Source organism: Pseudoalteromonas sp. SR45-4, assembly GCF_014163535.1.
Lineage (GTDB): Bacteria > Pseudomonadota > Gammaproteobacteria > Enterobacterales > Alteromonadaceae > Pseudoalteromonas > Pseudoalteromonas nigrifaciens.
On the sequence record NZ_JACJDO010000028.1, the window covers coordinates 1 to 53,902 of the forward strand.

At 40.4% G+C, this 53,902-nt stretch carries 52 protein-coding genes; 29 read left to right on the forward strand and 23 right to left on the reverse strand.

Annotated elements, in window-relative coordinates; genetic code table 11:
- Positions 1 to 368 precede the first annotated feature (368 nt).
- A complete protein-coding gene (locus H5058_RS12190; protein ID WP_182678432.1) occupies positions 369 to 908 on the forward strand; it encodes a gamma carbonic anhydrase family protein in 540 nt (179 codons plus the stop codon).
- Positions 909 to 912: 4 nt separating this feature from the next.
- On the opposite strand, the gene H5058_RS12195 is transcribed toward H5058_RS12190, so the two are convergent.
- Together H5058_RS12195 and aroE are read right to left on the reverse strand one after the other, a co-directional pair.
- On the reverse strand, positions 913 to 1,167 hold the full coding sequence (locus H5058_RS12195) for a DUF1488 domain-containing protein (RefSeq protein WP_011326764.1): 255 nt from the start codon (positions 1,165 to 1,167) through the stop codon (positions 913 to 915).
- On the reverse strand, positions 1,164 to 1,988 hold the full coding sequence (gene aroE, locus H5058_RS12200) for a shikimate dehydrogenase (RefSeq protein ID WP_011326763.1): 825 nt from the start codon (positions 1,986 to 1,988) through the stop codon (positions 1,164 to 1,166). Before aroE ends, H5058_RS12195 begins: the two co-directional genes overlap by 4 nt.
- Positions 1,989 to 2,042: 54 nt before the next feature.
- Here aroE and H5058_RS12205 point away from each other — a divergent pair, with 54 nt between their 5' ends.
- The gene (locus tag H5058_RS12205; protein WP_182678434.1) at positions 2,043 to 2,480 is read left to right on the forward strand and encodes a group II truncated hemoglobin; all 438 of its coding nucleotides are present in this window, start codon (positions 2,043 to 2,045) and stop codon (positions 2,478 to 2,480) included.
- 61 nt (positions 2,481 to 2,541) lie between these two features.
- Here the strand turns inward: H5058_RS12205 and hemF are convergent, their stop codons facing one another.
- The 6 genes from hemF to H5058_RS12235 form a co-directional block, all read right to left on the reverse strand.
- Complete coding sequence (gene hemF, locus H5058_RS12210) at positions 2,542 to 3,492, reverse strand: oxygen-dependent coproporphyrinogen oxidase (protein ID WP_179807574.1); 951 nt, start codon at positions 3,490 to 3,492, stop codon at positions 2,542 to 2,544.
- A gap of 1 nt (position 3,493) precedes the next feature.
- The gene (locus H5058_RS12215; protein WP_179807559.1) at positions 3,494 to 4,057 is read right to left on the reverse strand and encodes an L-threonylcarbamoyladenylate synthase; all 564 of its coding nucleotides are present in this window, start codon (positions 4,055 to 4,057) and stop codon (positions 3,494 to 3,496) included.
- Positions 4,058 to 4,081: 24 nt separating this feature from the next.
- Positions 4,082 to 4,657 (reverse strand): type I DNA topoisomerase, encoded by a 576-nt coding sequence (locus tag H5058_RS12220; RefSeq protein ID WP_179807560.1) that lies wholly within the window; start codon positions 4,655 to 4,657, stop codon positions 4,082 to 4,084.
- A 248-nt stretch (positions 4,658 to 4,905) separates the two neighbouring features.
- On the reverse strand, positions 4,906 to 5,379 hold the full coding sequence (locus H5058_RS12225; RefSeq protein WP_182678436.1) for a DUF494 family protein: 474 nt from the start codon (positions 5,377 to 5,379) through the stop codon (positions 4,906 to 4,908).
- Positions 5,380 to 5,664: 285 nt separating this feature from the next.
- The gene (gene dprA / locus H5058_RS12230; RefSeq protein ID WP_089367527.1) at positions 5,665 to 6,753 is read right to left on the reverse strand and encodes a DNA-processing protein DprA; all 1,089 of its coding nucleotides are present in this window, start codon (positions 6,751 to 6,753) and stop codon (positions 5,665 to 5,667) included.
- 28 nt (positions 6,754 to 6,781) lie between these two features.
- Positions 6,782 to 7,903: a LysM peptidoglycan-binding domain-containing protein gene (locus H5058_RS12235; RefSeq protein WP_182678438.1), complete on the reverse strand. Its 1,122-nt coding sequence runs from the start codon at positions 7,901 to 7,903 to the stop codon at positions 6,782 to 6,784.
- A 118-nt stretch (positions 7,904 to 8,021) separates the two neighbouring features.
- On the opposite strand from H5058_RS12235, the gene def reads away from it, so the two are divergent.
- From def to trkA, 4 genes are all read left to right on the forward strand, one after another.
- Positions 8,022 to 8,525: a peptide deformylase gene (gene def, locus H5058_RS12240; RefSeq protein WP_011326755.1), complete on the forward strand. Its 504-nt coding sequence runs from the start codon at positions 8,022 to 8,024 to the stop codon at positions 8,523 to 8,525.
- 24 nt (positions 8,526 to 8,549) lie between these two features.
- Positions 8,550 to 9,515 carry a methionyl-tRNA formyltransferase gene (gene fmt / locus H5058_RS12245; protein ID WP_182678440.1) on the forward strand — a complete coding sequence of 322 codons (966 nt, stop codon included), beginning with the start codon at positions 8,550 to 8,552 and terminating at the stop codon, positions 9,513 to 9,515.
- A complete protein-coding gene (gene rsmB, locus H5058_RS12250) occupies positions 9,508 to 10,803 on the forward strand; it encodes a 16S rRNA (cytosine(967)-C(5))-methyltransferase RsmB (protein WP_011326753.1) in 1,296 nt (431 codons plus the stop codon). The genes fmt and rsmB overlap by 8 nt, the downstream gene beginning before the upstream one ends.
- 87 nt (positions 10,804 to 10,890) lie before the next feature.
- Complete coding sequence (gene trkA / locus H5058_RS12255) at positions 10,891 to 12,267, forward strand: Trk system potassium transporter TrkA (protein ID WP_011326752.1); 1,377 nt, start codon at positions 10,891 to 10,893, stop codon at positions 12,265 to 12,267.
- Between the two features lie 75 nt (positions 12,268 to 12,342).
- On the opposite strand, the gene H5058_RS12260 is transcribed toward trkA, so the two are convergent.
- From H5058_RS12260 to H5058_RS12295, 8 genes are all read right to left on the reverse strand, one after another.
- The gene (locus H5058_RS12260; protein ID WP_182678441.1) at positions 12,343 to 12,558 is read right to left on the reverse strand and encodes an EF-hand domain-containing protein; all 216 of its coding nucleotides are present in this window, start codon (positions 12,556 to 12,558) and stop codon (positions 12,343 to 12,345) included.
- 68 nt (positions 12,559 to 12,626) lie between these two features.
- Complete coding sequence (locus H5058_RS12265) at positions 12,627 to 12,839, reverse strand: calmodulin (RefSeq protein ID WP_011326750.1); 213 nt, start codon at positions 12,837 to 12,839, stop codon at positions 12,627 to 12,629.
- 149 nt (positions 12,840 to 12,988) lie between these two features.
- Positions 12,989 to 13,201: an EF-hand domain-containing protein gene (locus H5058_RS12270; RefSeq protein ID WP_182678443.1), complete on the reverse strand. Its 213-nt coding sequence runs from the start codon at positions 13,199 to 13,201 to the stop codon at positions 12,989 to 12,991.
- A gap of 468 nt (positions 13,202 to 13,669) precedes the next feature.
- Complete coding sequence (locus H5058_RS12275; RefSeq protein ID WP_089367525.1) at positions 13,670 to 14,341, reverse strand: flagellar brake protein; 672 nt, start codon at positions 14,339 to 14,341, stop codon at positions 13,670 to 13,672.
- Positions 14,342 to 14,380: 39 nt separating this feature from the next.
- The gene (locus H5058_RS12280; RefSeq protein WP_011326747.1) at positions 14,381 to 15,832 is read right to left on the reverse strand and encodes a TrkH family potassium uptake protein; all 1,452 of its coding nucleotides are present in this window, start codon (positions 15,830 to 15,832) and stop codon (positions 14,381 to 14,383) included.
- A gap of 49 nt (positions 15,833 to 15,881) precedes the next feature.
- The gene (locus H5058_RS12285) at positions 15,882 to 16,496 is read right to left on the reverse strand and encodes a YigZ family protein (RefSeq protein ID WP_041454304.1); all 615 of its coding nucleotides are present in this window, start codon (positions 16,494 to 16,496) and stop codon (positions 15,882 to 15,884) included.
- Positions 16,497 to 16,574: 78 nt separating this feature from the next.
- A complete protein-coding gene (gene pepQ / locus H5058_RS12290; RefSeq protein ID WP_011326745.1) occupies positions 16,575 to 17,897 on the reverse strand; it encodes a Xaa-Pro dipeptidase in 1,323 nt (440 codons plus the stop codon).
- A 118-nt stretch (positions 17,898 to 18,015) separates the two neighbouring features.
- Positions 18,016 to 19,902, reverse strand: a complete 1,887-nt coding sequence (locus H5058_RS12295; protein ID WP_182678445.1) for a transglycosylase SLT domain-containing protein — start codon at positions 19,900 to 19,902, stop codon at positions 18,016 to 18,018.
- A 192-nt stretch (positions 19,903 to 20,094) separates the two neighbouring features.
- Between H5058_RS12295 and fadB the strand changes: the two genes are divergently transcribed.
- From fadB to tusA, 3 genes are all read left to right on the forward strand, one after another.
- Positions 20,095 to 22,254 carry a fatty acid oxidation complex subunit alpha FadB gene (fadB, locus tag H5058_RS12300; RefSeq protein WP_011326743.1) on the forward strand — a complete coding sequence of 720 codons (2,160 nt, stop codon included), beginning with the start codon at positions 20,095 to 20,097 and terminating at the stop codon, positions 22,252 to 22,254.
- A gap of 4 nt (positions 22,255 to 22,258) precedes the next feature.
- A complete protein-coding gene (fadA, locus tag H5058_RS12305) occupies positions 22,259 to 23,428 on the forward strand; it encodes an acetyl-CoA C-acyltransferase FadA (protein WP_011326742.1) in 1,170 nt (389 codons plus the stop codon).
- A gap of 309 nt (positions 23,429 to 23,737) precedes the next feature.
- The gene (gene tusA, locus H5058_RS12310; RefSeq protein WP_086996459.1) at positions 23,738 to 23,977 is read left to right on the forward strand and encodes a sulfurtransferase TusA; all 240 of its coding nucleotides are present in this window, start codon (positions 23,738 to 23,740) and stop codon (positions 23,975 to 23,977) included.
- A 47-nt stretch (positions 23,978 to 24,024) separates the two neighbouring features.
- Here tusA and H5058_RS12315 read toward each other — a convergent pair whose 3' ends face one another.
- From H5058_RS12315 to dnaA, 7 genes are all read right to left on the reverse strand, one after another.
- Positions 24,025 to 24,477: a hypothetical protein gene (locus H5058_RS12315; RefSeq protein ID WP_011326739.1), complete on the reverse strand. Its 453-nt coding sequence runs from the start codon at positions 24,475 to 24,477 to the stop codon at positions 24,025 to 24,027.
- A gap of 95 nt (positions 24,478 to 24,572) precedes the next feature.
- Positions 24,573 to 26,642, reverse strand: coding sequence for a glycine--tRNA ligase subunit beta (glyS, locus tag H5058_RS12320; protein ID WP_182678447.1), 2,070 nt, complete (start codon positions 26,640 to 26,642; stop codon positions 24,573 to 24,575).
- Positions 26,643 to 26,644: 2 nt separating this feature from the next.
- Entirely contained in the window at positions 26,645 to 27,547 is a 903-nt protein-coding gene (glyQ, locus tag H5058_RS12325) for a glycine--tRNA ligase subunit alpha (protein ID WP_011326737.1), read from the reverse strand.
- Positions 27,548 to 27,687: 140 nt separating this feature from the next.
- The gene (gene gyrB, locus H5058_RS12330; protein ID WP_011326736.1) at positions 27,688 to 30,114 is read right to left on the reverse strand and encodes a DNA topoisomerase (ATP-hydrolyzing) subunit B; all 2,427 of its coding nucleotides are present in this window, start codon (positions 30,112 to 30,114) and stop codon (positions 27,688 to 27,690) included.
- Between the two features lie 12 nt (positions 30,115 to 30,126).
- Positions 30,127 to 31,221 (reverse strand): DNA replication/repair protein RecF, encoded by a 1,095-nt coding sequence (recF, locus tag H5058_RS12335; RefSeq protein ID WP_182678449.1) that lies wholly within the window; start codon positions 31,219 to 31,221, stop codon positions 30,127 to 30,129.
- 15 nt (positions 31,222 to 31,236) lie between these two features.
- Positions 31,237 to 32,340, reverse strand: coding sequence for a DNA polymerase III subunit beta (dnaN, locus tag H5058_RS12340; protein WP_011326734.1), 1,104 nt, complete (start codon positions 32,338 to 32,340; stop codon positions 31,237 to 31,239).
- A 13-nt stretch (positions 32,341 to 32,353) separates the two neighbouring features.
- Entirely contained in the window at positions 32,354 to 33,736 is a 1,383-nt protein-coding gene (gene dnaA / locus H5058_RS12345) for a chromosomal replication initiator protein DnaA (protein ID WP_041454303.1), read from the reverse strand.
- A gap of 517 nt (positions 33,737 to 34,253) precedes the next feature.
- Here dnaA and rpmH point away from each other — a divergent pair.
- From rpmH to glmU, 20 genes are all read left to right on the forward strand, one after another.
- Positions 34,254 to 34,388 (forward strand): 50S ribosomal protein L34, encoded by a 135-nt coding sequence (gene rpmH / locus H5058_RS12350; protein WP_004335215.1) that lies wholly within the window; start codon positions 34,254 to 34,256, stop codon positions 34,386 to 34,388.
- A 7-nt stretch (positions 34,389 to 34,395) separates the two neighbouring features.
- Positions 34,396 to 34,818 (forward strand): ribonuclease P protein component, encoded by a 423-nt coding sequence (gene rnpA, locus H5058_RS12355; RefSeq protein ID WP_011329643.1) that lies wholly within the window; start codon positions 34,396 to 34,398, stop codon positions 34,816 to 34,818.
- Between the two features lie 128 nt (positions 34,819 to 34,946).
- Complete coding sequence (yidD, locus tag H5058_RS12360; protein WP_011329641.1) at positions 34,947 to 35,222, forward strand: membrane protein insertion efficiency factor YidD; 276 nt, start codon at positions 34,947 to 34,949, stop codon at positions 35,220 to 35,222.
- Between the two features lie 8 nt (positions 35,223 to 35,230).
- Positions 35,231 to 36,865 (forward strand): membrane protein insertase YidC, encoded by a 1,635-nt coding sequence (yidC, locus tag H5058_RS12365; RefSeq protein ID WP_011329640.1) that lies wholly within the window; start codon positions 35,231 to 35,233, stop codon positions 36,863 to 36,865.
- Positions 36,866 to 37,000: 135 nt separating this feature from the next.
- Positions 37,001 to 38,365: a tRNA uridine-5-carboxymethylaminomethyl(34) synthesis GTPase MnmE gene (mnmE, locus tag H5058_RS12370; protein WP_086996465.1), complete on the forward strand. Its 1,365-nt coding sequence runs from the start codon at positions 37,001 to 37,003 to the stop codon at positions 38,363 to 38,365.
- A 1,034-nt stretch (positions 38,366 to 39,399) separates the two neighbouring features.
- Complete coding sequence (gene mioC / locus H5058_RS12375) at positions 39,400 to 39,849, forward strand: FMN-binding protein MioC (RefSeq protein WP_089368916.1); 450 nt, start codon at positions 39,400 to 39,402, stop codon at positions 39,847 to 39,849.
- A gap of 426 nt (positions 39,850 to 40,275) precedes the next feature.
- The gene (gene mnmG / locus H5058_RS12380; protein WP_011329637.1) at positions 40,276 to 42,165 is read left to right on the forward strand and encodes a tRNA uridine-5-carboxymethylaminomethyl(34) synthesis enzyme MnmG; all 1,890 of its coding nucleotides are present in this window, start codon (positions 40,276 to 40,278) and stop codon (positions 42,163 to 42,165) included.
- Between the two features lie 15 nt (positions 42,166 to 42,180).
- Complete coding sequence (rsmG, locus tag H5058_RS12385) at positions 42,181 to 42,801, forward strand: 16S rRNA (guanine(527)-N(7))-methyltransferase RsmG (RefSeq protein ID WP_011329636.1); 621 nt, start codon at positions 42,181 to 42,183, stop codon at positions 42,799 to 42,801.
- A 14-nt stretch (positions 42,802 to 42,815) separates the two neighbouring features.
- Complete coding sequence (locus H5058_RS12390; RefSeq protein ID WP_011329635.1) at positions 42,816 to 43,601, forward strand: ParA family protein; 786 nt, start codon at positions 42,816 to 42,818, stop codon at positions 43,599 to 43,601.
- Positions 43,602 to 43,621: 20 nt separating this feature from the next.
- Positions 43,622 to 44,548 carry a ParB/RepB/Spo0J family partition protein gene (locus H5058_RS12395; RefSeq protein WP_182678451.1) on the forward strand — a complete coding sequence of 309 codons (927 nt, stop codon included), beginning with the start codon at positions 43,622 to 43,624 and terminating at the stop codon, positions 44,546 to 44,548.
- Between the two features lie 142 nt (positions 44,549 to 44,690).
- Complete coding sequence (locus tag H5058_RS12400; protein WP_011329633.1) at positions 44,691 to 45,071, forward strand: ATP synthase subunit I; 381 nt, start codon at positions 44,691 to 44,693, stop codon at positions 45,069 to 45,071.
- Positions 45,072 to 45,085: 14 nt separating this feature from the next.
- On the forward strand, positions 45,086 to 45,943 hold the full coding sequence (gene atpB / locus H5058_RS12405; protein ID WP_011329632.1) for a F0F1 ATP synthase subunit A: 858 nt from the start codon (positions 45,086 to 45,088) through the stop codon (positions 45,941 to 45,943).
- 59 nt (positions 45,944 to 46,002) lie between these two features.
- On the forward strand, positions 46,003 to 46,236 hold the full coding sequence (gene atpE / locus H5058_RS12410) for a F0F1 ATP synthase subunit C (RefSeq protein WP_011329631.1): 234 nt from the start codon (positions 46,003 to 46,005) through the stop codon (positions 46,234 to 46,236).
- Positions 46,237 to 46,277: 41 nt separating this feature from the next.
- Positions 46,278 to 46,748 (forward strand): F0F1 ATP synthase subunit B, encoded by a 471-nt coding sequence (atpF, locus tag H5058_RS12415; RefSeq protein WP_011329630.1) that lies wholly within the window; start codon positions 46,278 to 46,280, stop codon positions 46,746 to 46,748.
- 16 nt (positions 46,749 to 46,764) lie between these two features.
- Entirely contained in the window at positions 46,765 to 47,298 is a 534-nt protein-coding gene (atpH, locus tag H5058_RS12420; RefSeq protein WP_011329629.1) for a F0F1 ATP synthase subunit delta, read from the forward strand.
- A gap of 14 nt (positions 47,299 to 47,312) precedes the next feature.
- Positions 47,313 to 48,854 carry a F0F1 ATP synthase subunit alpha gene (gene atpA, locus H5058_RS12425; RefSeq protein ID WP_011329628.1) on the forward strand — a complete coding sequence of 514 codons (1,542 nt, stop codon included), beginning with the start codon at positions 47,313 to 47,315 and terminating at the stop codon, positions 48,852 to 48,854.
- Between the two features lie 60 nt (positions 48,855 to 48,914).
- Positions 48,915 to 49,775 (forward strand): F0F1 ATP synthase subunit gamma, encoded by an 861-nt coding sequence (gene atpG, locus H5058_RS12430; RefSeq protein WP_182678453.1) that lies wholly within the window; start codon positions 48,915 to 48,917, stop codon positions 49,773 to 49,775.
- Positions 49,776 to 49,808: 33 nt separating this feature from the next.
- A complete protein-coding gene (atpD, locus tag H5058_RS12435) occupies positions 49,809 to 51,194 on the forward strand; it encodes a F0F1 ATP synthase subunit beta (protein WP_011329626.1) in 1,386 nt (461 codons plus the stop codon).
- Between the two features lie 14 nt (positions 51,195 to 51,208).
- Entirely contained in the window at positions 51,209 to 51,631 is a 423-nt protein-coding gene (locus H5058_RS12440; RefSeq protein ID WP_011329625.1) for a F0F1 ATP synthase subunit epsilon, read from the forward strand.
- 297 nt (positions 51,632 to 51,928) lie between these two features.
- A complete protein-coding gene (glmU, locus tag H5058_RS12445) occupies positions 51,929 to 53,287 on the forward strand; it encodes a bifunctional UDP-N-acetylglucosamine diphosphorylase/glucosamine-1-phosphate N-acetyltransferase GlmU (RefSeq protein ID WP_182678455.1) in 1,359 nt (452 codons plus the stop codon).
- Positions 53,288 to 53,902: the final 615 nt, after the last annotated feature.

A 53,902-nucleotide genomic window follows, 5' to 3' on the forward strand; every position in this document is an offset into this window, starting at 1 on the left:
GAACGTTTTGAGTCGCTTTAGCGTCTCAAGGGATGCGTATAATACACCCTTTATTTTTCGAGTCAATACTTTGTTTTAAACTTTCTTTTTGGAAAATTTAAAACCGAAGTTTTATTTAACTCTCTGAGTAGTTCGCGTCTCGCTAGGCGTTGACGTTTCCCGTCTCAGTGGGGTCGCATTATAGGGAGATCCGAAAACAGATCAAGCATTTTTTACTGAAAAACTAAAAAAAAACGACGTTCGCTCAGTAACTGAGCTAAAGCGCCTAAAACTGCTAGTTTTATAAACAATTACTGCTTTTGTGGCACTTAAATAAGCTCTGCTGTTACACTCATAATTTAATATAACTGTTAGTTAAAGGTGCAGATATGACAATCCGTTCTTATAAAGGTGTTACCCCTTCATTTAATGCGTCTGTTTATATAGATGAATCATCGGTATTGGTTGGCGATATTACTTTGGGTGATGATAGCAGCGTATGGCCGTTAGTTGCTGCCCGTGGTGATGTAAACTATATACGCATTGGTGAGCGTACTAATATACAAGATGGTAGCGTGCTGCATTTATCGCGAGCAACCAAAAGTAACCCCGAAGGTTATCCGCTTATAATTGGTGATGATGTAACGGTTGGGCACAAAGTTATGTTACATGGTTGTCAGTTAGGTAATTGTATATTGGTGGGAATGGGCGCAATTATTATGGACAATGCCATTGTTGAAGATAATGTGATTATTGGCGGGGGTTCATTGGTGCCACCAAATAAGCGTTTGGAGTCTGGTTACTTATATGTAGGCAGTCCAGTTAAGCAAGCTCGAGCGCTTACCGAGCAAGAGCTTACATTTTTAAAAGTATCTGCGGATAACTATGTACTGCTTAAAAATGAGTACTTAAGTGACGACGTTATATAAGCACTTAGCTAATTAAGCTGACTTCTATTTGGCCTGCCGAGTTGTAACTTTCATCTTCGATAAGTTGCTCGGCGCGCTCTTCGTAATCAAAACGATTTTTTTCAAAATAACTTGTTGCATGACTTTCATCGGTCAAACCTAAACTACTTACCGCAATAACACATTCCACCAGCATGCCATTTACTTGTGCAAAAAAGACTAATTGGTGCGCTGGCTCTCTAAATTCTAACCTATCTATAAATTGTATTGCTTGGTTCATGTAAGTGCTCCCTGTTTTAGTGCATTAACGACAGGTAGTATTGCAGGCATTTTATTACGCCATACATAATATGCCTGGGCAGCCTGACCAACTAGCATGCCGCTGCCATCCAACAATTTAGTCTTACTATTATACTGCGCTACCCAATTCATAAAAATGGTATTTTGCAGTGAATAAAACATGTCATACGCTACTTCACAGTTAGTAATATGTTTTTGATCAAGTGCTGGAAGCTCGTCATTCATACTGCTAGAGGTAGAGTTTATGATAAGCGCATAATCGTTTTCTGGTAGATTGTTAAAACCATAACCCGATACATTCCCATGTTGAGCAAACAACTTTGCTAAATTTTGTGCTTTTTCGGCGGTACGATTAACAATAACAACTTCCTGTGGCTGATGATCCAGCAAGGGTAAAACAACCCCCCTTGCAGCCCCGCCTGCGCCTATTATTAAAATACGTTTACCGGTAATACTGACATTATTAGCCAGCAGATCGCTTACAAAGCCGATGCCGTCGGTGTTATCGCCTAGTAACGTGCCGTCTGCTTGCTTTTTTAAGGTATTTACTGCACCGACAATTTTAGCTAATGGTGTGAGCTCATCTGCCATTGCAAAAGCCTGCTCTTTAAAGGGCATAGTTACATTAGCTCCCTTACCGCCTTGAGCAAAAAAATTCGATACTGTTTTTTCAAAGTTATCGATAGGTGCTAAGATTGCGCGATAGTCGATTTGCTCACCTAAAGAGATAGCAAATTGTTTATGTATCGCGGGGGATTTTGAATGTTTTATTGGATTTCCAAAAACCGCATATTTGTCCATTTTAAAGCAACCTCTTTGCAGTAGTAATACTGCCTATTAACGATGATAAATAATATGATTAAACGACTTTTTTCAAAATCTAAGCCCGCCACAATAGAGCAAACACCCACACCTGAAAAAACACCTTATGAAATACTAGGTGGAGAACCAGGCGCACTTGCTATTGCAAATAGATTCTACGATATTATGGCTACAGATGAATACGCTAAACCATTATATGATATGCATCCTCTGCCATTAGATAGAATTCGCCAAGTGTTTTTTGAATTTTTATCTGGCTGGTTAGGCGGCCCAGACCTATTTGTAGCAAAACATGGCCATCCTATGCTGCGTAAACGCCATATGCCTTTTACCATTGATCAAGACTTGCGCGACCAATGGATGTACTGCATGAATAAAACATTAGACCTTGAAGTAGATAATCCATTACTACGAGAAGGCCTTAAGCAATCGTTTGGACAGCTAGCGAGCCATATGATTAACCAGCATTAACGCATAACGCTAAATACAAAAAAGGCGCTATGTAGCGCCTTTTATATTTACACGAGAAGCCTTAAAGCTGGCACTCTCTAGCAATTAAATCATTTGGTTGTGTACTCAACCATTGCTGAGGGCGTAAGTAATACTGGTATAACTTAGCCTCAGCACTCTCTGCGTCTGGAGTGTAGTTATACTCCCAACGCGCTAACGGTGGCATAGACATTAATATAGATTCGGTGCGACCACCCGTTTGCAAACCAAACAGAGTGCCTCTATCCCAGACTAAATTAAACTCTACGTAGCGGCCACGACGATAAAGCTGGAAGTCGCGTTGCTGCGCTGTGTATTCATCTTTTTTACGACGCTCTATAATAGGTAAGTAAGCCTCTAAAAAGCCATTACCTACTGCTTGCGTAAAGGCAAAGCTTTGCTCAAAACCCAGTTCATTTAGGTCGTCAAAAAATAACCCACCTACACCGCGTGTTTCATCGCGATGCTTTAAATAAAAATATTCATCGCACCAGGTTTTGTACTTTGGATACAACTCATCGCCAAATGGTGCACATAAGTCATGTGCTACTTGATGCCAATGTACTACATCATCAAGTACAGGATAAAAAGGGGTTAAGTCAAAGCCACCACCAAACCACCATATTGGTTGTTCGCCCTCTTTTTCGGCAATAAAAAAACGCACATTGGCATGACTGGTTGGTATATGTGGATTTTTTGGATGAATAACCAATGACACACCGCAAGCATGAAAGCTTCGCCCTGCAAGTTCGGGTCTGTGTGCGGTTGCAGATGCGGGCATAGAGGCACCAAATACATGCGAGTAGTTAACACCGCCTTGCTCAATAATATTACCATTAGTGATAACGCGTGTACGTCCGCCGCCGCCTTCGCTACGCTGCCAGTTATCTTCTATAAACTTAGCTTTACCATCGGCTGCTTCAAGGCCTTGGCTAATAGTGTCTTGCAAAGCCATAAAGTAGGCTTTTACTTGCTCTAATAATTTACTTTGCATATTAACCTCTAAATACTTTGCCATTCATGGCATCTTTAATTGTACTTGGTTGCGTATTACCACCGAGTGGCTCATCAACATAATAACCTACCTGCTCAGTAAACTGGCTTTTAGCCTCGGCAATGCTTAATACTGTATTTTGACCGCTTAAATTAGCGCTAGTTGATACCAGTGGCTTACCAAACTCTTGGCATAAGCGCTTTACGGTTGGATGGTTAGTCACCCTAACTGCAATAGTGTCATACTGCCCAGTTAACCACTTTGGGGTGTTTTTAGCTGCGGGCATAACCCAAGTAATCGCATTTGGCCAACTTGAAAAAATGTCGGCACGTTTATCCATTGGGATTTTGGCATCATCTACATATTTTAATAACTGCCCGTAGTTATCGGCAATTAAAATAAGGCCTTTTTCGACCGGGCGCTGTTTAATAGCCAGTAGTCGCTCAACTGCTTGTTGATTATCTGGATCGCAACCTAAGCCATATACAGCTTCTGTAGGGTATAAAATCACTTCGCCTTGCGCTAAACATGTTATAGCAGCAGCTATAGTAGATTGATCTGACAAAATCGTCTCCAGGAGTTTTAAACGTTATTCAGTGGCTGCAATTTTATGCATACAACTTTTTTGCGGGCATTGTAACACAGTGCTATTAGCCATTTTTCTCTCAATCAGCAGTGGCCAGTTACATTCTGGGCACGATTGCTCAACCGGTTTATTATTCAGCGTATATTTACAGCTTGGGTAGCAATCGCATGAATAAAATATTTTACCAAATTTATTACTACGTGAAACTAAACGGCCTTTTTTACATTTAGGGCAACTAGGTAATGGCTCTTCATTTTGCTTTGCCTCGTTTTCATTGGCAATGTAATGACACTCTGGATACCCTGTACAACCAATAAACATACCGTAGCGGCCATTTTTTACCACCAGCTGCTTACTACATTGTGGACATGCGGAATCTTCTAGCACTTTTATTTCACTGCTATCGTGATGCGCCAACGGGCGAATAAAATCGCACTTGGGGTAGCTGGCACAACCTAAAAATGGGCCTGATTTACTATTGCGGATCACTAACTCTGAACCACATTGTGGGCATATCTCATATTCTTTTTCTAGGGCGTGCTTATTCGCCGAGAAAAGCGAATGGTCGATTTTACTCATGGTGATCCTAAAGGTTGGTGAATTTTCGCCTAATATACCCAAAACACTTAAAGATACAATAGCTATACCCATTACATTAAATTAGCGGCCAATTATAGCGTAAAAAGTACGGTGCAATAATAAGGCAAAGATTATGGCATATACTTGCTATATAAATTACTTTTTCGAAAGTACTTAAGCAATTTAATTTACTCGTATGCTCATGTTTTGTATTAAATAGGTATTAATATGTATCTTGAATTTAGGTATTAGTGAAGTAAGTCCCCGGGCTGGTCAAATATAAGATCCTCCATTTGCTCACAAGCCACTTCTGCTCCGGGTATATTAAATAGCACCATTAACACCACCCACTTTAAATCGTCTAACCCTATAAAAGATTTATCTAGCGCTGCTAAGCGGTCCATTACCATTTCACGGGTAATACCATTAGTAACGCCAATGCGTTTAACAAACATTAAAAAATTACGGCACTGCACATCCAGCATTTTGCATTCGTGGTCGGTAAATATTCTCATTGTTTGTGGCGAGTCAGTGATTAAATATGGTGATGTGTCACTATGCTGTAATTCGGCTAGCTGCTCTAGCCAATCTAGTGCTTTAAATATTTCGGCTTGATTAAAACCAGCTCGTAATAATTCATCGGTCAATTCGTTAGGTTCAATGAAGAGCCCAGCGTCGTTGTGAATATAGTTTTCAAAAAGATACATAAGCACTTCAAACATATCACCACCTCGCATTTAGCTTAAGTACTTAGTTTAGGGTCTGTTAATCTTTCAAGGTTAAATTTGCAGCAGCCTGTTTGGTATTTAGGCAAGGCAGAGCCTATGTGGTGTATTCCCCATAAATTGGCGATAACGCAGCATTAATGCCACACAGGCGCTACCCGAAGGGTTCTGCCTAGGGGCAATTAACTCTTTGTTGCTCGGTTTTTACTTAGCCCACTAGGTTACAAACCTCGCGCCGCGATTAAATTGCCTCTAGTTTGAACAAATATTAACCCGCAAAGGTCAACAGACCCTGATGTAACCATCTAAAACTCGCTCTATTTGATCATCTAGCTCCAAGTCCAGCAATCTGGCTTGCACTTTATCAATTGGCCACTGAGCACGGCGAACAATGTCATCAACACTGGTTACCTCAAAGCCAATACTATTTAACACCTCACACTGGGAGTCTTTATTGGTTTGGGTTGACTGCTCTGGAGTTAAAAAACCACTTTGATAAGCAAAGCTCACCTCATCAAGAATATCACTTACATTCTCCACGAGCTTAGCACCTTGCTTAATTAAAAAATGACTCGCTTGGGCAAGTGGGTTTTTAATCGATCCGGGAACAGCAAATACTTCTTTATTTTGCTCCAGCGCATAGCGTACAGTAATAAGCGAACCGCTTTTAATTTCAGCTTCAACAATAAGTACCCCCAGCGACAACCCCGATATAATACGATTACGACGCGGAAAATTATGTGCATTCGCGGCAGTACCAGGTAAAAACTCACTTACAAGCAAGCCCTGCTCTAATACTTGATTTGTAAGTAGCTTATGCTGCTTAGGGTAGTAAATATCAACACCGGTACCCAGCACGGCAATGGTTTTTCCGCTGCCAGCTAAGGCCCCTTTATGCGCAGCTCCGTCTATACCGCGGGCCATGCCTGAAGTAATAGTGATTCCAGCTAAGGTAAGTTGATATGCAAACTCAGCAGCTATTTCCAGCCCGGTGGGAGTGGCGTTACGGCTCCCAACTATGGCTATTTGTGGGCTAGTTAATAACGACACATCGCCTTTGCAAAAAAGCAATAAAGGCGCACTGGCTATTTGTTTTAAATCTTCGGGGTAAGCGGCATCAAAAATACTAATAACCGTTATATTATTGTGTAGGATTAACTGTTCATAATGCGTAATTTGCTGCCAATTAGTGTGCAACAAATTAGTAGCTTGATTAGCACTTAGTCCTAATTGCAGTAATTGCTGATGAGATAAGCCAAACAATGACTCAAGGGAATGGTTTTTAGATAGTGCTAAAAGGGTTTTAATACCCAACCCTTTACACATATAAAAGGCAAGCCAGTGGGCTAGCTTGCCAGATGACTGATCCATGCTCTCTCCTAGAGCACCGACTCGCTACTTAATGAATAACTGCAATATCTCCAACGCGAATTGGGTGCTGATTTTTAGTTATTAGCGCATAACTTACGTTGTCATACACCTTAAATACAATTAACTCACCTACTTTTTCTTTCGGCATTTTCCAAACCGTACTTCCATCATCGGGTTCAGCACCAAAAAACTCGTTAGCATTTGAAATTAACTTTTCAAAGCGACTTGAGTCCTCGGTGTAGCGAGGACCACGAGGACCATCTATAACGCTTGGTGATTGGCGTTCAATATCAAGTACATGACCCACTTCTACTTGCTGCTCTGATCCTAAGTTTAGCACCACTACATCCATAGTGCTAAATTCTCTAGAATCGCTTGGCGAAGCAATAACATAACCCAATACAGCCTGGGTAGGACGATGCATATTAAAATACGCTGGTAGCATTTGCCCTTCCATTGCTGGAAGTAAAAAGTCGCCTTGTTTTATTTCGCGCTTCACCGACTCAACTCTGACCGATGCAGGCTCGCCATTAGCGGCATCACCTTTTCTAAAGGCGCGAGCCATACCAACATAAGCAGCACGATTAGCAAGTACCCTTCCAGTTTCTGGGTCTAAATATGGCTTACCTTTATGATAAATTGCATAAGCTTGGTGTAACTTTAAATCGCCTTTAACGTATAAAATATGCCCTAATGTTTGTGTTTTCGTGTTCTCGTTTGCCCCTAAAATATAAGGTTTAGCTTTTATATCGTCGCTATTTATAGCTTGCTCATAAGTTATATAAGGTCTGATCATTTCTAGTGGCAAGGTGGTAATTGCATTTTTGCCTTTAGGGGTAATTCGCCCCTGAGGAGACAGCTTTCGGTACGCTTTATTTATCACTAAACGTGGATTTCCCTGCGCATCGTAGATTAATGCTAAGGCATCGCCGGGATAAATAAGGTGAGGGTTATTAATTTGCGGGTTCAATTGCCACAACTCAGGCCATAGCCAAGGTTCGTTTAAATAAACTCCAGAAATATCCCAAAGTGTATCGCCTTTTTTCACAACATACTGTTTAGGTGCATCTTTTTTTATTTTTAGCACATCAGCATAAGTATAGAATGCAGCACCTAATGCAACGATAATTGCAATTAATGGAGATTTCATTGGGCTTCCTTGTATTGTTTTTTCATTATTATTGACCAAAACCTGTTAAAGGGGAACGCGAATGGCTAAAATAAGAGCATACAATACCCTAAATTAAGCATAAGTGTAAAAGGTAACTATGGCTACGTTAGAAGTTTTAAGATTCCCAGATGAACGTTTACGTACAATAGCACAAGAAGTTGCACATGTTGACGACCAAGTCCGTGTGATTATAAAAGACATGCTAGAAACTATGTATGATGAAAATGGCATTGGTCTTGCTGCCACACAAGTTAATATTCATCAACGCATTGTAGTGATTGACGTATCAGAAGAGCGCAACGAACCACTGGTATTAATTAATCCACAAATCATTAAAAAAGACGGTACAACCGTAAGCGAAGAAGGCTGCCTTTCTGTGCCTAACTCTTACGCAAAAGTTGATCGCGCAGAAACGGTTACTGTTGCCGCGCTTAACGAGCAAGGCGAAGAATTTGTACTAGATGCAGATGAACTACTAGCTATTTGTATTCAACACGAACTAGATCACCTTCAAGGTAAGCTTTTCATTGATTACTTATCGCCATTAAAGCGCCAACGTATTCGTAAAAAGCTTGAAAAAGAAGCCAAATTTGCAGAATAGTAATAAGCACCTTAGGAAAACTCAGTGACTCAACCATTACGCATTACATTTGCCGGTACGCCGGACTTTGCCGCACGTCATTTACAAGCGCTGATACAAAGCGAACACCAAATAGTGGGTGTGTATAGCCAGCCAGACCGCCCGGCAGGTCGTGGTAAAAAATTAAAAGCCAGTGAAGTCAAAGAGCTCGCACTTGAGCACAACTTACCGGTTTTTCAGCCACAATCACTAAAAACAGAAGACGCCTTAAATGAGCTTACTAGCCTTAATGCCGACATCATGATTGTAGTGGCTTATGGCTTAATTTTACCTAAAGCCATTTTAGATGCGCCGCGATTAGGCTGTTTAAATGTGCATGGTTCTATTTTACCACGCTGGCGTGGTGCTGCCCCGATTCAACGTGCTATTTGGGCAGGTGATGAACAAACCGGCGTCACCATAATGCAAATGGATGAAGGGCTAGATACTGGCGACATGTTACATATAAGCCGCTGCCCTATTAGTGCCACCGAAACCAGTGCCAGTTTATATACTAAATTAGCTGATCTTGCCCCTGGTGCACTTATTGACACTATTAACAACTTAGCGAATGGTAAAATAACCCCTGAGCCACAAAATGATGCCGCGGCTAATTACGCTAAAAAGCTCTCAAAAGACGAAGCCAATATTGACTGGTCTATGAGCGCGGCGCAAATTGAGCGTAACATTCGCGCGTTTAATCCGTGGCCGGTATGCTTCACCCAAATGGGAAGGCAGCCAGTAAAAATTTATCAAGCACATGTTGTAGAGCAATCAAGCAACCAGCCTGATAATAACGGGCGCGTTCTGTCGAGCGACAAAAATGGCGTTATTGTAGGTTGTGGCGAACATGCTTTATGTATTACGCAATTACAACCGCAAGGTAAAAAACCAATGGCAATTAACGACTTTTTAAATGGTCGTAGTGACTGGGTTACTCCTGGCACAATATTAGGCGAAAATAATGAGTAATGTTCCAAACGTACGAGCGCTTGCCGCTGAAACTTTATATAACGTAGTTGATAAAGGCGCTTCGCTTAATCAAGAACTACCATTTGCCAGCCAAGGCTTGCCACCTAAAGATAAAGCCCTGCTACAGCAAATTTGCTATGGCGTTTTACGCTATTTACCAAGCCTTGAAAACTACTGCCAACATTTAGTTGAGGAGCCGTTAAAAGGTAAGCGTAGAATATTTCAGTTTTTATTGTATGTGGGCATTTACCAACTACAACACATGCGTGTTCCGCCACATGCGGCAATTTCAGAAACTGTAAATGCACTACAACAATTGCGTGCTTTGGGTTTAAAAGGACTTATTAACGCTATTCTACGTAGTTTTCAGCGCCAACAACTTGAGCTTGAAGAAAAAGCCAAACTTATTCCGGTGTGTTTATACAATCATCCAAACTGGTTTATCAAACAAGTTAAAGAAGCTTATCCTGATAGTTGGGAAGATCTGCTTGCAGAAAACCAACAGCAAGCGCCTATGTGGCTGCGTGTAAATCAAGCGCAATACAGCACGCAAGAATACAGCGATATGCTAACAGCTAACGATATTGAGCATACACTTAACCCTGATTTTATAGATGGGATAAAGTTAGCTAAACCACGAGATGTATTTTCATTACCCGAGTTTGATACCGGTGCTTGTTCTGTACAAGATGCTGCTGCACAGTTAGCTGCGCGCTTTTTAGAGCCTAAAGATGACGACACTATTTTAGATGCCTGCGCCGCGCCGGGTGGCAAAACCTGTCATATTTTAGAATTGGCCGATGCTGAGGTACTTGCCCTTGATAGCGATGCAACTCGCCTAGAGCGTGTTAAGCAAAACTTAACTCGTATAGGCTTAGGTGCCGACCTACAATGTGGTGATGCATCACAACCACACACTTGGTGGGATGAAAAACAGTTTGATCGTATTTTACTCGACGTACCTTGCTCGGCTACCGGTGTTATTCGCCGCCACCCCGATATAAAGTGGTTGCGTCGTGCATCAGACATTGCCGATTTAGCAGCATTACAAGGCGATATACTCGATAGTATTTGGCCGCTTCTAAAGCCAGGTGGCACCTTGGTATACGCTACTTGTTCAGTACTCCCTCAAGAAAACCAACAACAAGTTGCTAAGTTTTTAGCTAATAACAATGATGTTGAGCATATTCCTCTACATGATAAAGACACGCCCACCACACCTGGTTTACAGTTACTTCCTGGTGAAAGCGATGGCTTTTATTACGCTAAACTAGTTAAAAAAATATAACCTATACAGCACACAACAATTAGCTATCTATCTTATTTTAGATAGCTAATACTTCATAGCAATAGGTACTTATAACACTGGTAAATAATGAAAATAATCATACTCGGAGCTGGCCAAGTAGGCGGCACACTAGCTGAAAATTTAGTTGGTGAACAAAACGAAATAACGGTCGTTGATATTGACGGCAACCGCTTACGCGAGCTTCAAGATAAGTATGACCTACAAGGCGTTGCTGGTCACGGCGCTCACCCAGATGTACTTCGCAGAGCCGGTGCGGAAGACGCCGATATGATTATCGCGGTAACCAGTTCAGATGAAGTAAACATGGTTGCCTGCCAAGTTGCGTATAGTATTTTTAATACCCCGACTAAAATAGCCCGAATTCGTTCTGAGCAATATTTAAAGTATCGTGAAAAGCTGTTTCATAACGATGACTTGCCGGTCGATCACTATATTGCTCCTGAGGCATTAGTAACTAAGTACATTCGCCGCTTAATAGACTACCCAGGCGCATTGCAAGTGCTGCAGTTTGCCGATGGCATGCTCTCTTTGGTTGCTGTAAAAGCTTACTATGGCGGTTTATTAGTAGGTTATGCGCTATCTACGCTTAAACAGCATATTCCCAATGTGGAAACTCGTGTAGCCGCTATTTATCGCCAAGGAAAAGCGATAAAACCTCTAGGCACAACAATTATTGAAGCCGATGATGAAGTGTTTTTTATAGCAGCCACTAAACACATCCGCGCCGTTATGAACGAACTCCAAAGGTTAGAGCGTTCATATAAAAACATTATGATTGCTGGTGGCGGTAATATAGGCGCAGGCCTAGCGCGCTCACTGGAAAAAAATCACAGTGTAAAATTAATTGAGCGCAGCAAAGAGCGCGCCGAGCAACTCTCTGAAATGCTCGACAACACGATTGTTTTTTGCGGAGATGCGTCAGACCAAGAGCTATTGTCAGAAGAGCATATAGATCAGGTTGATGTGTTTATTGCGGTAACCAACGATGATGAAGTAAATATAATGTCGGCCATGCTAGCAAAACGTATGGGCGCACAAAAAACCATGGTACTTATTCAACGCAGTGCATACGTTGACTTAGTACAAGGCGGCGATATTGATATTGCAATTTCACCACAAGAAGCCACTATTTCGGCATTACTTACTCATGTTCGCCGCGGCGATATTGTTAACGTATATTCACTACGCAAAGGTGCAGCTGAAGCTATTGAAGCTGTTGCCCATGGTGATGAAAATACATCTAAAGTAGTTGGCCGAACTGTAAGGGATATAAAACTCCCAGCAGGTACTACTATTGGTGCTGTAGTACGTAACGACGACGTGCTTATTGCCCACGACGATACCATTATTATGTCGGGCGACCATGTCATCATGTTCTTAATTGATAAAAAGCACATTAATATTGTAGAAAAACTATTTCAGGTGAGCGCTATATTTTTATAGCAGTACATTGTTGGTACTTTAAACACAAAAAAGCAGCTTAGTTAAGCTGCTTTTTTAATATAGGGTACTAAAGCTTTATTGTACTTTGGAAAACTCTTCTTTAGAAAGCTCGCCATTACCGTCAGTATCTAGCTGATCAAATATTTTTACTAACTGTGTATTTGCCGCAGCTTCTTGCTGAGAAATAACACCATCGCCGTTGGTATCAAAAGAGGCAAAATCCACTGCTGCATAGGCTGCTGCTGAAGACGCTAAAACTAAAATCGCAAGTGATGTATTTAATACTTTCATAATAATCTCCTAAAAATGAGAGGTCCTTCTCAGAAATCCCTGGCTGTGAAAAATAACCGAAAAAGTAATTAGTAGTTAGCAAACTCTGCTTTAGAAAGCTCACCGTTACCATCTGTATCTAACTCTGCAAATTGTGCGATTAAATCGGAATCTACCGACGCTTCACTTTGGCTAATTGCGCCATTACCATCTACATCAAGGGTATCAAAATCACTTGCTGCAAAAGCGGCTGATGACGATGCTAGAGCGATAAGTGCGAGTGCTTTATTTAACTGTTTCATAATTTAATCCTTTACTATGTTATTCAATGCTTTATCAAAAAATTAGATATACTAAGGTTTATACTTTCCTTGTTATTCTTTTTCATAAGCTCCCTTGCTTACTTAGGTTGTCTTTGGCAACACAGAATTTTATCAACCTTGCATTTTGCTTATGCTTTAGAAAATTCTTCTTTTGATAACTCACCGTTTTGGTCAGTATCAAGCTCTGAGAAAATACTCATTAACTCTGCATCAACAGCAGCTTCGCTTTGACTAATTGCGCCATTACCATCTACATCAAGGGTATCAAAATCACTTGCTGCAAAAGCGGCTGATGACGATGCTAGAGCGGTAAGTGCTAACGTTTTATTTAATGTTTTCATAATCAATCTTCCTTCAAAGTTTATGTTAACTGCGATTAAGTGCTTCACTTTAAATCACGTTTAATGCAATACAGCTTAACTATTACAACTTCGATGCCAACATTTAAAACATCAATAACTTCAATTAGTTAAAGGTAACATGCACTTAAAGGTGATAATTAACTGTCTATTTTTGTTGCCTTTTTGCAACACACTTTAAGCCCAAACAATAAGTTCGAACAAATTCAATGCCTTACAAAAAGCAAAAAACGCCACAGATTATAAATACACACTGTAAGGAGACTGTTTAGCTGGGGTATTCAACTCGGTTACAGCTGAATAATTTTTGAAATGAAAATAACCAATAGCTTTTATTTTTATAAATAATTGTTTTTTATCGATTATTTTATTTTTATCAATGCAGGTATGCGTTATTTAAAATTAAATTTAATAAATCGCTATTTTGTTGCAAAATAGCGAAATGTACAGTTACTCGGTTTCTGATTGGAGTATTGAAGGGTCAATAAAGTGATCCCCCATAAAGCTTTTCATTTCTTCTTCGCTGGCTAATAGCTTTATTCCACAGTAAGCACCTTGAACGTGTTCTTTCACGCTACAAATTTCTCCCTGAAAGTCTTTAACTTGCTTATTACTGCTATCGAGGATGATTGAGCATTGCATCCCTTTAATGTTTTCGGCCTGGGCTTTGTCTTTAAGATCAAACTTTACGCCCGTTAGCGAAATATCTTTAATTACCCCGTCGAGTATCCTGTCATCACTAAGTTTTAGCTTGGCCGATAATAAGGTAGGTATACGAGTTTGCGAGCGTAAATCGAATAACTGCACTTGCTTTGGGTAATTAATAAAAAGTAAGCGTGCGGGATGAGATGCAACTGACATTATTTGCTGACGAAAAGCGATAACCTGCCCACCACTTCCCTCTATTAGTGCTCTTACTACCACCATTACCCCATCGTGCAGGTAGTCGCTTGCTGTAGGCAGGCGCTTTGAGCTCGGATAGTTTAAAATAATAAATCGATTTTCGAGCAAACCTATAAACTCTGTTTTTACACGCTTGCTGGCTGTTGGTGTTAAAATTTCAAGATCAACCATGGCACCAGACATTATTTGGTGTAACTTTTCTAGGTTAGTTGTTGGCATATCCTTTTCCCTAATACTCTTTATAAACTAACAATTAAATTATCCGCGCCAAAATGTAGGCGTAAACAGCACTAATAAAGTAAATATTTCTAAACGGCCAAATACCATAGCAATAGTAAGCAACCATTTAGCACCATCACTAATAGACCCATAGTGCGATGCAACATCTCCTAAGCCCGGGCCAAGGTTATTTAAACACGCTGCAGTAGCAGAAAATGCTGTAATGTTATCCATACCGGTTCCCATCAGCGCTAGCATAATAATTATAAACACCAATGCGTACGCTGAGAAAAACCCCCATACAGCTTCTACTACTTTGTCTGGCAACGCTTTGCTGCCTAACTTGATAGAATATATAGCCCGAGGATGCACTAGCCTATTAAGCTCTCGCACGCCTTGTAAGTATAGTAAGAATACGCGCACCACTTTCATACCGCCACCGGTAGAGCCCGCACAGCCACCTATAAAGCTCGAAAATATAAGCAGTATTGGTAAAAATAATGGCCAAGCCGAAAAGTTATCGGTGGCAAATCCTGCCGTACTGCTAATTGAAACAGCATGAAATAGCGCTTGGTCGAGTGTTTCATCGCCATTGGCATACACTTCATGAGACGAAAGCACGGTAAAGCAAATCACCACCAGCGCTAACTGAATACATAAAAACACTTTAAACTCAGGGTCGCGAATATAAACACTGATATTTCTACTTGCTACCGCAGCGTAATGCAGTGAAAAGTTAATGGCTGCAATAATTAAAAAGAACACACAAATAAAGTTAATTACTGGGCTATCAAAATGCCCCATAGAGGCATCATAAGTAGAAAACCCACCAATGGCGACCGTTGAGAACGCATGGCTTATTGCGTCAAACCAATCCATGCCTGCAATCCAATATGCCAAGGTACACGCAAGCGTAATTGACACATATATATACCAAAGGTGCTTTGCGGTGTCGGCAATTCGCGGGGTCATTTTAGAGTCTTTTACTGGCCCTGGTATTTCGGCGCGATATAGCTGCATACCACCAACCCCTAGCATAGGTAAAATAGCAACCGCCAATACAATGATCCCCATACCGCCAAACCACTGTAGTTGTTGGCGATAAAATAATACCGATTTAGGCAAGTACTCTATACCGGTTAGTACCGTTGCTCCGGTGGTGGTTAACCCCGAAAACGCTTCAAATACCGCATCAGCCAGTGATAGGTTTGGCTCTTGTAAAAATATCAGCGGTAAGGATGCAAACGCGCCAAGTACCAACCAAAACAACACAACAATTAAAAACCCTTCCCGCGCTTTTAAATCGCCATCTTCGTGGCGGTTAGGGTAATAAGCCATTAAGCCAATAGTGACACTAAAAATAAAAGCCAAAACAAAAGGAACACCACCACCGTCTTTATAAATTAAAGACACGATTGCCGGAGGCACCATGGTAATACTAAACAGTGCAACAAGTTGCCCAAGGATTTTTATAATGGTACGAAATTGCATTTAGCGTATCGCTTTTATTATTAGTAAGTTTAACGAGTAAGATATTGTCTTACTCTTTAATGGTTAACTCAACCGCGCCGTGGCTTAAATCAAAAATATCTTTAATTGCTTGCGTCGCTTGGCGGCTATCAATAGTAATAACCCATTCAATATTAGCAGTAAATTGCTTATCGATGTTAAGCACTTGATACTTCGTTTTTAATAGTTGCTCAATAACGCCTTGCATACTGTATTCACTACTACCAATTAGCTCAATACTTGGCACTTTATTTATCGTTGATAAGTTAGCTAATGCATTATTTAATGTGCCTCCATAAGCACGTACTAAACCGCCTGTACCTAGCTTTATACCACCAAAATAACGCGTAACCACAGCGGTAACTTCACCAAGCCCTGAGCCCATAAGCACATTTAACATGGGTTTACCGGCGGTGCCATTTGGCTCACCATCATCCGAAAACCCATACACATGGCTTCCTCCTGGTTTACCCGCTACGTGAGCCCAGCAATTATGCCGTGCATCGGCATACTTAGTTTCAATACTTTTTATAAACGCTTTAGCTGAACTTAAATCTGGGGTATGTGCAATATGCACAATAAAGGTGCTTTTTTTAATCTCTTCTTGATGAAAAACATCTGCTGCTGGGTATTTATATTCTGACATTCGTTGATGAACCAAGTTATAAACCAAAAAATGGGGCCAACAGGCCCCTCTTTATAATACAGCTAGTCTAACGCGTGATTAATCTAGCGCTAAATTTCGTGTCATATTCTCAAGGCTATCTTCGTGTACTATGATGTTATCTTCAATACGAATACCACCATAAGGCTTAAACGACTCTACCTTTTGCCAATTAATAAACTGTTTATTATCGGTTTGTGCTAAATCGCCTAGCAAAGAGTCGATAAAGTATAGCCCAGGCTCAATAGTAAACACTTGGTTTTTTTCAATTATGCGAGTACAACGCAAAAATGGATGTCCCTCTGGAGCTGCTTGTTGTGCGCCCATTTCATCAGCCATAAAACCACCCATGTCGTGCACTTGTAAACCTAGGTGATGCCCTAAACCATGTGGGAAGAAGGTAGAGGTAATTTTACGTTCAACTATTTCCTCAGCCGGTAGCTTAACAATATCAAAGTCGCTAAGTATTTGTGCAACTCTATTGTGACACTCAACATGTAAATCACCATAAAGCATGCCGGGTTTTAACCCCGTACCTAACTCTATTTGCGCTGCAGTCATTGCTTGCACTAGCTCTGCAAATTCGCCTTGTTTTTTAAAGTCATACGTACGGGTAATATCTGCCGCATAGCCATTAAAATTAGCCCCTGCATCTATTAAAAATGAGTTGTGTTGCTGCGGTGCTTTTGCCTCAAAGTGCGTGTAGTGCAAAATGGCGCAGTTTTCATTTAGCGCCACAATGTTGCCATAAGGCATTTCGTTTTCACTTTGGCGAGTTGCCATTAAGTAAGCTTGCTGAATATCAAACTCACTGCCACCATTAAAAAAGGTATCGCGGGCAGCTTTGTGGCCATCTACTGCAATACGGTTGGCGTTACGTAAACATTCAAGCTCATATTGGGTTTTATAAGCGCGGTGGTAATGAAAGTAATTTAGTACCGGCTCAGGATTCATAACACTAAAGCCTAGTGCTTGTGCTACTTCTAAGTATTCGCCCACATAAGCGTAGTTAGCTTTGTCGTAGGGCAATAGCTTTTCAACCTGATCGGGCTGTAATAACAATTCAATGTCAAAATACTCAGCCCAAAAATCGCGCGGCTCATCTGGCACTTTATGCCAAAAATCAACCGGACGATAAAAAATAAGTTTAGGCTTGTCGCTACCATTTACCACAATCCAGCAATGTGGATTGTCTAGTACTGGTAACCAAGCTTTAAAGTGTGGATTAACTTTAAATGGATAATACATATCATCTAAAAACTGACGCTTAGCTTGGCCCGAGTGAATAACTAATCCCTCTAACCCTTCACGTTCACAAATTGTACGAGTACGTTGTTGCAGTGTTGCAATATGTTCGGCGTATAAAACGGCTAATTTATCCATAATAAACCCATCTGTTGTATTTAACTTGCTTTGAGTCTACCACACACATAATCCATACCCAAAGCGCTCAAAATAAGGGCAGCATCTAACCTTATTAGCATCCCCTTACCTTTATTAATTATCCGCCCATTTTCATTTCGAGTAGCGGCGCCAGTATATTTCCCTCGCGGTGTAAACGCGTATGATAAACCTGCCTGTAGGCAAATACGTTTTTAACATAATCGCGAGTTTCTCTATACGGGATCAATTCAATCCATAGCTCTGCTGGAATAGCTTCATCTGGTAACCAGCGTTTAATACGATGATACCCTGCGTTATATGAAGCCGTTGCCAATATTTCATTGCCGTGGTTTTTCTTTTTTAAATACTGCAAATAGCGCGTACCTAATCTTATATTTGTTTGTGGTTGATATAAGCGGCGGCTCGACACACTGCCTTTATTTACGTAATCGGCAGTACTGGGCAATAACTGCATTAACCCTCGCGCATTTGCTGATGAACGTGCATCGGGGGCAAATGAGCTTTCACGGCGCGCAATGGCAATACTCCACGCCACGTCTATTTTACTGCGCTTACTGTAGCGCTCAAATACATCTTGAAACGCAAACGGAAAACGCTGCTCTACGTTATCCCACGCTTTTATTTTTGCCAGTGTAAAAATAGTGCTGTCATGCCAACCCAGCTCTGTGGAGAGTATTGAAGCAGCTAACTTTTCTTCGTCACTCGAAGTGTTTGTTAGGTAATTCCATTCGCGACGTGCCGAGGTAAAGCGCTTAAGCTCATAAAAAGCTTTCGCACGCTTGTAGCCCGGGGCATTTTTTACTTTATTAACAAGCGCCTGATCAACAACTAAAGGTTGGTTATTTAAATCAACCGGTAACCCTAATCGTGCCGCGGCTAAAAAACCATAATAATCGCGATTAGCTGCTACTGTTTTCCAAATAGCGTCTGCTTTTTGTTGCTCACCACGTTTTGCGTAGCTGTACGCTAACCAGTATTGCTGGCCAAGACTTAAGTTATCTTTACCAGTAAAAAAGGCTGCAATACCCTCCCAGTCTTGGGTTTTAAGCATATTACCGAGTTGCCACTGAATTAGTTTGCTGTCTTGGCGATCTTTTGGCACTTTGTTTAGCCAAAAGCTTGCTTGTTTATGTCCGCTGGAAGCAAGCGACAGTGCAAAGGTATAATACACATCTGCTTTAGCTGCATCGCTGTAAGTAAATATTTGCTCTAGCTTTTCCCATGCTTTTAAAGCAAGCTCTTTATCGCGCCAAATTAAACGCTTTACACCATAAAGAGCAATTTGCCCTTCTTTAACCGACTTATTTTTGTATCTGTATAATCCGGCTGCAGCACTTGGATCGCGGCGTACTTTTAAGTATAAATCAGCTAAGTAACCTTCATTACTGGGTAGTAATGTTTTTAAATAAGGTAATAGGCTTTGAGTACCGCCTTCTGCCGCCATAGTCACCCGCTGCCAAACAGCCTCTTTACTCATATAGCCTTTTTTACGCCATAACGAAAAAAGCCCATCGCACGCTTTAGGTTGCGACTTGCCTACCGTCCATAAATCAGTTACTTGGTTAAATATCGCTTTTTCTGGCGCACCTAAATCAAGTTGATAATCTAAATATGTACAAGTCAGTTCAGTATCAGAAGTTTTACGGTAATTGCGAATATACGCTGCTTTTTTATTATGCTTTTCTAAATAGCTTAACCATGCTTTACGCACTGGCCACTCTAGCGGCGTATGCTGATAAATAGTGAGGTAATCCTCTATTTCTGCTTGGTGTTTTATATCGGGATGTCGTTGCCAATATACTTTTTCAACATAAGGCTTTAATGGATGATCAAGATTACTTATAGCCATTTTAAAGTCTTGGTAATCACCATAGCGAACTTTTTTTTCAGCGTCTAAAAATGCATCGTTATCGATGTTTGCCTCAACGCAGTGAAGAGGGAAAATAAAAACCGCTGCCATAGCATTTAATAAATATTTTTTCATAATGCCTTCATAATAAAATTAAAATAATAAGCAAAAACTTTTGTTCCACCATAGCACCAAACAAGCTATATTTTAACCAACTGTTTTGTAACCAAGTTAAATTTTTCGTTGCATTTTTAATTCAAAGCAAGCACACTGATTAAATCGCAACTCATCGTACCAGTCTTAGTTCGTCAACTAGGGAGAATAATAATGTTATATAAAAGCGATTCCTTTGAAGTTAGCTTCATAAAGGAAAACATCGCCGAGTTTAAGTTTTGTGCTACAGCTTCTGTAAACACACTATCTCAGCAAACCCTTTCAGATTGCGCAACAGCATTAAAACAATTAGCTGCAAATACTGATATAAAAGGCATGATTTTTACCAGTGATAAAGAACACTTTATTATTGGTGCCGACGTATTCGAATTTTTACCTATATTTACTAGATCTGAAGCAGAACTAGTAACTTGGATAAAAGAAGCCACTGACGTTTTTGACGCTATCGAAGACTTACCATTCCCAACTCTAAGCGCTGTAAATGGCTTAGCACTTGGCGGTGGCTGTGAGTGGGTACTTGCTACCGATTATCGTGTAGCAAGCGAAACTGCACAAATGGGTCTTCCAGAAGTAACCCTTGGCATAATGCCTGGTTTTGGTGGCACAGTACGCTTACCGCGCATTATTGGTGCCGATAACGCCATGATGTGGATTACCTCAGGTTCTACTAACCGCGCAGCAGATGCCCTTAAAGTAGGTGCTTTTGACGCAGTAGTTAGTGCTGACAAACTTATAGAGTCAAGTGTATCAACACTTGAATTAGCAATTGCTGGCAAGCTCGATTGGCAAGCAAAACGCAATGTAAAGCTACAACCACTTAAATTAAACCGTGTTGAGCAAGGCATGAGCTTTGCAATGGCTGAAGGCATGGTAATGGCTAAAACTAAAGGCCACTATCCTGCACCTGTAATGGCTGTAAAAACCATTAAAGCAGCTGCTAACTGTACTCGTGATGAAGCAATGGCAATCGAAAATGCTAACTTTGCTAAATTAGCAGGCACGCCAGAAGTTGCCGCGCAAATTGGTATATTTCTAGCCGACCAGTACATTAAAGGTAAATCACGTAAACTTGCTAAACAAAGCGATGTAGAAATTAAACAAGCTGCAGTATTAGGTGCTGGCATTATGGGCGGCGGTATTGCATACCAGTCTGCTTATAAAGGTACACCTATTATAATGAAAGACATCCAACAGGATGCACTTGACTTAGGTATGGGCGAAGCCTCTAAGTTACTTGGCCAAAAAGTTAAACGTGGCCATATGTCGATGGAAAAAATGCTTGGTACGCTAAGCAAAATTAAACCGACCCTTAATGATTCTGATCTACAAAGTGCCGATATTATTGTTGAAGCCGTAGTAGAGAACCCTAAAGTTAAGCAAGCAGTACTTGCAGAGCTTGAGAAAACCATGCCAGAGGGCACGGTACTTACCTCAAACACTTCAACTATTTGTATTGATTTACTTGCAGAAGCGTTAGATAAACCAGAAAACTTCTGTGGTATGCACTTTTTTAACCCAGTACCGAAAATGCCGTTAGTAGAAATTATCCGTGGTGCAAAAACCTCTGATAAAACCATTAACGCCGTAGTTGATTACGCGCTTAAATTAGGCAAGTCTCCTATTGTTGTTAACGATTGCCCTGGCTTTTTTGTAAACCGTGTTTTATTCCCTTACTTTGCAGGTTTTAGCAAATTAGTAGTTGAAGGTGCTAACTTTGCAAAAGTAGATAAAGTAATGGAAAACGTATTTGGCTGGCCTATGGGTCCGGCTTACTTACTTGATGTTGTAGGTATTGATACCGCTTTTCATTGTACTGGCGTAATGGCCGATGGTTTCCCTGAGCGCATGGCGCGTGCAGATAAAGACCCAGTGACTATTTTTGCTAACGAAAAGCGTTTTGGCCAAAAGAACAAAGCTGGTTTTTATAAGTACGAAACAGATCGTCGCGGTCGTCTTAAAAAATCGCATGACGAAACTGCAATTGAGCTGCTTAAGCCAATTACTGAAGCAGAAAAAGCATTCGATAAACAAGAAATCATTGACCGTTGTATGATCCCAATGCTTAACGAAGTACTACTTTGTTTACAAGAAGGCATTGTTGCATCACCACAAGAAGCTGATATGGCACTTGTTTACGGTGTTGGTTTCCCTCCATTTAGAGGCGGCGCGTTCCGTTACTTAGATCAAACCGGTTTAGCTAACTTTGTGGCAACTGCCGACAAATATGCTCACTTAGGTGCGATTTATCAAGTATCAGAGCAAACTCGTCAATGGGCCGAAGAAGGTCGTGTTTTCTATAAGGTGGAAGGTTAATATCATGAATAATCCAGTAATTGTAGATTGTATCCGCACACCTATGGGTCGTTCTAAAGGTGGCGTATTCAAAAATAAACGTGCCGAAGACTTAAGCGCACATTTAATGAAAGGCTTACTCGATCGCAACCCAGCAGTTGATCCAGCATCAATTGACGATATTTATTGGGGTTGTGTACAGCAAACATTGGAGCAAGGCTTTAACGTTGCTCGTAACGCTGCATTACTTGCCGGTATTCCACATAGCGTACCAGCAGTAACAGTTAACCGTTTATGTGGCTCGTCAATGCAAGCATTGCATGACGCAGCACGCGCAATAATGACTGGCGCTGGCGACACTTACCTAATTGGTGGTGTTGAGCACATGGGCCACGTACCTATGACTCACGGTAACGACTTTCACCCAGGTTTAGCAACAAGCATTGCGCAAGCTGCTGGCTCTATGGGCTTAACAGCTGAATACCTAGCAACACTGCATGGCATTAGCCGTGAGCAGCAAGATGAATTTGCGTACCGCTCACATCAACGTGCTCAAGCTGCAACTGTTGAGGGACGTTTTCGCCGCGAAATTTTAGCAATGGAAGGTCACGCAGCAGATGGTTCTCTTATCTTAGTTGAAGACGACGAAGTAATTCGTCCAGAAACAACGGTAGAAGGCCTATCAAAGCTGCGCCCAGTGTTTAATCCTGCATCGGGTACGGTAACAGCCGGAACTTCTTCTGCACTTTCTGACGGCGCATCTGCAATGTTAGTAATGAGCGAAGCAAAAGCAAAAGAACTTGGCTTACCAATTCGCGCACGCATTAAAGCAATGGCAGTAGCGGGTTGCGATCCATCAATCATGGGTTACGGCCCAGTACCAGCAAGCAAAAAAGCACTTGCACAAGCAGGTATTACAATTGATGACTTAGGCGTAGTTGAGCTTAACGAAGCCTTTGCAGCACAATCATTACCTGTAATGAAAGATTTAGGGTTAATGGATGTAGTTGACGAAAAAGTGAATTTAAACGGCGGCGCAATCGCACTTGGTCACCCTCTGGGTTGTTCGGGTTCGCGTATTAGCACCTCGCTTATTCACTTAATGGAAGATAAAAATGTACGATACGGTTTAGCAACTATGTGTATTGGTTTAGGCCAAGGCATTGCAACTGTATTTGAACGTGTTCAAGACTAATTAGTTTAAACATGTAAAACCATCTTGGTGATTAAAAAGGCGAACTGATTTTATGCAGTTCGCCTTTTTTTATTGGTTTATTTTTAGTTGTTTTATATGGTTAGATTAAAAAATCTGGAATACTGTGATCGGGTGTATTATTTGTTATTGCCACGCTCTATTGATTAAGTCCTTTAATTAAATAAGATGTGTAACTTAGATATGAGTAAAATAGTTAAATAACGCTTTAAATTGCGCTAAACTCTACAACTTATAAAATGTAAAACCCTAATGTGCAGCAATCGCTTTAACTAAACAGGCAAATTTATTATGAGCTTTAATAACCCCGATCACCAATTAGATGCCATAGGCCTTCGCTGCCCAGAGCCAGTGATGATGGTACGCGCTGCTATTCGTAAAATGAATGATGGTGAAACGTTATTAATAACCGCTGATGACCCATCAACAACTCGCGACATTCCGAGCTTTTGTACGTTTATGGATCACACGCTGGTGGCTAAAGATGCAGAAGCAGCACCGTATAGATATGTGGTGAAGAAAGGGCTTTGAACTGGCGTAGGTTGGGTTTCGTTTCACTCACCCAACCTACAGAAAATCTACTTCTTCGTTATCGTCACTTGTGGCTTGTCGTAATTACTGTAATCAATACTTACTATGTAGGTGCCTTTTATTGCGGGCGTATAGCTAAAGTAATTATAAATAGTATTACAGTCGGCAACTGCAGGTTGGCCTAGTGTTAGTTTTTGCCCTGCTGGCTGAGTATCACTGTAGCCACAGTTGTAACCTTCACTAAAGTCGGCATCGGCAATTTTAAATTCGTATACTTTACCAGGCGTTGAAAATTTAACTTCTGCTTGATACAGCGATCGCGCTACTTGGGTAAATTGGTACTGTGGCTCTGCATCCCATAAGGTAAAGTCGCCCCTTAAATACACGGTACGATCTAATTTTTGTTGTGGCAATACATCATCAAGCGTTATTTGCGTAGAACAAGCAGTTAAAAAACTAACAAGTGCTAAGGTTAAAATACGTTTTATTGGGCTTTTCATTCGAGATCCTTACTTTATATATGCAGGTTAATAATACACCAAAATTAAAACTAAAAAGCCAGCAAAACGCTGGCTTTTTACATTATCGAATAATGTTATTTTTGTAGTACAGAAATGTCTGCAATACCTAAAAACAATCCGCTTAACTGACTTAAAAGCGCCAGACGATTTTGCTTAACTGCTTCGTCGTCGGCCATAACCATCACGTTATCAAAAAAGCTATCAACACTTTGACGAATACCAGCCAATTGGCTTAATGCTTCTTGGTAATTACCACTGGCGTAAAGTGGTGCAAGTTCAGTAGCAAATTTTGCTACTTGTGCCGCAAGTACTTTTTCAGCGTCGTCGGTTAGTAAACTTTCATCTACATTACCTTCGCTGGTAATGTCATTTTTAGCAAGTATATTACTTACGCGCTTATTAGCGGCTGCAAGCGCTTCTGCTGCGTCTAATGTGCGAAAATGGCTTACGGCTTTAACACGGCGATCAAAATCAACAGGTTTAGTCGGACGACGTGCAAGCACAGCTTGAATCACATCTACTTCTATTCCTTCGTCTTGATACCAAGCACGGAAACGCGCTAGCATAAACTCAAACACATCGGTTGATACATTAAGATTAGTTAGCTTATCGCCAAACAAGGTTTGCGATTTAGCAACTAGGTCTAAAATATCAAGCGGTAGCTCTTTTTCTACCATGATGCGCAATGCGCCAATAGCAGCACGGCGTAAAGCAAATGGGTCTTTGTCGCCTTTTGGCGCTTGGCCTATGCCAAAGATACCCACTAAGGTATCAAACTTATCGGCAATCGCTACTGCGCAACTAATTAAGTTGGTAGGTAAGCTGTCGCCTGCAAAGCGTGGCATATATTGCTCATTCTGCGCTAGTGCTACATCTTCAGCTTCGCCGTCAAAACGTGCGTAATGCATTCCCATAACACCTTGGATGTCGGTAAATTCCATCACCATTTCGGTCATTAAGTCAGTTTTACTCAATAAACCAGCACGTTGTGCTAGCTCTTTATCTGCACCAAGTTGCTGGGCAATATAACCGGCAAGCTCGCTAATACGCGCAGACTTGTCTTTAAGTGTACCTAACTGTTTTTGGAACAATACGCTATCGAGAGATTCTAAACGGCTTTCTAGTGTTTTCTTTTTATCGCTTTCAAAAAAGAATTGCGCATCGGCTAATCGAGGACGCACTACTTTTTCGTTACCCGAAATCACTACGCTAGGATCTTTACTTTCTATGTTAGACACAAACAAAAACTTATTTAAAAGTTTGCCGTTTTGATCTAAAAGCGGAAAGTATTTTTGATCGTCTTTCATCGTGTAAATAAGCGCTTCGGCCGGTACTGCCAAAAACTCTTCTTCAAATGTAGCCGTTAATGTTACTGGCCATTCTACCAGTGATGTTACTTCTTCAAGTAAATCTTCATCCATGGCTACAACCGCATTTATTGCTTTTGCTGCAGCTTCTATTTGCGCTCGAATTTGCGCTTTACGCTGCTCGTAATCGGCAATAACGTAGGCTGATTTTAAAACATCAAAAATATCATCAGCATGGTTAATGGTAATTTTTTCAGGATGATGAAAGCGATGTCCTTGAAGCTGGTTACTTACCTGCTTACCCAGCACTTCACCTGTTACTAACTCATCACCCAATAAAATAGTTACCGTATGCACTGGACGAATAAATTGTGTTTTATTCGCGCCCCAACGCATTGGCTTAGGAATAGGTAATTTAGCCAGCGCTTTATTAATAACGTCAACCATCAGCGTTTTAGTTTCTTGCCCTGCTACTTTAGCAAGGTGCAGCAACCACGCGCCTTTGTCGGTTTCAAGTGTTTGCGCATCTTTTACTTCAATACCACAACCACGTGCCCAACCCATTGCAGCTTTAGTAGGATTGCCATCTGCATCAAACGCTGCCTTAATTGCTGGGCCGCGTTTTTCTACTTCTTTATCTTGTTGTTTTGCATCAAGCGCTATTACGCGAAGGCCTAAACGACGTGGTGATGCATACCAGCTTACGCCTTGATGCGCTAATTCTAATGTCTCTAGTTCTGCAGTTAAGTTTGCAGCAAATGCTTCTGCTAATTTACGCAGCGCTTTTGGTGGCAACTCTTCGGTGCCAATTTCTACTAATAAGTTTTGTGCTGACATGCCTACTTATCCTTACACAGCGGGAAACCAAGCGCTTCACGTTTATCATAATAACTTTGTGCACACGCTTTTGATAAAGCACGAACGCGTAGTATGTAACGTTGGCGTTCGGTTACCGAAATTGCGTGGCGCGCGTCTAATAAGTTAAATGCATGCGATGCCTTCATTACTTGCTCATAAGCCGGTAACGGTAAGTTTGCTTCAATTAACTTTTGGCTCTCTGCTTCACATTTATCAAACTGAGCAAATAGATCTTCTACGTTGGCGTGCTCAAAGTTATAAGTAGATTGTTCTACTTCATTTTGATGAAACACATCGCCGTAAGTTACTCGCCCAAGCGGGCCATCAGCCCAAACTAGGTCGTAAATACTGTCTACGCCCTGAATATACATGGCTAAACGCTCTAGGCCGTAAGTGATTTCGCCAGTTACCGGTGAGCACTCAATGCCGCCCACTTGTTGAAAGTAGGTAAACTGGGTTACTTCCATGCCGTTTAACCAAATTTCCCAACCTAGGCCCCACGCACCTAAGGTAGGTGATTCCCAATTGTCTTCAACAAAGCGCACTTCGTCTGTTAAGGTATCTATGCCTACGGCCGCTAAAGAGCCTAAATAAAGCTCTTGAATATTATCTGGCGAAGGCTTTAGCACAACCTGAAACTGGTAATAATGCTGTAAGCGGTTTGGGTTTTCGCCGTAACGGCCATCGGTAGGTCGTCGACACGGTTGTACGTATGCACTCGACATTGGCTCTGGGCCAATCGATTTTAAAAATGTTTGCGGGTGGAATGTCCCAGCGCCCACTTCCATATCAAGTGGTTGAATAATAACGCAGCCTTGCTGCGCCCAATAATCCTGTAAAGCCAGGATCAAACCTTGAAAGGTTTTAACGTCATATTTTTGCATATTTGGCTTTTTACTATCTGAGAAGTAGCGTGAAAATTACCCTCAGTATACCTTGTGCACACGCAGGTTTTAAGCAGTTTGTGCAATTGAAAAAATAAAAAAGGAGCCATTGGCTCCTTTTTTGTGAGTAGTATTACTAATTATACGTCTAGGTTAACTACGCGTAGCGCGTTCTGTTCTATAAACTCGCGACGAGGTTCTACTTGGTCACCCATTAGCGTTGCAAATAACTGATCGGCAGCTACTGCATCTTCAACGGTTACTTGTAGCATACGACGTGCATCGGGATCCATTGTAGTTTCCCACAGCTGACTTGGGTTCATTTCGCCCAACCCTTTATAGCGCTGTATATAGAGGCCACGCTTAGATTCAGCAATTAGCCATTCTAAAGCATCCACAAAGTTATCAACAGGTTGTGTTTTCTCACCGCGTTGAATATAAGCGCCTTCAGTAATGATATTTGCAATGTTTACACCAGTAACAGCAATGCGCTGATAATCGCGTGAAGCTATAAAATCATAATGAAGTACGTGCGCTTTATCTACACCGTGCTGACGAATTTTCACTACTGGGTAGTATAAATTGCGCTCAGTATCGTGCTCTGTTGCAGCTTGGAAAATAGTAGCATCTTCATCACGATCAATTAAGTCATCAACTAATTCTTTAGTCCATGCTATTACTTTAGCTTCATCTGAAAGATCTTCTTTTTTCAGTTCACTTTGGTAAATAAGACGGTTCATTACAGTATTAGGAAACTTACGTTTTAGACGCTCAATTACCTTAACGGTATTTTGATAATCGTGAACAATTTTTTCTAGTGCTTCGCCTTCAATACCGCTTGCATCTGTACTGGTGTACAAAGTTGCATTATTTAAAGCAAGTGTTGTTAGGTATTCAACTAGTGCTGGATCATCTTTAATATAACGCTCTTGCTTACCTTTTTTCACTTTATAAAGTGGTGGTTGTGCAATATAAATATATCCGCGCTCAACAATTTCAGGCATTTGGCGATAAAAGAACGTAAGTAATAAGGTACGAATGTGCGAACCATCCACGTCAGCATCCGTCATGATAATGATACGGTGATAGCGCAGTTTTTCAGGATTATATTCATCACGACCAATACCACAACCTAATGCCGTAATGAGTGTTGCTACTTCTTGTGATGAAAGCATTTTATCAAAACGTGCTTTTTCAACGTTTAATATTTTACCTTTAAGCGGAAGAATAGCTTGGTTTTTACGGTTACGTCCCTGCTTGGCTGATCCGCCAGCAGAGTCTCCTTCCACTATGTATAGTTCTGATTGTGCTGGATCTTTTTCTTGGCAATCGGCTAACTTACCAGGTAAACCGGCTAAGTCCATTGCACCTTTACGACGTGTCATTTCACGTGCTTTACGTGCAGCTTCACGCGCACGTGACGCATCTATTATCTTACCTACAACAATTTTCGCATCTGTTGGGTGTTCTAATAAAAATTCAGTGAATTTTTCAGCCATAGCTTGTTCAACCGCAGACTTAACTTCGCTCGAAACTAGCTTGTCTTTAGTTTGTGATGAAAACTTAGGATCTGGTACTTTAACACTTACAACAGCAGTTAAGCCTTCACGAGCGTCATCACCCGTTGCATTACTGGTTGTTTTAGCTTTTTTGTTAAAGCCTTCTTTTTCCATATAGTTGTTAAGTGTACGTGTTAGCGCAGATCTAAAACCGGCTAAGTGAGTACCACCATCGCGTTGTGGGATGTTATTTGTAAAACAGTATATGTTTTCTTGATAAGCATCATTCCACTGCATTGACACTTCAACAACAATACCATCTTCTTCACGCGTATGTGTAAAGTGAAATACACCTTTATGTATAGGTGTTTTATTACGATTTAAATACTCTACAAACGCTCTGATACCGCCTTCGTATTTAAAGTGATCACTTTTATTCTCTTCACGCTCATCATTTAAAATAATGCTTACGCCAGAGTTTAAAAATGAAAGCTCGCGTAAGCGCTTAGCTAAAATGTCGTAATGAAAATCTAAGTTAGTAAATGTTTGATCACTTGGCCAAAAACGTAACTCTGTACCAGTTGTGTCTGCGTCGCCAATTACGGCTAATGGCGCATCTGGTACACCATGAGAGTATGTTTGCTCATGAAGTTTACCTTCACGGCGAATTGTTAATTTAAGCTTTTCTGATAATGCGTTAACAACCGATACACCAACACCGTGTAAGCCACCTGAAACTTTATAAGAGTTATCATCAAACTTACCACCGGCATGCAGTACCGTCATGATTACTTCGGCTGCAGATACACCTTCTTCTTCATGAATTGAAGTTGGGATACCACGGCCGTTATCTCGTACAGATACCGAACCATCTAAGTGAATCGTTACAAAAATATCATCACAATGACCTGCTAAGGCTTCATCTATAGAGTTATCGACGACCTCAAACACCATATGGTGTAAGCCCGTGCCATCATCGGTGTCCCCTATATACATTCCAGGACGCTTTCTTACTGCGTCTAATCCTTTAAGTACTTTTATACTCGACGAGTCATAATTCTCAGACATGGTTAATCCCACTTATCTTGTTATTAGGTTGCCATGTTTCACGTGGAACATTTGCAGTTCTCGTTGCATGGGTTCCACCACAGCAGAAATACTTTCAGACAAAATTGAAGATATAAAAATTTGAGAACTGCAGTGAGCTAATAGTTGCCCCACTTTCTCTTTTGTATCTTCGCTTAACTCTGAAGGTAAATCATCTATTAGCAATATAGATTGCTTATCTGTCTCTGACTCAATTAAACTATTTTGCGTTACTTTTAACGCATAAAGTAATAGCTTTAATTGTCCACGAGAGAAAATATTCTCAACGCTGCTGCCAGCGACACTAAAACTAAAATCAGCCTTATGAGGCCCTTTACTAGTAAAACCTTGGCGAGCATCTCGCTCAAAGTTTAACTCTAATGCATCGCTAAGAGATTCGCTCTCTTTCCAGCCGGCATTAAAGCTTATTTCTAAATCGCGTATTAGCGTTAATTCTGCACACATTTTATCAAAAAACTGCTGCTTAAACCTACTTATATACGCCATTCTTAATTTATTTATTTGCTCAGCCAGTCTAACAAATTCTTTGTCCCAAAACTTAATTTGGTCAAAATAATTCTTTGGCTTACTTTTTAGTAGCGCATTTCGTTGTTTTAACACTTTATTGAACGATTGCCATAAAAAGAAAAACTCATGTTCCACGTGGAACAAACCTAAATCTAAAAACTTTCTGCGCTCTTTAGGCCCACCAAAAAATAACGAGTAACTCTCTGGAGTAATTATTTGTACCGGCATAAGCTGTGCAAGTTCTGATATTTTTCGGCTCGCCTTACCTTGAATTTTTAAATTCGTTTCGCCCGCTTGGTTTTTACTAATACCAATAGGAATAGATAAGTCGTGTATAGCTTTGCGGCCATGGATTACAAACTGCTCTTGCTGATGCGCAATAATACTTTTATGCTTTGATGTTCTAAAAGATTTGCCGTGTGAAAGGTAATAAATAGCTTCTAAAAGGCTGGTTTTTCCGCTGCCGTTTTCACCATAAATTATATTAACGCCGTTAACTGGTTCTAGCGTCAGCGCCTCAATATTACGAAAATATTTGAGGCTCAAATGACTTAAGCTCATTGGGTACTTATAGTCTTATAAACGCATAGGCATAACTACGTACATTGCTTCTTCATCGCCTGCACCTTCAATTAGTGCGCTGCTGTTTGAATCGGCCAATGTAAACAGTACATCTTCTGTTTTTAATGTGTTTAATACATCAAGTACATAAGAAACGTTAAAGCCTATTTCTAGGTCGGCGCCTTCGTAACCAACCTCTACTACTTCCTCAGCTTGTTCTTGCTCAGGGTTATTAGCAGTGATTTTTAACAAACCATTGGATAAGTTTAAACGCACACCTCTAAACTTTTCGTTAGATAAAATAGAGACTCGCTGAAACGCACTACGTAACCATTCGCGATTAGCAGTAATGACTTTATCGCCACCACGAGGTAACACACGACGGTAATCAGGAAAGCGTCCATCAACTAACTTACTAGTAAAGGTAAACTCTATATCGATAATACGAATATGATTAGCACCAAACTGAATAGTGACTAGTTCTTCGTCGGCTACCATAAGGCGCATAATTTCTTGCACCCCTTTACGAGGTATAATTAGCTGACGCTGCGTATTAAGCGATTGCTTTAATTGCTTTTGTGCAATAGCTAAGCGATGTCCATCAGTGGCCACTGTTTTAATGTCAGTATTGTCTACTTCAAACGACATACCATTTAAATAGTAACGTACGTCTTGATTCGCCATCGAAAAATGCGTGCTTTCTAGTAATTTTCGCAGCTCTAAACGCGTTAGTTGAAACTCAACTTCGCCATCCCACTGTTCTAAATTAGGAAAGTCTTCGGCGGCTAAGGTCGTTAACGAAAAACGACTTTTACCGCTGGTTAGTAATAACTGATGCTCTTGTAAGCTTAACGTTAGGTCTGAACCATCTGGTAGGCTTTTACAAATATCGAGTAATTTTTTAGCCGGTAATGTTAACTTAGTATCGGCAATATCATCACCTACAAACACGCTTGCAACGAGTTCAATTTCAAGGTCGGTACCTGTCATTGAAAGTTGCCCGTTTTCTACTGCTAACAATACGTTAGATAAAATTGGCAATGTATGCTTACGCTCAATAGCGCCCGATACTTGCACTAATGGCTTTAAAAACTGTTGTCTTGATATTGTTATTTGCATAATAAAGTCAGCCTTAAGATGACAATGTTCTTATTAAATTTTGGTAATCTTCTTTAATTTCGTGGCTTTCATCACGTAGTGATTTAACCTTACGACACGCATGCAATACAGTTGTATGATCGCGGCCACCAAAGGCGTCTCCAATCTCAGGTAAACTGTGATTGGTTAACTCTTTAGATAATGCCATAGCAACTTGTCGAGGCCTTGCTATAGAGCGACTACGGCGTTTAGACAGCAGATCAGAAATACGAATTCTGTAATACTCTGCCACAGTGCGCTGTATGTTATCTATGGTAACTAGCTTATCTTGTAAGGCAAGTAAATCGCGTAGCGCTTCTTTTACAAAGTCGATAGATATAGGACGACCGGTAAAGTTAGCATTGGCAATAACACGATTAAGCGCACCTTCTAGTTCGCGTACATTAGATCGTAATTTTTTAGCAATAAAAAAGGCGACTTCGTGCGGTAAATTAATTTTACTCTGCTGCGCTTTTTTCATCAATATAGCAACGCGTGTTTCAAGCTCAGGAGGCTCAATTGCAATAGTTAAACCCCAACCAAAACGCGATTTAAGTCTGTCTTCAACGCCTTCTATCTCTTTTGGATAACGGTCAGAGGTTAAAATTATTTGCTGATTGCCTTCTAATAACGCATTAAAGGTATGAAAAAACTCTTCTTGTGAGCGCTCTTTGTTAGCAAAAAATTGAATGTCATCAATCATTAGCGCATCAACACTACGATAGTAACGCTTAAATTCTTCAATCGCGTTATTTTGCAGTGCTTTTACCATATCTTGTACAAAGCGCTCTGAATGCATATAAACTATTTTTGCATCTGGCTTATTAGCCAAAATACCATTACCTACAGCATGCAATAAATGCGTTTTACCTAAACCTGTACCACCGTATATAAATACAGGGTTAAAAGCGGCACCTGGATTATCTGCAACTTGTGTTGCTGCTGCTTTTGCTAACTGGTTTGATTTACCTTCAACAAAACTGTCAAAGGTATAATTTTCTTTTATATTCGATTTATATTCAGATTTTGGCGCTGGCTCTACAACAGGTTTTGGTTGTCGTGATTGTTGTTTGGCTTGTGTAGTTGGCGCCGATTGCGTTCCAGCAACAGATACAGGCTGTGCATTTAATAAAGGCTTACTGCCTACATCAAAACGTAGCTCTGGAGCTTCAACACCACAAATCTCTACTAATAATTCATTAATTCTATTTAGGTATTTTTCTCTTACCCAATCTAGTACAAAGCGATTAGGTGCATAAATCGTCAAGGTATCTTCGGTACTTTCTGCTTGTAGTGGTCGCACCCACATACTGAACTGCTGCGAAGGCAATTCATCTTGCAATACATATAAACAACTTTGCCAAACCGACAGATACACAGTCAAACTCCCAGAGATATAATTTTTATTCCCGCACATCATTAATGATTAAAAATCACCTCTGTAATGCGTTTAAATGGCCCAATAAGCGACCCAAGACCGGCTATTATGAAGACACTTTATCCACAAGTAAAAGACTGATTTTTATAAAATTGTTGATATCACGGTATAAAACACTTAACACAATGATTTAATACAAGTTTAATTTTAAAGCCTGAGCATAGATCATAACAAAATTAGCTCTGGATCGCGAAACAAATCTGCGATCTAATTTAGTTTTCCCCTGCTTTTATTCACTTTTTATACAGGGGCTGTGGAAAACTTCTTATTAATGATGATCCTAATAGATCACTCTTTATGATCTACATTAAATAGCTGGTATACTCTAAGGGTAGTGCGTAATTATGATTGACTTTAATACACTTCATCTATAATATCTCGCGCTCGCAATGGCACCTGTGCCAGGATCGCGACCTGCATAGGATGTTTTAACTTTAACCGATCGGAAGAGATTGTTATGAAAAGAACTTTTCAACCAAGCGTTTTAAAACGCAAACGTGCTCACGGTTTCCGTGCTCGCATGGCAACTGTAAATGGCCGTAAAGTATTAGCTCGTCGCCGCGCTAAAGGCCGTAAAGTTCTTTCTGCTTAATTTATAAGTGGAAGACTTTAACTTTGGCAGGGAGTTACGTCTGTTAACTCCCTCGCATTACTCTCGCATATTTAATGAACCCGCCCGGGCTGCAACTCCTTTCTTTACTCTTTTAGCTAAACCTAATGACCAAGATCAACCTCGGTTAGGACTTACTGTTGCTAAAAAACGAGTTAAAAAGGCATGTCAACGTAACCGTATTAAACGTTTAGCTCGCGAATGCTTTCGTTTAAATAAACACAACATCGACAATATAGATATTGTGCTTATGGTTAAAAGTGGTATTGATGAGCAGTCTAATGAAGAATTAACCAAACAACTGACCAAGTTGTGGCGTAAAATTAATGAGCGCTGCAAACCGGGTGCGCCCAAACCACCACCTTTTAAAAAGCGCCCTAATAAATCAGTTAAATCAAATAAACAGACCTAATAGCAATAGAATTACAGGGTTAATTAAGGTATCTTTAGCTCACCTTTTAATCATGCATTTGAAATCTCATATTGAGTCTTTAAATACATGGTATCTATTTACTAAACTTACGTAGGAGCATATATATCATGAGGTTACTTAAACCACTTGTTGCTTTGCCAACGTATTGTTTAGTTTTATTTATCCGCGGTTATCAAAAGTGGATTAGCCCGCTATTAGGTCCGCATTGTCGTTTTAATCCAACGTGCTCTAGTTACGCTATTCAAGCAATTAATTTGCATGGATCAGTAAAAGGCAGTTGGTTAGCAGTTAAACGCATATTAAAATGCCATCCTTTACATTCAGGTGGGAACGACCCCGTTCCTGAAAAATTAACCCATATTAACCACCAACACGAGAAATAAGAGCTGTTATGGAATCGCAACGCACGTTTTTATTCATTGGCCTGATGCTGGTGTCGTTTTTATTATTTCAAGAATGGAATACTGATTACAACACGCCAAAAGCCGATCCGAGTGCCACCACACAAACATTAAACCCAACATCATCAGAATCAGAAGATTATGTACCAACTTCATCTGACTCTGCGTTACCTGCCTCAGCAACTTTAGCAAAACGCTCTGTAATTGAAATTACAACAGATGTTTTCAAAGTTAAAATTGATACCCGAGGCGGTGATATTGTTGAAACTTACTTACTTCAATATGAAGAAACTAAAGGCAGTGAAACACCTTATATGCTGCTTGGTGAGTTTGATGGTAAACAATACTTTTCACAAAGTGGTTTAATTGGCTTAAATGGTCCTGATGCTTCTGCACAAGGTCGCCCAACTTACCACGTAGAGCAAAAGTCATACACTTTAACGGGTGATGAGCTTAGAGTGCCGCTACAGTTTACTGATAGTAATGGTGTTAACTTTACAAAAACCTATGTATTCAAAAAAGGTCAATATGATGTTGCTTTAGAATACACAATTAACAACACCACTAGCACGCCACTTCAAGTACAGCTTTACACACAAGTTAAGCGCACTGTACAAGACAAAGGCAGCATGGTTGATCAAAACTATTTAGGTGCAGCATACGGTACTGATGATGACCCGTACGAAAAGTACAGTTTTTCAGATATGGCTGACAAAAACCTAAATAAAATTACACTTGGTGGCTATGTTGCGTTTATTCAACATTACTTTGTAAGTGCTTGGGTTCCAATGCAGGATCAGTCAAATACACTTTATAGTTTAATTACTAAGAGTAATGCTGCCATCATTGGTGTTAAAGACGAAGCGGTTAATATTCAAGCTGGTAGTGAGCAAACACTTACTGCGACTTATTATATGGGCCCTAAAGAGTCTGATGTACTTGAAGCTATTCACCCAGATTTAGATTTAACCGTAGATTACGGTTGGTTATGGTTTATCTCACAACCTTTATTTGTATTGTTAAAGTGGTTACACAGTATTTTAGGTAACTGGGGTGTGGCTATTATTGCCATTACTATTATCGTTAAGTCGTTAATGTACCCACTGACTAAAGCGCAATATACTTCAATGGCTAAAATGCGTGCCCTTCAGCCTAAAATGGCAGCGCTTAAAGAAAAATTTGGTGACGACCGTCAAAAATTCGGCCAAGCCACAATGGAAATGTACAAAAAAGAAAAAGTGAACCCTATGGGTGGCTGTTTCCCTATTTTGCTACAAATGCCTATTTTCTTAGCCTTGTTCTACGTGTTCTTAGAATCAACAGAACTTCGCCACGCTGAATTTATTTTTTGGCTAACTGACCTTTCTGCGAAAGACCCATACTACGTGTTACCAATCTTATTTGGCGCCAGTATGTTTATTACGCAAAAATTACAGCCTATGACGGTTACCGATCCAATGCAGCAAAAAATGATGACCTTTATGCCGGTTATCTTCTCTGTGTTCTTCTTATGGTTCCCATCTGGTTTAGTTCTTTACTGGTTAGTGTCTAACCTTATTTCTATTGTCCAGATGCTCATCATCTACCGCGGCATGGAAAAGAAAGGTATTAAAGTAAGAGGCTAATTAAGCTCCTACTTATATAAAGGCGACTTCGGTCGCCTTTTTTATTACCTGTTTTTCACCACAGCTATTCGCTACAAATAAATCCATAGGTTACAATACCGCCATAAAGTTACTCATTGTTGGCAAATTAATAGCATGATCAATCAAGACACAATTGCAGCACAAGCAACAGCCCCCGGACGTGGTGGTGTTGGTATTATTCGCGTTTCAGGCAGCCTTGCTAAAAGTGTTGCCGAAAAAGTAGTAGGTAAAATACCTAAAGTTCGCTACGCCGATTATGTGCCATTTAAAAGCCTTGCTGGCGAGCAACTTGATCAAGGTATTGCCATTTACTTTGCCGGCCCTAACTCATTCACTGGTGAAGATGTACTTGAACTACAAGGCCACGGCGGTCCTGTAGTACTGGATATGTTACTTAAAGAAATTAGTAAAATAGAGGGCGTTCGTTTAGCAAAGCCTGGGGAGTTTTCTGAACGTGCATTTATGAATGACAAGCTTGATTTAACACAAGCAGAAGCCATCGCCGATTTAATTAATGCAACCTCAGAGCAAGCCGCTAAAAGTGCCCTACAGTCTCTCCAAGGTGAATTTTCTAAGCACATAGAAACACTTGTAGAAAAAGTAATTCACTTGCGTATGTACGTAGAAGCCGCAATTGATTTTCCCGATGAAGAAATCGATTTTTTATCTGACGGTAAAGTTTCTGGCGATTTAGATGCCATTATTGCCCAGCTCAATACGGTAACCGATCAAGCTAAGCAAGGCAGCATAATGCGCGAAGGTATGCGGGTTGTTATTGCCGGTCGCCCTAATGCGGGTAAATCAAGCTTATTAAATGCCCTTGCTGGGCGCGAAGCCGCTATTGTAACCGAAATTGCCGGCACTACACGTGACGTACTACGTGAACATATACATATAGATGGCATGCCACTGCATATTATAGACACAGCAGGTCTGCGTGAAAGCCCTGATTTAGTAGAACAAATAGGTATTGAGCGCGCATGGGATGAAATAAACCAAGCCGACCGAGTGCTGTTTATGCTTGATGGAACCGACACTATTGATACTGATCCCCATAAAATTTGGCCAGAATTTATGGCTAAATTACCCGTTGGATTAGGGGTTACAGTGATTAGAAATAAAGCCGATTTATCGGGCGATGTTGTTGGTATGGAGCAAAATCAGCAATACCCGGTCATCAGTTTAAGTGCTAAAAATGCCGATGGTATTGAGCTGGTTCGCGAGCATTTAAAAGCCTGTATTGGTTTTGATGGTGCAACAGAAGGCGGCTTTATGGCACGTCGTCGCCACCTTGATGCGCTTGAGCATGCAGCGTACCACTTAGATACAGGTAAAGCTCAGTTAGAAATGCATATAGCGGGCGAAATACTCGCCGAAGAATTGCGTTTAACCCAGCAATATCTAAACGAAATTACCGGTGAATTCACCTCAGATGACCTACTTGGAAAAATATTTAGCTCGTTTTGTATTGGTAAATAAGTTGCCAAATATATTTTAAAGAGCCCTAGAGGCTCTTTTTTATTGTCAAAATCCCCTGCTTTCACTACCTATTTCCTCCCTAAAAACAGCTTTATTGCGCTAATATTAATGCCTGATAAGAGCTGGCCAGTCTTTATTTGTTAGAGTAATGTCGTTTTAACTAAAAATAATGCCACTTTAATAGCTATAAAATGGCTAATTTATAGCATTAATGCAGTCTGTTTTTTACAAAACAGACTGCTATTTTAACTGCAGTGGATCAATTTTACGGTGGCTATTATGGTAATACTTCCTATTAAAATAGCCTTAATTAAGCTTAAGAACTGCAATATATGTTTATAATTCATTCAATATAGGAGCCTACTTTAGGCTTTTATTGACTCTAAATTACGCATATTTATAAAATTGAGTAGAGCAACACAACACCAAGTAAGCGTGAATTATATTTTTGGTCGGCCAAGTTAGCTAAAATTAATGATGATCTGCGCTGAAAAAATAAATAATCTCAGATCAGTTATCCACAATTAGCCTTTATTACCTTTTATAGAGACTTAAATTTCCGTATTTAACTAAGTAAATATCCTAGATCCGCCATTAAAACTAACTATTTACTGTTAATTGACTCATTTAATAAAAAGATCAGCTTTATTTGATCTCATTTAAATTTATTTTATGATCTAAATAGCACTTATCAACAGGCATTCTATCCACATTATGATCAGGGTATATATTATTGCTTAATAAGCTCTATTTAAGCATTTTCATATTCTTTAAATCAATAACTTAGCGATCAATCATAAATAAAAAAGTGGCTTTAAACAGAGCTTTCCCCACTGTTATCAACAACTTGATCAGAAGATTACATTTAAAGATTATTTGTTAAACCCTATTTAATCAACAACTTGAGTCGTTATAAATAACCAAGGCTAAAATTACAGCTAAAATAGTTATACAAAAAAGCACTCTTAACTTTACTGTTATACAAACTCAGTTATTATGAGCGGCAATTAAAAGCTATGTGATCACAAAAATTAATGAGTGCAGTAAATATTATTATTGGCAGCCAAATGGGATCCGCTGAATATGTTGCAGAACAATTAGCTGATCAACTTAATGCTCAAAGTATTAGTACGCAACTACATGAACAGCCTGTATTTAACGATATAGATCAGCAAAATACTATTTGGTTAATATGTACATCCACTTATGGTGCAGGGGATTACCCTGAAAATCTGATTAGCTTTATTGACGATTTAACACAAGCTGATGATTTATCTAATATAAAATACTCAGTCATTGGTTTAGGCGATACCAGTTACGATACTTATAACCTTGCTGGGCGCAATATAGATGAGTTATTAGCACAAAAAGGTGCACTTAGAGTAGCCGAACGCTTAGAGCTTAATATTCTTGATGAAGCGCTACCAGAGGATACTGCACTGGCCTGGCTTGACTCTTGGCTAGCTAAAACAGGCTTAAATTAATAGATCAAGCTAAAAAACCAAATTAAAGTTACCCACAATTTACTAATAATTTAATAGTTTTTGTGGATAAACACTGATTAAACTGCGTTTATAGCTATGCTTATCCATTGGATAAGATCCGGTTGATATTGCCCTGTGCATAAAGTGCCTTTTTGATCAGAGCTTATTCGCTGGATGATCCGATCATGTTCACAACTTTAGATCAGATCTAATCGCATGTTTTAAATAAAGATCTAAACCTTATCAACAGAAAAGTGCTTCAGTAGTAGTAATAGTAATAAAAGATCTCTTTAAAAGATCCTTTATATTATTAGAGATCACACACTTAGATCTTGACCGCTGTTAATCATTTATCTTCTGCTAAATTCTAGGTAGAATACGCTCCCTTTTGAAGTTTACTGGTTTGATTTAAGTAGGATCCCATTAATGATTTTTCACGAAAATTTTGACGTTATCGTAGTAGGTGGTGGACATGCTGGCACTGAAGCCGCATTGGCAGCCGCACGTATGGGGATGAATACCCTGCTGCTAACTCACAATATGGATACCCTTGGTCAAATGTCATGTAACCCAGCAATTGGTGGCATTGGCAAAGGTCACTTAGTTAAAGAAATTGACGCTCTAGGTGGTGCAATGGCACAGGCCATTGACAAAGGCGGGATCCAATTTCGCACACTTAATTCTTCAAAAGGCCCAGCCGTTCGTGCAACCCGAGCACAGGCTGATCGTGCTTTGTACAAAGCGGCAATTCAAACAACATTGCAAAACCAAGATAACTTAAAGATTTTTCAACAATCGTGTGATGATCTTATTGTTGAAAACGATCGTGTTACTGGTGTGGTTACCCAAATGGGTTTACGTTTTAGTGCTCCAAGTGTTGTGCTAACCGTAGGTACTTTTTTAGGTGGCCAAATACATATAGGTTTAGAAAACTTTAAAGGTGGTCGTGCAGGCGATCCTCCTTCAATTGCATTGGCTGATCGTTTACGTGAATTACCTTTTAGAGTGGATCGTTTAAAAACCGGTACTCCACCACGTATTGATGCCCGTACTGTTGATTTTAGTAAAATGCAAGAACAAGCAGGTGATACACCTATACCGGTATTTTCATTTATGGGTAAACCAAGTGATCACCCACAACAAATACCGTGTTACATCACCTTTACTAATGAAAAGACCCATGATGTTATTCGTAAAAACTTACATCGCTCGCCAATGTATGGTGGTGTTATTGAAGGCATAGGCCCGCGCTACTGCCCTTCTATTGAAGATAAAATTGTTCGTTTTGCTGATAAAGACAAACATCAAATTTTTGTTGAGCCAGAAGGTTTAACATCATATGAGTTATACCCTAATGGTATTTCGACCAGTTTACCGTTTGATGTGCAAATTGAAATTGTGCAATCTATTACTGGCTTTGAAAACGCTCATATTTGTCGTCCTGGTTATGCTATTGAATATGACTTTTTTGATCCGCGCGATTTAAAACGTTCATTAGAAACTAAATTTATTGATGGCTTATTTTTTGCGGGCCAAATAAATGGTACTACCGGTTATGAAGAAGCGGGTGCTCAAGGTTTAATTGCAGGTATGAATGCTGCTTTAAAAGTTCAGGGTAAAGAGTCTTGGACTCCACGTCGTGACGAAGCTTATGTGGGTGTACTTATTGACGACTTAACTACTTTGGGAACGAAAGAACCTTATCGTATGTTTACTAGCCGTGCTGAATACCGTTTATTATTACGTGAAGATAATGCCGATATTCGTTTAACTGAAAAAGGCCGCGAATTAGGCTTAGTGAATGACGAACGTTGGCAGGCATATAACGAAAAAATGGAAGTGATCGCTAAAGAGAAACAGCGTATTAAAGATACCTGGATCCACAAAGATCATACTATGATAGATCAAGTTAATGCATTGCTAAAAACGCCATTAACGCGTGAAGCTAGTTTAGAGGAATTATTACGTCGTCCTGAAATTCGTTATAACGATCTAATGGCAATTGACGGCTTAGGATCTGAATTTACTAATCAAGCCGCGCTTGAACAAGTTGAGATCCATACAAAGTACGCAGGTTATATTGTGCGCCAGCAAGATGAGATCAATAAACAGTTACGCCATGAGCAAACAATTTTACCAAAAGAGTTTGATTATAAAACCGTATCGGGTTTATCAAATGAGGTTGTTGCTAAGCTGATTGATGCTCGTCCAGACACTATTGGTCAAGCTTCGCGTATTTCTGGTATCACCCCAGCGGCGATTTCGTTATTATTGGTGTATCTGAAGAAGCAAGGCTTGTTACGCAAATCTGCATAACGGCGAGGGTACCTAGTGTTACAGCAACAATTAACTACATTGTTAGCGCAAACTAATATTGCGCTAACCGAAAAACAACAGCAACAGCTGGTTCGTTACGTTGAGTTATTAACTAAGTGGAACAAAGCTTATAATTTAACCTCAGTACGCTTACCTGAAGAAATGATGGTTAAGCACATAATGGACAGCTTAGTTGTTGCACCTCATTTACCCGGTCATCATTATATTGATGTAGGAACTGGCCCTGGCTTACCTGGTATTGTATTAGCAATTGCATTACCTAACACTCATTTTGTGTTACTTGATAGTTTAGGTAAACGTGTGCGTTTTTTAATGCATGTTAAACATGAGCTAGGACTTGATAACGTCACTCCGGTGCAGTCAAGAGTTGAAGAATATCAGCCAAGTGTTAAATTAGATGGTGTACTCAGTCGCGCATTTGCTTCATTGCAAGATATGGTTGACTGGTGTGGACACTTAATTGATCATTCAGGAAAATTTATTGCCCTTAAAGGTGTGTTCCCTAGCGAAGAGCTAGAGTCATTACCGACTGGCGTTAAGTTTGAGCAAAAAATTGCATTAGAAGTACCTAATTTAGATGCACAACGACATTTAATTATTCTTTCTAAAGACTAGGGATCAGAGACACTGTGGCAAAAGTCATCGCATTAGCAAATCAAAAAGGTGGTGTAGGTAAAACTACAACCGCTGTTAACCTCGCTGCATCTATGGCTGCAACAAAACGAAAAGTGTTGTTAATTGATCTCGATCCGCAAGGTAATGCCACTATGGGTAGTGGCGTAGATAAGTATGGCGACGTGCCAACTATTTACGATTTGCTGATAGAAAACAAGCCAATTGAAGAGGTTATAATTAAAGAAACCTCTGGTGAATATCATATGATTGCTGCAAATGGTGATGTAACCGCTGCAGAAGTAAAATTAATGGAATTATTTGCCCGCGAAGTACGTTTGCGTAATGCGCTGGAAAAAATTCAAGACCAATATGAATTCATTTTTATCGACTGCCCTCCTTCTTTAAATATGTTAACAGTAAATGCCATGGCTGCAGCCGACTCTATTTTAGTCCCTATGCAATGTGAATATTATGCGTTAGAAGGTTTAACCGCATTAATGGACACCATTACGCAACTTGCCAAGTTAGTTAATCCTAAGCTACAAATTGAAGGCATACTTCGTACTATGTACGATCCGCGTAATCGATTAGCTAATGATGTATCAGAACAATTAAAACAACATTTTGGCGATAAAGTTTACCGCACAGTGATCCCGCGTAATGTTCGCTTAGCCGAGGCACCAAGTTTTGGTGCACCAGCGATGTATTATGACCGGGCATCAAGTGGTGCTAAAGCATATTTAGCACTGGCTGGTGAAATGTTACGCAGAAAAGAAAAAACAACGCCAGTTGTCGCCTAACTTTGAGGTAAAAAAATAATATGTCTGCTAAAAAAAGAGGTTTAGGCCGAGGACTCGATGCTCTGTTAAGTTCATCAAAACCTGCACCAACAAGTAGCAATGAGCAAAATTCGTCAAATACAACTGACATTATGCACAATGTAACGCAATCTCAACAAAGCGAATTACAAAAATTACCGATCGAATTTTTACACTCGGGTAAATATCAACCGCGTAAAGATATGTCGGAAGAAGCATTAGAAGAGTTAGCTAGTTCAATTCGTGCGCAAGGCATTATTCAGCCAATTGTAGTGCGCCCTATTGCTCAAAATAGCTATGAAATTATTGCCGGTGAACGTCGTTGGCGTGCAGCGCAAATTGCTAAGCTTGATACTGTACCTTGTATTATTAAAGATGTACCCGATGAAGCTGCGGTTGCTATTGCTTTAATAGAAAATATTCAGCGTGAAGATTTAAATGCCATGGAAGAAGCGGTTGCTTTAAACCGTTTACTAAATGAGTTTGAATTAACGCATCAACAAGTAGCCGATGCCGTTGGTAAATCTCGTACTACAGTGACTAATTTATTGCGTTTAAATAATTTAAATAATGACGTAAAAACATTGTTAGAACACGGCGATATTGAAATGGGCCACGCTCGTTGTTTATTAGCGCTTGAGGGAGATACGCAATCTGATGCGGCGCGTTTAGCTGTGGCTAAAGCACTTACAGTGCGAGAAACCGAAAAGCTTGTACGTTCAATTTTAGAGCCTGTAGCCGCTAAAGAAGCAACAGAAAAAGATCCAGATGTTAAACACTTAGAGCAACAACTCGCTGAAAACATAGGTGCCAAAGTAGAAATAAACTATAACAAAAAAGGCAAAGGTAAGTTGGTTATTTCTTACACAAACCTTGATGAATTAGATGGCATTTTAAACCGTATCAACCAAGACTATTCCCAGCATTAATAAATAACATGTCTAAAATGAGACAATTGTCGTTATTTTACACCACAATACAGCTACTCAAGTTGCAAAACTGGCAGGATTAAGTATAATTTCGCCAGTTTTCATACCCTGACAATTAGAACGCCATTAAGGTTAACTAAACGTGACGAATAAGTTAGCAAGACCGTATAGGCTTGCCGCATTGAAATTAATTCTTCTGCAGGGAGTAGTAGCGTTAGTTACTACAGTAATTATTTTTTTAGGTTGGGGAATAAATGCCGGGCTATCAGCATTTGCTGGAGGCACCGTAGCAGTACTCCCCCACTTAGTATTTGCCCTCTACGCATTCAGATATATGGGTGCGAGTAAAGCAAATCAAGCGTATGCCTCGTTAAAACGCGGCAACGGACTAAAATTTATGCTAACAATCATATTGTTCGCGCTAATACTAAAGCTTTACCCGGTAGTGTTACTGCCTTTTTTTAGTGCTTATGTGTTGGTGTTGTTTACTGGATTGTTTGCACCCGTTTTTTTTAAACATTAACTTTGGGATATAACATGGCTGCAGAAGAAGTTACTCTATCTAGCCATATTCAGCACCACTTGACCAATGCGAAGATGTGTTCGACCGATGCCGGTTTAGCCTTCAATAAAGCATGTGCGGATAGTGGATTCTGGACATGGCATGTGGATACCCTCGCATGGTCTATCGGATTAGGTCTAATATTTTTATGGATCTTCCGTAGTGCCGCAAAAAAATCAACACTTGGTGTACCAGGAAAATTTCAGTGTTTTATTGAAATTATCGTTGAGTTCGTTGGCGACAACGTACGCGATACCTTCCACGGTAAAAGTAAGCTTATTGCGCCATTAGCCCTAACGATATTCGTTTGGGTGTTCTTAATGAACTTAATGGACTTAATCCCGGTTGACTTTTTACCATCATTTGCAGGTTTCGTTGGTGAAACAGCATTCGGTATGGACTCACACGACGTGTACATGAAAATTGTACCGACTACCGATATTAATATGACCTCTGCACTTGCGCTGGGTGTATTTATTTTAATGGTTGGTTTTGCAATAAAAATCAAAGGCATTGGCGGCTTTATTAAAGAACTAACGCTTCACCCGTTTAGCTCTAATAACGTGTTTGTGCAAATTTTATTGATTCCTTTCAACTTGTTACTTGAGCTTATCGCATTGGTTTCTAAGCCATTTTCGTTAGCACTACGTTTATTTGGTAACTTGTATGCAGGTGAATTGATTTTCATCTTGATTGGCGCAATTGGTTTTATGCAGTTACCACTGCACTTTGTATGGGCAGTATTCCATATCTTAGTTATTACACTGCAAGCATTCTTATTTATGATGCTGACCATTGTTTACCTAAGCATGGCAAGTTCAGATAATCACTAATTTATAATCTTTACCTTTAATATTTAACTTTAATTACAATTGAAACTTTGGAGAAAAAAATGGAACTAGTATTAGGTCTTAAGTACATCGCAGTAGCTTTACTAATTGGCTTCGGTGCAATCGGTACAGCAGTTGGTTTTGGTAACATGGGCGGTAAATTCCTTGAAGCATGTGCGCGTCAACCTGAGCTTGCACCTTCGCTACAAGTTAAAATGTTTATCCTTGCTGGTCTAATCGATGCTGTAGCAATGATTGGTGTTGGTATCGCTATGGTATTGTTGTTCGTACTTTAATTTTATTTTTTGAACAGCTTACTATTTAAGGAGGAGCGGTTGTGAATTTAAACGCCACTCTTATCGGTGAATTGATTGCGTTTACGGTGTTCGTACTTTTTTGTATGAAGTTCGTATGGCCACCACTAAACGGTGCAATTGAAGCTCGCCAGAAAAAAATCGAAGATGGTTTAGCTGCCTCTGATAGAGCCGAAAAAGACTTAGAACTAGCGCAAAAGAAAGCTGCAGAACAGCTTAAAGATGCCAAAGTTCAAGCGGCTGATATCATAGACCAAGCTAAAAAGCGTGCTGTGCTAATTGTTGACGAAGAGACAGTTCGTGGTCAACAAGAGCGTGAAAAAATCATTGCTCAAGGGCACTCTGAAATTGAATCAGAGCGTAACCGTGTGACAGAAGAGCTACGTAAGCAAGTAGCAACTCTGGCAGTGGTTGGCGCACAGAGAATTTTAGAGCGTGAAATTAATCAAGCTGCACATAGTGACATCGTTGAAAAACTTGTCGCTGAGCTGTAACTAGGAGGGTATGAGCATGTCTGAATTGACTACTATCGCTCGCCCATACGCTAAAGCGGCTTTTGAACTTGCCGTTGAAAAAGGCACTATTGAAAGTTGGAACGAGATGTTATTTTTTGCTGGCCACGTTGCTAGCAATGAAAAAGCATCTGCGCTTCTAGCGGGTATGCCTACTGCTACTACACAAGCTGAATTATTTATTCAAATTTGTGCTGAGCAGCTCAACGAACAAGGTCAGAACCTAGTTAAGGTGATGGCTGAAAATGGACGTTTGATCGCACTACCAGCAGTTGCACAGTTATTTGCTAAATTTAAAGCAGAATACGACAAAGAAATCGACGTTGATGTGATTTCGGCAACCCCTCTTGTTGCAGCGCAACAAGAGTCATTGGTAGCGGCACTTGAAAAACGTTTCGCACGCAAAGTTAAGCTGAATTGTAGTGAAGACGCAGCAGTAGTTGGAGGCCTTATTATTAAGGCGGGTGACACTGTAATCGACGGCTCTATTCGCGGTAAATTAAACCGCTTAGCCACAACACTACAATCGTAATTGGGAAAAAGAGCATGCAACTTAATTCCACTGAAATTTCAGATCTGATCAAACAACGTATTGAGCAGTTCGAAGTTGTAAGTGAAGCTCGTAACGAAGGTACTATTGTATCTGTTACAGACGGTATCATCCGCATCCACGGTCTAGCTGACTGTATGCAAGGTGAGATGATTGAGCTTCCAGGCAACCGTTATGCTATCGCACTAAACCTTGAGCGCGACTCAATTGGTGCAGTAGTAATGGGTCCGTACGCGGATCTTACTGAAGGCGTAAAAGTATATACAACTGGTCGTATTTTAGAAGTGCCTGTTGGTCCTGGTCTACTTGGTCGTGTTGTTAACACACTAGGTGCTCCGATCGATGGTAAAGGCGCGCTAGATAATGACGGGTTTGAACCTGTAGAAAAAATTGCACCAGGTGTAATCGAGCGTAAATCTGTAGATGAGCCAGTACAAACTGGTTATAAATCTATCGATGCGATGATTCCAGTTGGTCGTGGTCAACGTGAACTTATCATTGGTGACCGCCAAACAGGTAAAACTGCACTAGCAATCGATGCAATCATCAATCAAAAAGGCACAGGCGTTAAGTGTGTGTACGTTGCGATTGGTCAAAAAGCATCTACTATTGCTAACGTAGTTCGCAAATTAGAAGAGCACGGTGCATTAGCAAATACTATCGTAGTTGTTGCATCTGCTTCTGAATCAGCGGCACTTCAGTACTTAGCACCGTTCGCGGGCTGTACTATGGGTGAATACTTCCGTGACCGCGGTGAAAACGCTTTAATCGTATATGATGATTTGTCTAAGCAAGCAGTTGCTTATCGTCAAATTTCATTACTACTTAAGCGCCCACCAGGTCGTGAAGCATACCCAGGTGACGTATTCTATCTTCACTCTCGTCTTTTAGAACGTGCTTCGCGTGTAAACGCTGAATACGTTGAAAAGTTCACTAATGGTGAAGTGAAAGGTACAACTGGTTCATTGACGGCATTGCCAATCATTGAAACTCAAGGCGGCGACGTTTCTGCGTTCGTACCGACTAACGTTATCTCTATCACCGATGGTCAAATTTTCTTAGAAACTGACCTATTCAACTCAGGTATCCGTCCGGCAGTAAACGCTGGTATTTCGGTATCGCGTGTTGGTGGTGCTGCACAAACTAAAATCGTTAAGAAACTAGGTGGCGGTATTCGTCTAGCCCTAGCTCAGTACCGTGAATTAGCTGCGTTCTCGCAGTTCGCGTCTGACCTTGATGATGCAACTCGTGCTCAACTTGAGCATGGTGAGCGTGTAACAGAGCTAATGAAGCAGAAACAGTACGCGCCAATGTCTGTTGCTGAAATGTCTTTGTCGTTATTTGCTGCTGAAAAAGGTTTCCTTCAAGATATCGAGATCGCTAAGATCATGGATTTTGAAGCGGCTTTACTTTCGTATGCAAATAGCACATACGCAGAGCTTGTGGCTCAAATCAATGAAACTGGTAACTACAACGCCGAGATCGAAGCGCAACTTAAAGAACTTCTAACGAAGTTCAAGTCTACGCAAACTTGGTAATATAGTTATTAATGGTGCGCTTTAGGAAACTAAAGCACACCTTGATTCGGAGAGAGAGTCATGGCCAGCGGAAAAGAGATTAAAAGCAAGATCGGTAGTATTAAAAATACTCAAAAGATCACTAGCGCAATGGAAATGGTTGCTGCGTCTAAAATGAAAAGGGCGCAAGAACGCGTTGCTACAAGCCGTCCATACGCTGCAAAATTACGCACAGTGATTGGTCGTGTTGCTCAGGCAAATCTTGATTTTACCCACCCTTTTTTAGAAGAGCGTGAAGTAAAACGAGTTGGTTATATTGTTATCTCTACAGACCGTGGTCTGTGTGGCGGTTTAAACTCAAATGAGTTTAAAAAAGTTGCACTAGATATTAAAGCATGGAAAGAAAAAGGTGTAAGCGCAGAGTTTGCAACTTTAGGCAGTAAAGCTGCTGGTTTCTTCCAACGCTTTGGTGGTCAAGTCCTTGCTAAAAAAGCAGGCTTAGGAGATAAACCTTCAATTCAGGAGATAATTGGTCCTGTAAAAGTAATGCTTGATGCATTCTCTGAAGGTAAAATTGACCGTTTATTCTTGGTATACAACAAGTTTGTAAATACCATGAAGCAAGAGCCAACAGTAGATCAGTTACTCCCTTTGCCAAAAGCTGAAGAAGAAGTATCTGCCCACACATGGGATTACTTGTATGAGCCAAACCCAGACGCTATTTTAGAAGCGTTGTTAGTACGGTTTGTTGAGTCTCAAGTATACCAAGGTGTAGTTGAAAATGCTGCATCTGAGCAGGCTGCCCGCATGGTTGCAATGAAAGCTGCAACAGACAATGCCGGCGACCTTATGGATGAGTTACAGCTTATTTATAACAAAGCTCGCCAAGCAGCAATCACACAAGAAATTAGTGAGATTTGTTCTGGTTCAGCAGCAGTTTAATGCTTCAGGCAAAGATTAACGAGAGGAATAGACATGAGTTTAGGTAAGGTCGTCCAAATTATCGGTGCCGTTGTGGATATTGAATTTCCACAAAACAACGTGCCAGCCGTATATGACGCGCTAAGAGTAACAGATGGCGATTTAACAGGGTTGACTCTAGAAGTTCAACAACAGTTAGGTGGCGGTGTGGTACGTACTATCGCTATGGGTACTACAGACGGTTTGCGTCGTGGTGCTTCGGTAATGAATACAGGTGAGTCGATTCAAGTTCCAGTTGGTAAAGCAACACTTGGTCGTATCATGAACGTACTTGGTGAGCCAATCGATGAAGCTGGCCCAATCGGCGAAGAAGACCGTATGTCTATTCACCGTGCAGCGCCTACTTACGAAGAGCAATCAAGTTCAGTTGAGCTTTTAGAAACTGGTATCAAGGTTATCGACCTTGTATGTCCATTCGCTAAAGGTGGTAAAGTTGGTTTATTCGGTGGTGCCGGTGTTGGTAAAACCGTAAACATGATGGAACTTATCCGTAACATCGCAATCGAGCACAGCGGCTACTCAGTATTCGCCGGTGTTGGTGAGCGTACACGTGAAGGTAACGATTTCTACCATGAGATGAACGATTCAAACGTACTTGATAAAGTATCGCTTGTATACGGTCAGATGAACGAGCCTCCAGGTAACCGTTTACGCGTAGCGTTAACAGGTCTTACTATGGCTGAAAAGTTCCGTGACGAAGGTCGCGATGTACTTTTCTTCGTAGATAACATCTACCGTTACACACTTGCTGGTACAGAAGTATCTGCACTTCTTGGTCGTATGCCATCAGCGGTAGGCTACCAGCCTACACTTGCTGAAGAAATGGGTGTATTACAAGAGCGTATTGCTTCTACTAAGACGGGTTCAATCACTTCAATCCAAGCGGTATACGTACCTGCGGATGATTTAACGGATCCATCTCCAGCAACTACCTTTGCTCACTTAGACGCAACGGTAGTACTTTCGCGTGATATCGCGTCACTTGGTATCTACCCAGCGGTAGACCCACTTGATTCATCTTCACGTCAACTTGACCCACAAGTAATTGGTCAAGAGCACTACGATACAGCACGTGGCGTTCAAACAGTTCTTCAGCGTTATAAAGAACTTAAAGACATCATTGCAATCCTAGGTATGGACGAGCTTTCTGACGAAGATAAGCAACTTGTATCTCGTGCACGTAAAATCCAACGTTTCCTATCTCAGCCATTCTTCGTGGCAGAGGTGTTTACAGGCGCGTCTGGTAAATACGTATCACTAAAAGATACAATTTCTGGCTTTAAAGGCATCTTAAACGGTGAATTTGATGACATGCCAGAGCAAGCGTTCTACATGGTTGGCTCTATCGAAGAAGCTCAAGAAAAAGCCAAAAGCATGTAACTTAGGAGGGGAGTATGGCAGCTATGACTGTACATCTTGATGTAGTAAGCGCAGAGCAGAGTTTGTTCTCTGGCCGTGTTGAATCGATTCAAGTTACTGGTAGTGAAGGTGAGTTAGGCGTTAATGCTGGTCACGCTCCACTACTTACTGCCCTTAAACCTGGTATGGTACGTTTAGTTAAGCAATTTGGTGAAGAAGAGTTCATCTACATTGCTGGCGGTACATTAGAAGTACAACCTAATCTAGTGACTGTTCTTGCTGATACAGCTGTTCGTGGTGAAGACCTTGACGAGCAAGCTGCAGAAGCTGCTAAACGTGACGCTGAAGCTCAAATGGCGAAAGGTGCATCTGCTGAACTTGATTATAATCAAGCCGCAGTGCAACTAGCTGAAGCAATTGCTCAGCTACGCATTATTCAGCAATTACGTAAAAAGTAAGCCTATCTGGTTTTTAAAAGCCCACATAACGTGGGCTTTTTTGTGTCTGTAATATAAATCAGCAATGTTATAAAAATTATAAATTTACTTTTTGTGCTCACTATTTATCCCTTGTTACTTATATCCATCACTAATCCCCGTTACAATAACGCCATTGAAGTGTCTGAGTGTTTCAGCCAAGATTCAGTAGTCAGTAATTAAGCTACTGAGTATTTGCACATGATGTGATTTACATAATCTACTGTGCACCAGTACGCGCTTATTTAGCTAAAACAACGAAAAAAGGAAATTGTTTTAATGTCTCTAACAACGGTTATTCTTGCAGCGGGTAAAGGTACTCGCATGCGCTCAGCGCTACCTAAAGTTCTTCATAAAGTGGCTGGCAAACCTATGGTGCAGCACGTTATTGATAACGCAAAAGCACTAGGTGCAACTACTACTAACTTAGTTTACGGTCATGGTGGCGAACTATTACAACAACAACTGGCCAACAACAACGTAAATTGGGTACTCCAAGCTGAGCAGTTAGGTACGGGTCATGCAGTAGCGCAAGCCAACTCTCATGTTAATGACGATGAAACAGTGCTGATTTTATACGGTGACGTGCCTTTAACTAAGCAATCAACGCTTGAACGTTTATTAGCTGCGACACCTAAACATGGTTTAGCGGTATTAACCGTAAATTTAGCCAATCCAAATGGTTACGGACGTATGCTACGTGTTGATGGCAAGTTAGTGGGTATTGTTGAGCAAAAAGATGCCAGCCCAGAGCAATTACTTATTAGCGAAGTAAATACCGGTATTATGGCCGTTAATGGTCGATTGCTAAAAAGCTGGTTAGGCAACTTATCTAACAATAATGCACAAGGCGAATATTACCTAACCGACATAGTGGCAATGGCGCATAGCGAAGGTGTCGAAATTACATCAGCTCAGCCAGATCACCCAATGGAAGTAGAAGGCGCTAATAATCGTATACAACTAGCTGGCCTTGAACGTGCGTACCAAGCATGGCAAGCACAAGAATTAATGCTTAATGGGGCAACACTTGCCGATCCTGCCCGTATAGATGTTCGCGGAACAGTCACCACCGGTGAAGATGTACTAATAGATATAAACGTGATTTTTGAAGGCAAAGTGACTATAGGTCATAACGTTGAAATTGGACCAAACTGTGTGCTCAAAAACTGCAGCATTGGCGATAACGTTATAATAAAAGCTAATACACTCTTAGAAGATGCAACAGTTGCTGCTAAATGTACGCTTGGTCCCTATGCCCGCCTTCGCCCAGGTGCAATTATGGAAGAAGACTCACATGTTGGTAACTTCGTCGAAATGAAAAAAACCCGTTTAGGTAAAGGCTCTAAAGCTAATCACTTAAGTTACCTAGGTGATGCTGAAATTGGCGAAAAGGTTAATATTGGCGCGGGTACTATTACCTGTAACTATGACGGCGTTAATAAAGCAAAAACCATTATTGGCAACAATGCCTTTATTGGTTCTAACTCATCGCTTGTTGCACCCGTAAATATTGGTGCAATGGCAACAATTGGTGCAGGCTCTGTTATTACGAATACAGTAGCAGATGAGCAACTAGCTATTGCTCGAGGCAAACAGCGTAATTTAGATGGCTGGAAACGCCCAGTTAAAAAATAACGACTTATATTTAGTTAAAAAGTATAAGTAGATAGAAGCGAGTTATTAACTCGCTTTTTTATTGTCTGAACGATATGAGCCCCCTACTCTACATCAGATATTTAACTGAGTATTTTGCTAAACCTTAAAAGGTGCAAAGTACCGGCTCTTAATTTATTTAGAGCTACTCAGTAAAGTACTATAACTAAGCCGCATTTAATTATTTAAACATAACATTTAAACTAAACAACCTACCTTCTACCTAGCGTAACTATAACTTCCCTATTACTGCCATTTATTTGGTGCTTTTTTAAGCTTAAACTTCATTGCAAGCCTTTGTTTGTATGCCTTTTATACAATATTCATTTAATTGTCATAAAGCGGAAATAAAGTGTTGACCCTCACTCGTTTATCCCTATAATGCGACCCCACTGAGAAGGGAAACGCCGATGCATAGCAAGGCAGCAACTACTCAGAGAGTTAAATAAAACTTCGGTTTTAAATCTTCCAAAAAGAAAGTTTAAAACAAAGTGTTGACTCGAAAAATAAAGGATGTATTATACGCATCCCTTGAGACGCTAAAGCGACTCAAAACGTTCTTTAACAATATAAAGCAATCATCTGTGTGGGCACTCG

Excerpts from the sequence above, each read along its gene's own strand:
- H5058_RS12190 (WP_182678432.1), top strand. The coding sequence starts at position 369 with ATGACAATCCGTTCTTATAAAGGTGTTACCCCTTCATTTAATGCGTCT.
- H5058_RS12195 (WP_011326764.1), bottom strand. The coding sequence starts at position 1,167 with ATGAACCAAGCAATACAATTTATAGATAGGTTAGAATTTAGAGAGCCA.
- aroE (WP_011326763.1), bottom strand. The coding sequence starts at position 1,988 with ATGGACAAATATGCGGTTTTTGGAAATCCAATAAAACATTCAAAATCC.
- H5058_RS12205 (WP_182678434.1), top strand. The coding sequence starts at position 2,043 with ATGATTAAACGACTTTTTTCAAAATCTAAGCCCGCCACAATAGAGCAA.
- hemF (WP_179807574.1), bottom strand. The coding sequence starts at position 3,492 with ATGCAAAGTAAATTATTAGAGCAAGTAAAAGCCTACTTTATGGCTTTG.
- H5058_RS12220 (WP_179807560.1), bottom strand. The coding sequence starts at position 4,657 with ATGAGTAAAATCGACCATTCGCTTTTCTCGGCGAATAAGCACGCCCTA.
- H5058_RS12225 (WP_182678436.1), bottom strand. The coding sequence starts at position 5,379 with ATGTTTGAAGTGCTTATGTATCTTTTTGAAAACTATATTCACAACGAC.
- dprA (WP_089367527.1), bottom strand. The coding sequence starts at position 6,753 with ATGGATCAGTCATCTGGCAAGCTAGCCCACTGGCTTGCCTTTTATATG.
- H5058_RS12235 (WP_182678438.1), bottom strand. The coding sequence starts at position 7,903 with ATGAAATCTCCATTAATTGCAATTATCGTTGCATTAGGTGCTGCATTC.
- def (WP_011326755.1), top strand. The coding sequence starts at position 8,022 with ATGGCTACGTTAGAAGTTTTAAGATTCCCAGATGAACGTTTACGTACA.
- rsmB (WP_011326753.1), top strand. The coding sequence starts at position 9,508 with ATGAGTAATGTTCCAAACGTACGAGCGCTTGCCGCTGAAACTTTATAT.
- trkA (WP_011326752.1), top strand. The coding sequence starts at position 10,891 with ATGAAAATAATCATACTCGGAGCTGGCCAAGTAGGCGGCACACTAGCT.
- H5058_RS12260 (WP_182678441.1), bottom strand. The coding sequence starts at position 12,558 with ATGAAAGTATTAAATACATCACTTGCGATTTTAGTTTTAGCGTCTTCA.
- H5058_RS12265 (WP_011326750.1), bottom strand. The coding sequence starts at position 12,839 with ATGAAACAGTTAAATAAAGCACTCGCACTTATCGCTCTAGCATCGTCA.
- H5058_RS12270 (WP_182678443.1), bottom strand. The coding sequence starts at position 13,201 with ATGAAAACATTAAATAAAACGTTAGCACTTACCGCTCTAGCATCGTCA.
- H5058_RS12275 (WP_089367525.1), bottom strand. The coding sequence starts at position 14,341 with ATGCCAACAACTAACCTAGAAAAGTTACACCAAATAATGTCTGGTGCC.
- H5058_RS12280 (WP_011326747.1), bottom strand. The coding sequence starts at position 15,832 with ATGCAATTTCGTACCATTATAAAAATCCTTGGGCAACTTGTTGCACTG.
- H5058_RS12285 (WP_041454304.1), bottom strand. The coding sequence starts at position 16,496 with ATGTCAGAATATAAATACCCAGCAGCAGATGTTTTTCATCAAGAAGAG.
- pepQ (WP_011326745.1), bottom strand. The coding sequence starts at position 17,897 with ATGGATAAATTAGCCGTTTTATACGCCGAACATATTGCAACACTGCAA.
- H5058_RS12295 (WP_182678445.1), bottom strand. The coding sequence starts at position 19,902 with ATGAAAAAATATTTATTAAATGCTATGGCAGCGGTTTTTATTTTCCCT.
- fadB (WP_011326743.1), top strand. The coding sequence starts at position 20,095 with ATGTTATATAAAAGCGATTCCTTTGAAGTTAGCTTCATAAAGGAAAAC.
- fadA (WP_011326742.1), top strand. The coding sequence starts at position 22,259 with ATGAATAATCCAGTAATTGTAGATTGTATCCGCACACCTATGGGTCGT.
- tusA (WP_086996459.1), top strand. The coding sequence starts at position 23,738 with ATGAGCTTTAATAACCCCGATCACCAATTAGATGCCATAGGCCTTCGC.
- H5058_RS12315 (WP_011326739.1), bottom strand. The coding sequence starts at position 24,477 with ATGAAAAGCCCAATAAAACGTATTTTAACCTTAGCACTTGTTAGTTTT.
- glyS (WP_182678447.1), bottom strand. The coding sequence starts at position 26,642 with ATGTCAGCACAAAACTTATTAGTAGAAATTGGCACCGAAGAGTTGCCA.
- glyQ (WP_011326737.1), bottom strand. The coding sequence starts at position 27,547 with ATGCAAAAATATGACGTTAAAACCTTTCAAGGTTTGATCCTGGCTTTA.
- gyrB (WP_011326736.1), bottom strand. The coding sequence starts at position 30,114 with ATGTCTGAGAATTATGACTCGTCGAGTATAAAAGTACTTAAAGGATTA.
- recF (WP_182678449.1), bottom strand. The coding sequence starts at position 31,221 with ATGAGCTTAAGTCATTTGAGCCTCAAATATTTTCGTAATATTGAGGCG.
- dnaN (WP_011326734.1), bottom strand. The coding sequence starts at position 32,340 with ATGCAAATAACAATATCAAGACAACAGTTTTTAAAGCCATTAGTGCAA.
- rpmH (WP_004335215.1), top strand. The coding sequence starts at position 34,254 with ATGAAAAGAACTTTTCAACCAAGCGTTTTAAAACGCAAACGTGCTCAC.
- yidD (WP_011329641.1), top strand. The coding sequence starts at position 34,947 with ATGAGGTTACTTAAACCACTTGTTGCTTTGCCAACGTATTGTTTAGTT.
- yidC (WP_011329640.1), top strand. The coding sequence starts at position 35,231 with ATGGAATCGCAACGCACGTTTTTATTCATTGGCCTGATGCTGGTGTCG.
- mnmE (WP_086996465.1), top strand. The coding sequence starts at position 37,001 with ATGATCAATCAAGACACAATTGCAGCACAAGCAACAGCCCCCGGACGT.
- mioC (WP_089368916.1), top strand. The coding sequence starts at position 39,400 with ATGAGTGCAGTAAATATTATTATTGGCAGCCAAATGGGATCCGCTGAA.
- mnmG (WP_011329637.1), top strand. The coding sequence starts at position 40,276 with ATGATTTTTCACGAAAATTTTGACGTTATCGTAGTAGGTGGTGGACAT.
- H5058_RS12395 (WP_182678451.1), top strand. The coding sequence starts at position 43,622 with ATGTCTGCTAAAAAAAGAGGTTTAGGCCGAGGACTCGATGCTCTGTTA.
- atpB (WP_011329632.1), top strand. The coding sequence starts at position 45,086 with ATGGCTGCAGAAGAAGTTACTCTATCTAGCCATATTCAGCACCACTTG.
- atpE (WP_011329631.1), top strand. The coding sequence starts at position 46,003 with ATGGAACTAGTATTAGGTCTTAAGTACATCGCAGTAGCTTTACTAATT.
- atpH (WP_011329629.1), top strand. The coding sequence starts at position 46,765 with ATGTCTGAATTGACTACTATCGCTCGCCCATACGCTAAAGCGGCTTTT.
- atpA (WP_011329628.1), top strand. The coding sequence starts at position 47,313 with ATGCAACTTAATTCCACTGAAATTTCAGATCTGATCAAACAACGTATT.
- atpG (WP_182678453.1), top strand. The coding sequence starts at position 48,915 with ATGGCCAGCGGAAAAGAGATTAAAAGCAAGATCGGTAGTATTAAAAAT.
- atpD (WP_011329626.1), top strand. The coding sequence starts at position 49,809 with ATGAGTTTAGGTAAGGTCGTCCAAATTATCGGTGCCGTTGTGGATATT.
- H5058_RS12440 (WP_011329625.1), top strand. The coding sequence starts at position 51,209 with ATGGCAGCTATGACTGTACATCTTGATGTAGTAAGCGCAGAGCAGAGT.
- glmU (WP_182678455.1), top strand. The coding sequence starts at position 51,929 with ATGTCTCTAACAACGGTTATTCTTGCAGCGGGTAAAGGTACTCGCATG.